Origin of the sequence: Paenibacillus sp. FSL L8-0502, from assembly GCF_038593055.1 — a bacterium.
Taxonomy (GTDB): Bacteria; Bacillota; Bacilli; order Paenibacillales; family Paenibacillaceae; genus Paenibacillus; species Paenibacillus polymyxa_D.
The window spans coordinates 5,699,558-5,757,228 of the sequence record NZ_CP151958.1; the positions used below are offsets into that span (position 1 = coordinate 5,699,558).

Sequence of the window (57,671 nt, forward strand, 5' to 3'; positions counted from 1 at the left end):
GAGGAATATGCGGAAAATCCTAGAAAAGGATGCTTTTGCATTAATACAATGGTTGAACTTGCGCCCCATGATGAGAAGTTTGAAATTCTTACAAGGGAGCATCAAATGTACCTAGCGGTTATATTTCAAGAAACCATTGAAAGAGGTATACAATCAGGTGAGCTTGAGATCGGGCTCAATGCGAAGGCTGTATCACAGGCGCTAGTCGTATCGTTAATTGGACTGACCGTAATGATAAAGTCTCGTCCAGAACGATCATTTATTGATAACACGATAGAGGTGACACTTACACTTCTTAAGTAATTCGGAATGAATTCAGTTTTGAATATATATTCTTTATTATGTATAATAATTCAAAACTAATAAAAAAGGGAGTGCATCTAATGTCATTTTTAATAAGGAACGCTAAGCCTGATGATTTAAACAGTTTAACCGAGTTAATGTATGAATACATCGTTGGTTTTTATCAAAACCCTAGGCCACCTATCGAAAAAATCCATAATTTGATACACACCCTTTTTGAGCAGCAAAGCGGTATACAATTTGTGGCGGAACAAAATGGAGAATTAATCGGCTTTGCTACATTATTCTTTACCTTTAGCACGATGAAAGCAGACAAAGTCACTGTTATGAACGATCTATTTGTATTGGAACCATTTAGAGATACAGAAGTAGAAACACAGCTTTTTTTAGAATGTCAAAAATACTCACGAAATCAAGGCTATGCTCATATGGCCTGGATAACTTCTACCGAGAATAAACGCGCTCAAATTTTCTTTAAAAAGATGGATGCTGTCCAAGGGAGAGATTGGGTTCACTTTTCATCGTAACAATACTTTTGATACGATTTTCCGCGCTAACGGCAGTTCAAAGGGCACCCGATTGGGTGCCCTTTGTTCGTAACACATGTTTTCACGCATGCGGATATGGAAACATGCTGATACCCGTGCCTTCATGGCCTCCCTTTGCTGTCTGGATATAGAGTATACTAGATGAGTATAAGTTCGGTACACGATGACATGATATATGTAATGGTACTTAAATACAGCACAGAAGAGGTTGAAAATGAGTCAGAAGCATTTTACAGATTACGCATTAAGTGAAGAAATTGTAAGAGCGCTGAATAGCCTGGGCTATGAGACGCCAACAGAGATTCAGACGGAAGTCATTCCTGTGGCGCTTGAAAAGAAGGATCTTGTCGCCAAATCGCAAACAGGTAGCGGCAAAACAGCAGCATACGGCATTCCAATCTGTGAGCTAGTAGATTGGAATGAGAATAAGCCCCAAGCTTTAATCCTGACGCCAACTCGTGAACTCGCGTTACAGGTCACCGAAGACATCACGAATATTGGACGCTTTAAGCGGATCAAAGCAACTCCCCTTTATGGAAAACATCCTTTTCATATCCAAAAGGCTGAGTTAAAACAAAGGACGCATGTGGCTGTAGGTACGCCAGGGCGTGTACTGGACCATATTGAACGAGGCACGCTATCGTTAGATCGGATTGCCTATCTCGTGATTGATGAAGCTGATGAGATGCTGAATATGGGCTTTATCGAGCAAGTTCAGTCGATTATTCAAGCGCTGCCTAGTGATCGGGTTACCATGTTATTCTCCGCTACCTTCCCTGAGGACGTAGCCACACTGTCACGTAAATATATGAAAGATCCTGTTAGAATTGAGATTAAAGCGACTGGTATAACGACCGCTACAATTGATCACTCTCTTATTCAGGTGAAGGAGTCAGACAAGCTGGCACTACTGCAAGATCTGCTCATTGTTGAGAATCCTGACAGCTGCATTATTTTCTGTCGTACGCAGGAGAATGTAGATACATTATTCAGGGCATTGGCTGATCTTGAATATCCATGTGATCGCATTCATGGTGGCATGGAGCAAGACGAGCGATTTGAGGTAATGAATGCATTCAGAAGGGGTCAATTTCGTTACTTGATTGCAACAGATGTTGCCGCACGAGGAATTGATATCACGAATATCACCCATGTCATTAACTACGATATTCCCCTTGAGAAGGAAAGCTATGTTCACCGTACAGGACGTACGGGACGTGCTGGCAAAACGGGGAAGGCCATTTCCCTCATCACTCCTAAGGATGGCCGAAGATTAGCTGATATCGAAGCATATATTGGATTCGCGATTCCGCAGGTAAAGGCTCCCTCAGAAGAGGCTGTTGACCTCCGTAGAGAAGATTTTGAGCAAAAACTGCATGTAAAAACCGCACTCAAAAAAGATAAGCGCGAGCAATTAAACCAACAGATTATGAAGCTGAATTTTAACGGTGGTAAGAAGAAAAAACTTAGAGCAGTCGACTTCGTGGGGACTATCGCTAAGCTTGACGGGGTCACCGCAGATGATATCGGGATTATTACGATTTTGGATAATGTGACAGATGTCGAGATTCTGAATGGCAAAGGTCCACTGGTGCTTGAGATTATGAAGAATACAACCGTAAAGGGTAAGCTGTTAAAGGTACGCAAAGGGAATAATAAGTAGAAGTATGCTGCATAAAAGAAGGTGAGGCAACCCCGCCCGTACAGCCGATAGTTTTCGTTAACTAACGGGCGGGATTGCCGAGTTTACCTCTTGATCGTTTAATTCATCTTTCCATTTATCGATATCATAAATCACTTTAAATTTTTCTGTTAACTGAGTATCATCTTCAATTGGCACAAAGCTGTTTAATTCTATATGGAAGTCCGAAACATCTTTTTTATGGTCATACATCTCTTCTAGGATATCGATAATTGAGGAAAGTCTAGATTTAAATGATAACTTATAGTCATCTTCGTCCTTGAGTATACATCGATTTTCTACCCCTCTAAAAAAGGAGTTCTCTTCAAAATATAGCTTGTTACAGGTCATTTGGATCTGCATCAATGGTTCGCATATTTGCCAATCCGCTTGCTGCATAGCGGTTCTGAGTGATATATGTGCTCCACTAATGTAATAATAATCCCGATAAAAACACATTGAACAAGAAGCCTTCATCATTTTAATTTTTGAATCTACAGCAGGGTACCCTAATACAAATCCTTCAGCTAACAATTTCCTGGAAAAGTAATCTAACGATTTTACGAATAATTGGTATCCATGCTCCTTACCTTCCTCACCATCTTTATGACAGCAGTAATGAATAATATCTTCATTCACTTGTTTATTTTCATATTGATATCCCATCCCAGCCTCTAAATGACCAATATGAATTTCGACTCCTGCAAATAAGTCATTTAAACTTGTTATTCTGGAATGATTGCCTTTCAAATTTATGTTCAAGTCAGCAGTACATTCTCTATAAAGTATGCAGGTGTCTTTGATATTCAGGTTTATATCTTGTCTTTTCATAAAATCAGCGATTCTCTTGAGATGCAAGTAATCAATTCCTATAAAAATTATTTTCTCATATTCAATAGCCCCAGCAGCAGATTGATTAAAATGAACAGCAATACAAACATCCTCATCGTATGCTATTAATGTCTCAATACTCTCAGCCACCCTATTCCGTAGCGCAACTTGTCGAGGAAATGGCATGGTTAATCCAATGTATTTTGATTCTAGGTTAGGCAGCAGCTTCATTTGATCATGAAGGTAAAGCATCACATTATCAAAATTATATTTCTTAGCACTTACATTCATTAGAAACCGTATCCTCTCCTATTTATTTACGAGATGGCCCCAAAGCGTCCTCATAAGGCTTTTTATGAAGAATTCCGTAGACCTCCTTCTTATCAATATCTTAATTTCATTTTAACACCCCCCACTTCCACAATATACCTTTAACTCTATAAAACTAACTACGTGAGTGATTATTGTTCTGCTTTATCGTACTCTCTTAGAGAGTAGATTTAATACTAAAAAAATTTAGAAAAGGTGTCCCTTTCGGTCATCTTCATTTGTTATACAGGTATAGTTTTCTTTTTGATCAGAGGAGGTGCCTAAATTTTTGAATGAGGAAATCGAATACAAAATCAAACGAGTTCAAGCTGGCGAAATCCAGGATTACGCCTACATTGTGAAGGAGTATCAGCGTCAGATATTTGTGTATTGCTGGCGGCTATTAGGAAGTGAGCATGAGGCAGAAGAAGCCGTACAGGATATTTTGGTCAAAGCTTTTGAAAAAATTAACATGTACAAACTGACAATGGGCTTCTCCTCCTGGCTGTATAAAATGGCCTATCATCACTGCCTGAACTTGATTCGCAGGAAGAATCTACAGCGCAAATTTAAGATTACCCTGTTCACCTCAACTAATATGACTTCAGACAGTGCTGCGCAGGTTTTGGAACGTCAGCTTTTCAGTGAACCGCTGAGCCGGGCATTAGACCAACTGAATGCAGAAGAACGAAACCTATTGGTGCTGCGCATTTTTGAAGAAAAAACGTTTGGAGAAATTGGGGAAATTATGAACAAGAGCGAGGAAGCTATCAAGAAAAAATACGGCAGAACAAAAACAAAGCTCAAAAAAATGATGGAACCCATAAAGGAGGACCCGAAATGCGTGAATTACAAGGCAGAAATCAGGAACAAAATCTGAAATACACCGATCCAAAAGACAAAGACTTAAAAAACATGGACAAGCTGACAGAACCAGAAAGTGTCCTAAAAATCCAAGCTTTTGACGTTTCTGACAAAGTGATGGAACAGGTCTACCAAAAGGTGACGCCCAAAAAGGGGTTCATTGTAAAAATGCGTCTTCAACCGCGCATTACCGCTCCCATTATGATCTTACTTTTTGTGTTAGGGGCTTCTGTGACCGGATACGCCGCTTCGCAATATCTTGAATTCCGCAACAGTAAGGGCGACGTTGTATTAAATACCGCCAAAACACCTGCCGAAACGGACGCCTCGAAAACGTATACCTCCACCTACGCACAGTGGAACGAAAAAGTGAAAGATCGCTTGCAGCCCGGAGAGTATGCTGCCTATTACGTCAAGGACGATTCTATGAATCAGAACAACCTATCTAATCCGGCCCTGTTTGCGTACAAGCCAGCTGAACTTTCAAGTTTCAACAGCTTACAAGATGAAATCAAGCGAACTGAGGCTCCATTATTCAGCAACCCCACTCATCTACCAGATGGCTATCAGTTTGAATTCGGATACGTCTATCCAGGCGCTGCATATCCTAGGATGATGGATAAAAAGGAATATCGAGCTTTAACCGATAAACTGATGCAACAGGCCAAAGCTGCACCGGAGGGTGAACATCTGTTTATTCAAAAGCTGAGCTGGGACAAGTCAGACACCTCCTTTGCCCGGTATGCGAGAGGAAACGACTATGTAAACATTACCGTCACCAAATACACTCCTGAAGTCACAAAGACAACCATCATGCAAAATGAACAGGATTCGGCTGAGCAACTGACAATTAAAGGAACCAAGGCCTATTACATCAGGGCAAGCAAAACAAGCAATCCCTTGGAGGCCGGAAAAAACCGACTGGGCTGGCTTGATGAAAAAAGACGGTTACACTTCAACATATCTGATAACCAGGACAGTCCACTGACCAAGGAAGACCTGGTAAAAATAGCCGAGGATTTGCTTAACGGTTCACCGCAATAGCTATAAAAGAAAAGCTTTGAAGAGAGACCATCCTTTTTTAGGGGTGGTCTCTTTTTGGAGAATAGTCCTTATACCTTTTCCTCACAAACTATTACGGCATGTTCCACAATCTTTTCACCTCAACTAATTCCTGATCATTGAATTCCATTCTGTATACGTCTGGCTTGGATGTGTGTAGTAAAAAATCCAAATCGTACTGCTTGTCATAATACCCCATCATTAAAGTCATTACAGCTCCATGAGTGCCTAATGCGACTTTCCGTCCTCGGTAGATTTTTAGCAATTCCTTTAAGACTGTTATACTTCGATTCTGACAAACTGCATTAGACTCTCCTCCCGTTAAAGCAAAGTTGGGATCAGAAAATGACTTATCTAACAAAGGGAATAATTCATCATCAGGCATTCGGTTGTCTTCATTCAAAAAAATTCTTTCTTTAAGATCCTCGAGTATTAAAACTTCTTGTCCTGAGCATTGAGCTAATTCTTGAATGGTTAGGATTGCCCGTTGATATGGACTTGAAACGAAAACCTCGATCCCCTCTCCTCTCAATAACTCAGTTATTTGAAAAGCATCTGACTTACCTTTATCAGTCAAACCTCTTGTTCTTTCATTTCCTTCCGTCTTTGGTGATTCGCCATGTCTCACCATGTAAATGAAAGTTTTCATATTAACCTCCACGGATCACCCGATAAACTTCTCAATCAACTGAGACACTAAGAGAATTACGCAAATGTTTAACATCACTCATCGGTGGCCGTCCAAACATGCGTCCATATTCTCGGCTGAACTGCGAAGGACTCTCATAGCCAACGCGAAAGCCTACAGTGGCGGCCTCCAATCCCTCCGAGAGCAGTAAGCGGCGTGCAGCCTGCAGTCGAATGGCCTTCTGATACTGCAGAGGACTTATAGCCGTTACCTTTTTAAAGTGCTTGTGTAAGGAAGAAGGGCTCATGTTTACTTCCTTCGCCAATTCCTCGATCACAAGAGGCTTAGAGTAATCGCGGGTAATCAGATGGATCGCTTTGGAGATGCTATGTGCATAGCTGCCAACTACGGCAAATTGCCTGATTAAAGCTCCCTGCTCACCTTGTAATACACGATAAAGGATCTCGTGCGTGATAAGCGGCGCAAGAAACTGAATATCCGCAGGCGTATCCGAAAGTCTGACAAGCCGAAGCAGCGCATCAAGCAGCAGAGGGTCAAATTGGCTCACCAGTATGCCGCGTCCAGTCTTAACGTTACATGGAGGAGGACTCTTCTTGATAATGTCCAGGATGGCGTCTGGACTAATGGATAATTGAAGACTGAGATAAGGAAGCTCCGACGAGGCTTGAGTTATTTTACCAGTTACGGGAAGTTGAACTGATGTGACCATGTAGGTTGTTGGATCGTACACATAGTTTTCTCCAGCCAGCATTGCTGTCTTTGAGCCTTGCGCAACCACGTACAGGGAGGGCATATGGACCGTATGATTCAGCTCGGACACATGGCTTGCACGTCTGAAATAAAGTCCTGGCACAGACGAAACAAACGTACCGTCCGAAGACGCGCGTTGATCAATCAGACGAATCAGTTCTTGTAGATTCGTAGAAATATCAGAGGGGGGAGGAGACGAAACCATTCATGCTTCACCTTCCTTTCCGTTGAACGCTAATATTGATGTGCTAATTATATGCACGCCGAATAGGATTAGGCAAGAATTGGACTTGATCGGTCTACCTGTCTCAATTGAATTCTACTTAAAATTTACTTGCAAGGCCAACAAAGGGCCTAAGGCAAATAGATCAAAGAAAGAAGGATGGGGCTATGAGTTTGGAAGGAAGAATAGAGAACAAAGTCGTCGTGATTACAGGTGCAAGCAGCGGAATTGGAGAAGCAACAGCACTGTTGCTTGCCGAGCGTGGAGCAAAAGTCGTGCTTGGCGCGCGCGGGGTGGACCGCCTTGAAGCACTGGCGACACGTATTACGAATAGGGGTGGCGAAGCTGTCTATGCACGCACTGACGTGAGACGGCGCGAGGATCTATGCAACCTCGTTACTTTGGCTTGCGAACGATACGGGAAGCTGGATGTTCTCGTCAGCAACGCTGGCGTTATGCCTATATCCCCTCTCGATGATCTGCGCGTGGAAGATTGGAAGCACATGATTGACGTCAACATTAAAGGCGTTTTGTATGGCATTGCTGCAGCGTTGCCTGTCTTTCGCAAACAGGGTTTCGGACATTTCGTGAACACTGCTTCTACTGCAGGACACAAGACCGTTCCGAACCAGTCGGTCTACTCTGGTACGAAGTTCGCCGTACGCGCCATCTCAGAGGGGTTGCGCCAGGAGGCTGGCGATAAGCTGCGCGTGACCATCATTTCGCCAGGTATTGTGCAGACAAATTTCACCGAAAGTTTAACAGACCCGGCTATAAGAGATCAACTCGCCGTCATCCGGGATAAACTAGCCATGACACCAGACGCGGTAGCCCGCGCAATTGGATTCGCAATTGAACAACCTGCTGACATTGATGTGAACGAAATCGTGATCCGCCCAACCGCACAAATATAACATAAATAGATAGAGGCACCTCCTCTTGTGAGTGAGCCCCTATCTATTCATACATAAAGCTTTACCATGGAAGCTGTTCATCCATGTGACATCGAAAATGCAGAAGGATTGCAAAACTTTGTATTGTTAAACAAGCATTTTTAGCGGTGGGGACTTCTCCCCACCGCTTGGTGTTGTTGCTTATTGGACTCTAAAATATATCGTAAGATTACTGTGCTTTTTATTAAAAATATTTGGATGATCGAGTTACTAGCCATGTAAAAATTAACGATGAAGCGGTTCCCTTTCGCCCAGACCGAGCACCTCCGTTGTGAAGTCATAAATTTCTTGGTAAAGCTCTGGGTTTTCCGCTAGTGACACCCCATAAGAAGGAATCATTTCTTTTATTTTTGGTTCCCACTCTTCCATATGTTGTGGGAAGCATTTTTCCAATACTTCCAGCATAACGTGAACAGCAGTAGAAGCACCCGGAGAAGCGCCGAGCAGTGCAGCTATCGAACCATCAGCGGCACTAACCACTTCTGTACCAAATTGAAGTGTTCCTTTACCACCCTCCGTATCTTTGATCACCTGCACACGTTGACCTGCTACCACGATCCCCCAGTCCTCGATTTTGGCGTTCGGAATAAACTCACGTAATTCTTCCAGACGCTTTTCATTCGATAACATCACTTGCTGGATCAGGTATTTGGTCAATGCCATCTCCTTTGCGCCTGCCGCCAACATCGTGATGAGGTTATTGGGTTTTACAGAACCGATCAAATCCAAATTTGAACCCGTTTTCAAGAACTTCGGTGAGAAGCCGGCAAATGGTCCAAATAGCAGTGCTTTTTGGTTACCGATATATCTTGTATCCAGGTGCGGAACAGACATGGGAGGAGCACCAACCTTAGCTTTACCGTATACTTTCGCATGATGCTGGGCGACAACCTTAGGATTGTTACATACCATAAATAGTCCACTTACCGGGAATCCCCCGATATATTTGGACTCAGGAATACCGGTTCTTTGTAGCAAAGGTAGACTTCCACCCCCACCACCGATAAAGACAAATTTGGCAGTATGGTATTCGATTTTACCGTTATCCAGATTATGGACTTTGACTTTCCACGAGCCGTCGCTCGCACGTTTAATATCCTTTACACTATGCTTGTAATTGATCTCAACGTTTTTACTTTTTAAATGCTCAAACAACATGCGTGTTAAAGCACCAAAGTTGACATCTGTTCCAGAGTCGATTTTGGTTGCCGCGATTGGTTCATTCAATGTACGGCCTTCCATAATTAGCGGAATCCATTCCTTCAGCTTTTCAGGGTCGTCGGAAAATTCCATGCCTTGAAATAGAGAAATAGTTGAAAGCGCTTTAAACCTTTTTTTCAAAAAAGATACATTTTTCTCTCCTGTTACCAAACTCATATGAGGTATTGGCTTGATAAAGTCCTGAGGATTACGAATCAAATGGCTGTTTACAAGAAAAGACCAAAACTGTCTTGAAAGCTGAAACTGCTCATTAATGTCTACAGCTTTACGAATATCTATAGATCCATCAGCTTTTTCGGATGTATAGTTCAGTTCGCACAGTGCAGCATGGCCTGTACCTGCATTATTCCATTCGTTAGAGCTTTCTTCTCCTGCGTTTGCGAGTTTCTCAAACACTTTAATTTCCCATTCTGGTGCTAACTCTTTTAGCAATGATCCCAGAGTCGCGCTCATGACTCCGGCACCAATTAAGATAACGTCTGTATTTTTCTGAATGCTATTCATAAAAACCTTCCTTATCTCTTATATTTGCAAAAAAGAGCAGGCCCTCCTGCTTAGGTGATACAAGAAGCAAGGCTCCACTCAGGAACATATCTTTTCTGTCTCTATTATAACTAAAATATAATCTTTTAAAAATTATATTGTCTATTATCTGATAATTATAAATCATTTCTGCTAAAAAGTGAGAATTTTCTTTGCAAAATAATAAGAATGGATCTCAACACGCTGTATTATTGGGGCTTCACTTACTAGCAGTAATAACAGACACTGACAATTCTTCGGTAAACACACCCGTGGAGTCCATATCTAGTAGAACAGATGTTAAATCATTTTCAAATCGTACTAAATTATCACCAAAAAGGCGTCTTGAAGCAAATGATGTAGAGTACAGATTTCCAATGATCGAATCAACAGTCCATGTATATGAATAACTCGGTAAAATATGTCTTTGGACATTTTTGAATCCAGATTTTCTTACAATATCCTCATACCTCTCCTTTGGGGGAGTGTAAGTGCTATTACCAGCTCTTCTTGCGTCTCCTAGCCAACGTCTCACTACTTCGTTGACCTTGAGTTGCCAAAGTAAGGGTTCCTGCTTCCCAGTATTATCAATAATAGCTACGCCACCATTAGTATCAGAACTGTTATACAGAATGTCAAGAATGGACTCTCTATCCATCCAATGAAATGCTTTCGCAATTATAACGAGGCGAAAGACACCCCAGTCACATACGCGCTCTTCCGCCCTTCCTTGTACCCATTTAACATTGTCCAACCTTTTATCACTGGACAAACGGTTTGCTTCATCTAGCATTTCTGATTCAGTATCTACACCTACTATTTCTTCAAACCAATCACTAAATCTTAGAGCTAGCTGACCCGTTCCACATCCTAAGTCAAGCAAGCGACCTTCCCCATTCAGAGAAAACTTGTTAACTAAAAACCGAATAAGCGACGAAGGATAAGGAGGTCGATACCTAGAGTAGTACCAAGCGGTACCTTTAAATAGATCTGGACCATAATCACTCATAGCTTATAACCTTCTCTCTACTGAACTTTTAAAACATGAGAGTCACAGGGCTGCCTGTAACGGCAAGTTTTTGGGCCAATCTTTACGGGACAGGCCCTTTCTAATTGCACTAACGTTTCCTCGAATGAGCTTCATGGTTTATAAATACTTCATCATGATATTCGAAACAGTCTGTTGTTGATTCACCCAATCATAATCGGAGTTATCCATAACAAACGATTGAAAAGGAAGTTGCTCAATAATTTGTAATTCTAGCTCTCGTCGATATTCAAGGAACTGAATATATCCCTCGTACCCATGAAGCCCCTTCTTCTTTCCATAATCTTGCTCTGTATGGTACCAAATCGTGAAATCTAACCATTCTTGAGATCTCATCGTTTTTACTCGCTCAATCGTCTCACGCACATCAGGTTGCTTCAAATAGAACAAAATTGGATTTAACTCCTGAATTTGCTCCGCAATCTGTAATACATGCCGAACAAATCGATCATTTCCAGCATCATGCCGGGCGAGTAATGCACACCCTGGGTTCTGTAAAAAACAGCATTCGAGTATGATTAGCTTTTCCTTTTCTCGCTGATCTTTAACAAAAGACTTCCAACGTTGGATCATCAATTCGCAGTACTTTTCCACGGGTACTCCATCGTAGATTTCATAACGCTGGATTTCCTCATACAAACTAGAAGGAATTTTATTTTGGGCTGATTGCTGCGCAAGCGCATATGCGATTAAAGAGTCGTTGCCATTCAAAGATACGAACGGATCAATGTAATGAAACACCTCGGAATAGATTGATCGGAGCCGATCAAGTTCTTCGTTCGGCATACATGCAACCGATTCATAATCAGCGGGATGCCGTAAATTTCCTTCTAAAAATAGTTCCGATTCTATTTGATGTGTATTTAACATGTCATGTATGTATCTAGATAATGTGGATTTGCCAGAGCCAGGTATGCCTTCGACGATAACCAATTTCGTTTTCGTAGCTGGTACATTCGCCATAGTATCACATCCTTATGAATTAAATGATTACCTTAAGGAGAATCCAATTATCTCGTTATATCGCCAGATAGCTTAGGAACCTTTCCTTTATCTCGACATCCTTAGAAAACCAATAAAAAGCATTGGATCCTAAGGACTGACCCAATGCTTTTATAGATGGCTATCTTCTAGTTATTTAATAATTACGTATTCCAGGTTAACCAGTTTTGCATAAGTCACAATTTGGTCTGTGGTTAGATTCAAGGAAACCACAGTATGGTGACCGCCACCGTTCTCAATCCATGCCTTAACTCCATCCTGGAAGTTAGGCTTCACGTTCCACAGTACACGGGCTACCGGAAGATTTGGAGCAGGAACTGTCGGTTCAAATGCCGTAACCTCATTGATCAGCAGTTTATAATGAGTGCCAAAGTCAGCCATAGAAACAACCACACCGTCTCCTGCCTTGCCGTCAAATACCAGACGGGCTGGATCTTCACGATCGCCGATACCTAACGGAGAAACGATGACTTTAGGCTTGTTGCTCGCCAACGTTGGGTCAACTTCAAGCATATGGGATTGAAGGATCGATTCCTGACCAGCCGCTAATTCATAGGTGTAGTCTTCCATAAAGCCAGTGGATTGGTTATGGCTCATGACTTTAAGCAGGCGATCGAGCGCTGCAGTCTTCCAGTCTCCTTCACCAGCAAATCCGTATCCTTGTGCCATCAAACGTTGAACGGCAAGACCAGGGAGCTGTTTCATACCATAGAGGTCTTCGAAGTTCGTAGTGAAGGCAGTATAGCCGCCATGATCCAGGAATCGTTTAATAGCAATTTCATAGCTTGCTTGCACTCTTACACTGGCTTCCCAAGCTTCCTTGCTATAAGTACCATAATCGAATTCATAAAGTTCAGAGTATTCCGCAAACAAAGCATCAATCTCTTCTTCTTTCACAGCATTGACGTACTGAACGAGGTCGCCAATTCCGAAGTAGTCAACAGTCCATCCAAATTGAATTTGGGCTTCGACCTTATCACCTTCCGTAACGCCAACATTACGCATATTGTCGCCAAAGCGGGCGACTTTGATATTGAAGCTTTCGTTATAAGCAACCGCTACATCCATCCACTCTGCGATTTGTTTTTGCACTTCTGCACGTTCCCAGTAACCTACAACCACTTTATTCTGTTTCTTCAAGCGGGCGTTGATAAACCCATATTCACGGTCACCATGAGCTGCCTGATTGAGGTTCATGAAGTCCATGTCAATTGTAGCCCAAGGAATGCTTTCATTGTACTGTGTGGCCAAATGAAGTAGCGGCTTTTGCAGCAATTTAGTACCGCGAATCCACATTTTTGCAGGTGAGAAAGTATGCATCCAAGTGATGACACCAGCAACCTCATCACGATAGTTGACTTCTTTCATAAGGCTGGTGATTTTGTCTGCACTAACCGCCAGATCTTGCAATACAAGCGGATAAGGCAGAACGCCGCTCTTATTTAGGGCATCGGTCATTTCTTGTGCGTGTGCTTTGACTTCTGCTAATGCTTCTTCTCCATACAGATGTTGTGAACCTACGACAAACCAGAACTGTTTTGTACCTACTGTTGACATAACATTCATCCTCTTTTCTTCGTTTGTTAGTTTAGTTGGTCTTACTTTTGCCCGTAGTAGGCGTCTTTCCCATGTTTGCGCAAATAGTGTTTATCTAGAATCCGCTGCGGCAATTCTTCGGCAAAATGATTCAATTCCCGTGCGAATAAATTCATTTTCGAAACTTCTTCCAATACGACGCTATTCATGACTGCAGATTTCGCATCCTTACCCCAAGTGAAGGGAGCATGACCCTTAAGCAGGACACCTGGCACTGCTAAAATATCCAGCCCGCGCTGCTCAAAAGTTTCGATGATGACACGGCCGGTTTCGGCTTCGTAGCCACGATCAATCTCCTCTTGTGTCAAGAAACGAGCACAGGGAACAGAACCATAGAAGGTGTCTGCATGAGTAGTCCCCATTACAGGTACATCCAGGCCTGCCTGAGCCCAAATCGTCGCCCAAGTCGAATGCGTATGCACAATACCGCCGATCTCTGCGTAGTGCTTGTAAAGTACGGCATGAGTCGGTGTATCCGATGAAGGTCTCATCTCTCCTTCAACAACATTGCCGTCAAAATCAACAACCACCATATCGCTAGGTTTCATCGTGTCATAACTAACACCACTCGGTTTGATAACGAATAAGCCACGCTCACGATCAACAGCGCTTACGTTACCCCAGGTGTATTTCACGAGTCCATGTTTAGGCAAATCCAGATTGGCTTGAAATACTTCTTCTTTCAGCTGCTCTAACACGTCAATTCCTCCAGTTTTCCACTAGATTATCTACAGCAGCCTGCTCAATCGCCAGGCCTTGTGTATAGCGTTCTAAGAATGTTTCGAATCCCTTAACATCGGAACCGTCAGGATGAATTTCTTGTCCCTCAACATCTCTAAATACTTTTTGGTCGAGGAAGTCTTCCAGACTTTCTTGTTGATCCTTGTTCATCATGTAAGAAGCCAGAATAGCCATACCCCACGCTCCGCCTTCTCCAGCTGTTGACATCACGGATACCGGGACATTCATAGCAGCCGCAACAATTTTTTGTCCGACGATAGGGGTTTTAAATAAACCACCGTGAGCCAGAATGCTGTCAATTGCGACGTATTCTTTCTTCGTCAAAATATCCATTCCGATTTTCAAAGCAGCAAATGCAGTGAACAGATGAGTCCGCATGAAATTGGCCAAATTGAAACGGCTCTCAGGAGAGCGGACAAACAACGGTCTGCCTTTCTCTATTCCGGTGATATTCTCCCCTGACAAATAGCCATAGCTGAGTAAACCACCGCCATCTGGATCCGCTTCCAAAGCCTTATTCAGCAACACACTGAACAATTGATTCGGATCCGCCTTGTGCCCCATGGCCTCATAGAATTCACGGAACAAGCCCAGCCAAGCATTGAGATCACTTGAACAGTTGTTGGCATGAACCATGCCGACCGGATTACCATTCGGTGTGGTCACCAGATCAATTTCCGGATATACCGCTGAAAGGTCCTTCTCTAATACAATCATGGCAAAAACCGAAGTTCCCACAGACACGTTGCCAGTACGTTTTCTCACACTATTCGTAGCGACCATTCCTGTTCCCGCATCACCTTCTGGAGGACAAAGCGGAATACCAGGTTGTAAGTCTCCGGATTTATCTAAGATTTTCGCTCCCGCTGCGGTTAGTACACCTGCCTGCTCGCCTGAGATATGAACTTTAGGAATAATGTCTTGTAACTTCCAATCGTAGCCTTTGGCTGCAATGAGTTCATCAAACTGCTTAACCATCGACTCGTTATAATCATGTGTAGTCTCATCAATTGGGAAAATCCCCGAAGCGTCTCCGATACCAATTGCCTTATCGCCAGTCAGCAGCCAGTGGATATATCCAGCCAACGTCGTCATAAAATCAATATGAGGGACATGTTGCTCTTCGTTTAATATCGCTTGATACAAGTGAGCAATACTCCATCGCTCAGGAATGTTGAATTGAAATTTATCAGTTAAAGCTTTTGCTGCAGCCCCGGTTGTCGCATTCCGCCAAGTCCGGAACGGAACAAGCAACTCACCCTTGCTGTCAAAAGCCATATAGCCGTGCATCATTGCAGAGAATCCTATAGAACCAACCGTACGAAGGGTGACTCCATATTTTTGCTCAACCTCTTGCTTCATTTCACGATAAGCCTCTTGCAGGCCCATAATAATACTCTCTAAGTTGTACGTCCAATATCCATCTACCAGGAGGTTTTCCCACTCATAGCTTCCAGATGCGATGGTTTCAAAACGATGATCAATCAGCACTGCCTTGATACGTGTGGATCCAAATTCGATACCAAGTGAGGTTTCTCCCTTAGTAATCGCTTGTTTAATGTCTTGATCCATGCTCACGTTACTCCTCTCTCTGAACAACTGTTATAATCGCAATAATTGAAAGAAGGCGCTTTCTTTTGTTTACAGCCTTAGTATATTTTTTGTGCGTACATTTGTCAACACAAAACCATAGTTATACTTACAAATACTTTGACAAACCGAGTGTTTTTCTAGTTTTAACTTTAGTATTTATACAGATAGGACAATAGATTATAATAAACTCATAATTATGCTAAAATATGTACATACAAATATTATAGATGCATTAATTAGTATTAGAACAACTTGGAAAGAAGGAATAAAGTGAAACCAAAGTATCAGGTCATCCTTGAGGATATAAAAAGCAATATTCTTTCAGGGGCATACAGCGTAGGAGAACAAATTCCAACGGAATTCGCTTTGCAGGATAAGTATAAAGTTAGTCGCCAGACGGTTCGGAAGGCTATTTTGGAACTATCCAACGAAGGTTTCTTAAGAAGTGAAAAAGGATCTGGCACCTATGTCAGTAACCAATTTCGCTCAAAGACTGGTGGGAACTCCAGTAATAAAACCATCGGAGTCATCACGACCTACATCTCTGATTACATCTTCCCCTCGATAATTCGCGGGATTGAAGCCAGATTAAATGAAGATAATTATTCATTACTATTAGCGAGTACCAATAATGATGTCGCCCAGGAAAAGAAAGCCTTGGAGATGATGCTGTCCTTTGGTGTGGATGGTTTGATCATTGAGCCTACGAAGAGCAATCTATATAATCCCAATATCGCTTATTATCTGACGTTCAAGGAACAGGATGTTCCCTTCATCATGATTAATGCCTATTATGAAGAGTTGGAAGTTCCTTACTTCTGCCTCGATGACGTACAATCCAGCTATCTGGCGACCAAAGAATTGATCGCTAACGGACACACACAGATTGGCATCATTGCCAAAATGGACGATTTACAAGGAAAGTATCGAATGAAGGGCTATATCAAAGCGCTTGGAGAAGCCAAATTACGGTTTCACCCAGAGCAAGTGCTCTCATTCTATACAGAGACAAAGCAGGACCTATCCACCAACTTGAAGAAATTCCTGACCGAACAAAGAGACGATTTAACCGCAATTGTCTGCTATAACGACGAGGTCGGACTAGAAGTTGTACATGTATGCAGACAACTTGGGATATCTGTGCCCGAAGACTTATCCATTATTGGTCAAGATAATTCCTATATTTCCAAGAATGCAAACATCAAACTAACGACATTAACGCACCCCCAGGAACAAATGGGACGTGATGCCGCCGATTGGGTTATTAAGAAACTTCAAGGGAAAAAGGATCTACGTAACCACACCTATTATCAGCCTGTGTTAATTGAAGGAGAGACGGTTAAGAAGAACTGAGGTAAAAAAGGATATGTAACTGTGGTGAATTTCCGTTTTTTCTGAATGACCCATCGCCCTTTAAACCTAGTGCCTAATTGTCATATGACACTTTGGAGTGACTTGGTATGGTGGGTGGCGAAATGTAACTTGTTGGTATGACAAGTCCTTTGCCATACTTGGTTTTGCCGGACGCTATAAGGCAAAAATACATTTCAAGGAGAAATCATTCATGAAAAAAATGATTCACACCAGTCTCGCGGTTCTACTATTATCTGCTACGGTAACTACCGCGTGTATGGCACCCAACGGCGCATCAGTTGCCGCACCCGTTAACGTACCAGTTGCATCTGAGAAGGCTAGCTTGGAGGGACCGCGAGATGCTAAGGAACTAGAAGCTTTTGCAGATGGCGTTTTTGCGGACAAGATGAAGAAGTATAATACAGTTGGTTCTAATTTTGTGGTCGTTGCAGGTGGGAAAGTGATGCTAAGCAAAGGTTACGGGTATGCCGACAAGGGCAAAAAAATTCCTGTTGATAAAAATACCGTTTTCCAAATCGGCTCTGTTACAAAGTCATTCACTGCATTGGCAGCTATGCAGTTGGTCGATAAGGGGAAAATGGATTTAAAACGCGATATCCAAGAGTATTTAGGAGGAATAAAGGTTCCGAATAAAACAGGAAAAAAACTGACGATGTTTGATCTACTTACATATTCAAGTGGATTTGATGAACCAGATATTTCCATGGAAATGCATCCAGAATACGCGGACAAATATTTTCCGATGAAGAAGTTCATTGCATCAAATATGCCAACTGTTGTCAGGACTCCAGGAGAAGCGTACACTTATGACAATTTTGGTTTCATGCTAGCGGGATATGCTGTAGCAAACGTAACGGGTATGTCATATTCCAAATATATGGAAAAGAATATTTTCAAACCGTTAGGCATGAATTCGACGAATGTGCGGTTTACCCCCCCATTGTTAAGCAGAATGGCTGCTCACTATGGACCAACAGGCGAACTGATACCCTTGGACGGGTTTAAACCAACGGAAAAACCTGAAGGCGGTATCGTCTCAACAGCAGATGACATGGCGAAGTACCTTATTATGCACCTGAACAAAGGCAAGTACAAAGGTAAAGAAGTAGTGAGTCCAAAGAGCATAGAGCAAATGCACACATACCAATTATTCCCTGATAAGGAGTTCCCGGTCACAACAATTGGATTCGAAGGCTACTTCAAAGAGAAGATGAATAATCAGCATGTGATTCTAAAAGGAGGAAATGTTACAGGGCATTCTTCCTTGATTGTTATTCTGCCTGAGAAGAATACAGCAATGTACATGTCCTACAATAACGACTCCATGATGAGTCTTGACGTGTATGAAGAATTTATGAATCATTATTATCCGAGAAAATCAGAACTTCCAAAGTCAACCTACGCGACAATAAGTGAGCAGCAGGCCCAAGACTACGTGGGATTATACCAAAACACGCGTATCGCTGCCTTAAGGACGAAGGTTTCGTATTCGGACGGGAAATTAATAATGGAGACAGGAACATCAGGCAAACATACACTAAAAATGATCCACCCTTTATTATTTGAAGATGAATCAGGTAATAAATTGACGTTTAATAAAAATCAAGCAGGCCATATTGCATATTTGTATTACATGCAACTCCCAGACCTCGTTGCTTATGCGCAAAAAATAAACATTGATTCACCATTTTCTGATGTACCTGCGGATAGTAAATATATTCCATATATAAACAACCTTAATGCTTTGAAAGTCATGAGCGGAAAATCAGCCCACCTCTTCGATCCGAAAGGAACGATGACTCAGAGAGAATTCTCAGAAGTGCTGCTGCGCGCCCACGGGTGGTATAAACAACCTTTCATGATTGAACCGAATACAAAACAGATGATGGCCGGACTACGTAATTATCAGCCTAATTCTCCTATCACTAGACAAATGGCGGCGGTAATGATCCAGAACCTGAAACAGGTTGAGCCTGGAATTAAGGTTAAATTGGGTGGCGAAACGGATGCTTGGGCAGTTAAAGCCATCACAGCTCTTGTTTCCCAAGGTATCATGGACCCGAATACCAAGATCAATTTAGACGGCTCCATAGACTTCCGCTCCAAACAGCTTTTGAAGCGTCAAGAAGCCAGTGCCTTGTTGGATCAAGCATTTAATTACTATACGTTGCCAATCAGTCACTAATTCAAAAGGATTAAGTAAATTTTCTACCGTAAAGGACAGTGCTTACTTCGGGATTAACGAAAAAAAGCGCGAGTGCAGGGGGGATTTCCCCATGACTCGCGCTTTTTGGCTCATCTCGCCCATTCGAGGATGTTATGGGCAAGCAAAAGCCAACCGATAAGGGCACGGTACTAGCAGGCACCTAAGGAGGCGTACCGAAAGTTATTCCAAAAGCCCTGCCTCCCGGGCCTTTTGCACTGCTTCCTCTCGGTTGCGAACCCCCAGCTTCAGATAGACCGATGACGCATAGTTTCTAACCGTACCATCGGATAAATACAATTTGGAAGCAATGGTTTTATATCGCAGTCCTTTCGACACGAACTGTAAAATTTCAAGCTCCCGTGAAGTTAAATCATAGGTCGCGGCCACTTTGGTTGTCGACGGAACGTCTCCGCTCTTCGCGGCTTCCAGCTGTGCAAACAATTTGTGCGACATCTCCTGATCGATCAGCGTGCCTCCGCGATAGACCGTGCGTATTGTTTCGGCGAGCTCTACCGGCTTCATCGACTTCAATAGGTATCCGTCCGCTCCGCTTCGCAGCGCTTCCAGAGCCTGTCCAGTATCTTCGAACGTGGTGAGAATCAAGATGCGGATGTGGGGCCACGTTTGTTTTATGGTACGGGATGCGGAGATTCCGTCCAGGTTCGGCATGTCCAAATCCATGAGCACCAGCTGAGGCTGAACCTGCCTGCACAGTTCGATGGCTTGCTCGCCATCTTCTGCCACCCCGACGACTTGCAAATCTTGCTGCTCCTCGAGAAGAGTCCGTAGACTTTCACGGATAAAAGGCTGGTCATCGACGACCAACAGACGGATGACATCATCCTTAAGCTCCGTTTGTCGTGGCAGGGTGCAGGTAACGAGGGTGCCTTCGCCCGGTTGGGTATAGACGCCAACATGACCTTGCAAATTCATCGCTCGCTCTTTCATGGCGTTCAAGCCGAAACCATCCCGTCCATGTTCCATCCCACGGCCGTTATCTTGAATTTCCAGTCTCGTCTGCTGAGGCTCGAATTGCACCGAAACCGTAATCTCCGTCGAGTGTCCATGACGCACGGCATTCGTCAATGATTCTTGCAAGCAGCGATACAGCGCTATCTTCGCTTGCTTCGTTACAGGGTAATCCTCCCCGAAGGCCTGGAAACGAACCGACACCTTAGCATGCTCCTGAAACTCCTCTGCCAGCTTCCGCAAAGACTGAAGCAGTGGGAGTTCTTCATGCGACGATTCGATTTGATGCACATAGCCTCTCACTTCATCCATATTTTTCCGGGCCAGGTTCAATAGGGAATCGAGTCGTTTCGTTCCTGTATCCGTTTCTAGCTCGGGGCGCAAGGTTTCCAACCCCATAATGAGGGAAGTGTACGCATGGCCGACGGTATCATGGAGCTCTTTGGAGAGCCGATTCCGCTCTTCGGCCAGCGTGATGCGCTCGATTTGGGACAAGTACTGCTCCAGCACCGCATTTTGCTCGCGTATAATTTCACTTTGACGATGATTGACCATCAATAAATGGAAGGAAAATCCGAATGCATAAGCCGTCCCGAATTGAATGGTCATAATCCAAAAATCAATCTGCTCTGCAAGCAGCTTAACTATAGCGGGTAGGAGCAGTATGGATAAAGGACCTGACCAAAGATATGTTCTTTGTTTGCTATTAGAGGCAATCAAAAATGCATATACCAGGAATGTGAGGTAGGCTTCTGGAAAGAACAAAACTAAATACAGGCAGAGCCCGCCCGGGATCACAATCTCGGTAAGCAGGTAGTATCTATAATTGAGCTGCAAGCACAGCCAGGGAACGGAAAAAGCAATAAGCTGCCAAAACACAAGAACCCAAAGCGGCAGCGTGAAATGAGCTTGCCGCTCTATGATAGTGAGCAGGAGAGAAGTACTGCAAATCAGGCGGATCATAAGCATGAACCAGTCGTACCAGAACCACTGCTTTACCATATCGAACAAAACCATCAACCCCTAAGAACTATCAGTATGACATTACGTAACTATTATAGAGCAGATCATCATCCAACAATACTTTTAAATCCAGACCGGGACATTCCGGCTACCGGTTCACACTCTTGATCATAAGACGGGTGTAGCCTCCTAGCATGCGCGTGAAGCTGTTCGCAAGCCTGTAGCTCACCATAGTGAATATGACTCCTGAGGCCGAAACCAGTACGGATTTTATCACAGTATCTATAGGTACACCCATAAAATAATAATTAAATAGCGGAAAGAGGAGCGGGGTCGCAATCATTGCGAGTGGAGTTATATAAAGCAAGGCTGCACTAATGAGGCTTAAAATCCCCACCGGAAGCTTCAGCATCAGCCAGCCGATAGCGATCCAGTTGCGCCGATTTAGCAGCTCCTTCCTTGCTTGAAGCCAGATAGAGGCATCGGTGTTTATTGGTTTAACGTAAAGCTCTGTGGTAATATCCGTATAGATCTTGGTCTGTGTGCGTTCAAATTGCAGGAAGGTGTTTGTAGTTCGCAAAATGCGAGTAATCAGAGGAACGCCCGCGACGGTAAACGAAAGACTCAAGCCTAATGTAAGAGCGACCAGATAAAAGCAAAAGTAAAACAATCCGGTAGCGAAAGTAAGCAGTAGGAAATAGCCATTTTGAATAAAGCTGACGACGGTTCTTGTCATCAAAGAGCTCACATCCTTTACAAGTAGTCATCGTATCCTACGGCTCTTGATGTCAAATCCGCCAGTGCCATAATGTCATATGACACAAAGCAAAAGCGGTCTGCGAACCTAATGGGGAAAAACAACAGTAGTTACTGTGTGTACGGCAATTTTGGATCGCACGGCTAAACAAAAACTGCCCACCAAAAACTTAGAAGCTTGAAATTTACACTATCCATATATTGAGCTTGCCATTATTAATTGAATAACATTTAGAGATACGTAGAAACCTTATCTCTTGACATTTTATGGAGAATACTATATATATTCAAAGCCAATACGAAAGACAGGAAGGGAGGATCTGCATGCACAGAGTGATCAAAATCAAATTTACGCTCTTTTACGGTGAAGTTCCTGAAACAAAATGTTATGGGTACTTGGAGTTGAATCAGGATGGCAATATGATCGCGCTCTACAATAGGTACGGTGAGGAAATAGACATGTATGGCGGACATGAAGTTGTTAGGGTAATTTGATGACCAAGACCGTGATAATTTTTATTCTTTGTTAGAAAGTGATGGTGTAGGATAATCTGCACGATAGGCTGACGATTCCAGTGCCAAGGCACTACGAAAAGTCAGCCTTTTTGATTTTATTTGCCTTATAGAGTTGACCGGCACGTTATCATAATCCCCTAACCTCATCTTGTCAAGAAATAATGCGCGAATGAGCGACACCGTGGTGGAGCCCCCCTTATGCTTTCGAAATATGAATGAATTTCCGAGTATGATGGGCAATTTCACTTTTTCCAATTAATCCCACTTCACGTAAAATGATCTTCAAGGCGTTGCGGGTTAAGCGATATACAAACAATGGACGGAACGTAATGAACAATCGGGAGGTAGAAGATGGACAATCAGGATCAAGATGCAAGAGGAATGAAGAGAGGGGCAATATTAACCGCTCTACTCATCGGTACATTTGTCGCGTTTCTTAACGAAAATTTACTTACCCATGCGTTTCCTGCGTTGATGAGAGAATTTAGCGTTGCTGCTTCGACCATACAATGGTTATCGACGGGATATATGCTCGTGATCGGTGTACTGGTGCCGGTGACCGCATTACTACAGCAATGGTTCACGACTCGCCAGATGTTTATGTCTGCGATGGCGTTATTTTTAGCCGGTACCTGCTTGTGTGCAGTATCCCCGGGATTCGGAATCTTGCTGATGGGCAGGGTTGTTCAGGCTTGCGGGACAGGATTATTCATCCCGTTGATGATGAATACGATTCTCGCTCTCTATCCTCCAGAACGTCGGGGTGCCGCCATGGGTCTCATGGGGCTGGTCATCATGGTCGCCCCTGTCATCGGGCCGGCTTTGTCTGGCTTAATTATCGATACCTTTCAATGGCGATGGCTGTTCTACATGGTGATTCCTGTCGCACTGTTTTCGATGATTTATGCATTCGTGTACTTAAAGAATGTGACAGAACTGACCAAGCCAAGGGTCGATCTTGTATCCATTGTGATGTCAACCGTCGGTTTCGGCTGCGTCACCTATGGCTTCAGCCAAACAAGTGTCTCTCTTGAGCCAGAAGGTTACGGATCGATTGCAATAGGTAGCCTTTTCTTGCTCTTGCTTGTATGGCGCCAGCTTAAGATCAAAGAGCCGTTGATCAATCTTTCCGTATTCCGGCATTCCACTTTTTCTCTGGTTGCGGTATTGATTGTAATTCTGATGATGGTTCTATTCGCCACAACAACATTGCTGCCGTTCTATATGCAGGATGTGATGAAGTTGACAGCATTCGCGACAGGCTTACTTCTAATGCCAGGTAGCATTTTGAACGGAATGCTGATGCCGGTATCGGGGAAATTACTCGATAAATTCGGGCCGAGACTCGTCATTGTGCCCGGACTATTCCTGATCGCCATATCGTTGTGGCTGTTTACCGGCATCGACAGTGATACAACACAAGGTTCCGTTCTGTTCAATCATATCCTGTTATTCTTAGGCATGTCATTCGTCGTCATGCCGGCTCAGACGACAGGATTGAATCAACTTCCACGTCACCTGGTTCCTCATGGTACAGCCATATATAATACGCTCCAACAGATTGCAGGGGGAATTGGCATCGCATTGTTCGTCGGCATCATGTCGTCTGGAGCCAATCATTATCTTCACCATTCGCTCAATCCCACTGCGATGCATGAGAAGACACAAAGCATGGTTTCCGGTCTACAAACGGTTTTTTGGATTGAATTTATTCTGGCAATACTTATTCTGGCGCTGGGTTGGTTTATAAAAAAGCCACCTGAACATAATTAATTCATTACTAGGCACAGATTGAATCATAAGTTTAAAACCGTACAAGAAGCATGGGCTGTCTCATAAGGGGCGGCCTTTTATTTCGTTGTACCTTAGAACCGCTAACTATAAGGAGAGCTGATTTCTGCCTAAAGTTTATTTTCGAGAATCAAGGATAAACATAGATGCATCTTGTCCCATGAATATTTTACTTGCATTATAAAAAGTTTTGGATTGAATATCTCTATACCCTATTTTAGTCATAATGTCAGCCAGCTCTTCTTGATTAAACCCGTTATGAACTATATCTGAAACTACTTTTTCATTTTTATTAAAATCTACGATTAGTAAATGTCCTCCTTCATTTAGAACATCAAATAATCTGGATAAAACAAATTCAACATCATGAATATGGAGCAGAACCTGAGCCATAAAAATATAGTCCGCATGTAAATCCGTTAGACCTTCCTTTTCAAAGTCAAAACATAATGTATCTGCATTCTGAATGTGAAGATCAGTAATTTTTTGCTTTATTTGATTAATCATGTTTTGTGAAGTATCCAGAAAAAGCATAGAATTAAAATCATTTAACAAGCTCATTCCGACAAGACCTGTTCCACACCCAAAATCAATAGCATTCTTACTATTAGCGTCAACTACATACTCACGAATGGCATCAGATGATGCCTTTGCAATTTGAATTCTTTCAGAAGTGTCATATACATTAGCTATCATTTCAAACTTATCCGTATTTCCCATGATTACCTCCCCAATCCGCCTTAATAAAAAACACAACAATATAGAATGATATTCTATCGAAGCATTTGCATTTAGTCCACATTCTAATTCATGCTTATGGAAAACAAAACTGTTTTGCTTCAAAATTTCCGCCCTTATTTGTGATACGGTTCACCGCCCTACCTGTAACGGCAAGTTTAAAGACCACCCCGCTAAAAGGATGGCCTTTAGGACTGCTATTCTATTCTAATTGCCTCGATATAAAGCTCGATTCTCACTTCATTTCCGACGATAACCCCGCCTTTTTCCAGAGGCGAGTTGAATGTCAAGCCAAATTCATTGCGGTCAATACTGGCTGTTGAATGAAATCCTACACGTTCCCGGCCACGAGGGTCTTTGTTTAGTCCTTCAAAAAAGGTATGAAAAGTGATGGGTTTGGTTACTCCATGCAGAGTTAGATTGCCCGTAAGTTCATATTGCCTTTCGCCAGCAAGGACGCAGCTGGTGCTTTGAAACGTAATGGTTGGATACTTGGCTGCATGAAGGAAGTCGTCACTCTTCAGGTGTTCATCTCGTTGCGATTGGCGAGTTGTAATACTATTTGCATCTATGGAAGCCTGAATACCCATGGTTTTTAAATTGTTGGGGTCAAAACTCAAGATCGCTTGGAAATGCTCGAATACTCCTTTAATTCTACTAATCATTAAATGCGTCACCGAAAACTCGACGGAGCTGTGGTCCGGATCAACTTCCCAATTGATATTTTTCATGAATAAGTTCCACCTCTATAATAAGATTTTGAGAAAGGCCGCCCCCTCTCAAAGCACTGCGATATTCGCATACTCCTAATATACAAAAACGCTACTGACAACGGGATGTCAGTAGCGTTTTAGCATTTTTTCGGCTTCCTCGTAAATCCGATTTCGTTTACATTTTATGGATAATGCATGTACGCCTTCATTACGATTCGTCTTTGTCGAAATAATCATCTGGCAAATGCAGTTCTCGCAAACAACCGATAAATTTTTCTCTGAAATTCGGATTGCTTTTGTATTTCGGCCATACCTCCTTATAGTAAGACAGCAGCTTCTCATGTGGAATAATGCCCCAGTATAAAATCAAGTTATTCAGAACCTGCGGGCCGCCCCCCATCAACATCTGTTCAATGATCTGCCAGCTTCCCAGCTTGTTTTCGCAACTGCGCGCGGCATAGATGGCAGTGGTATGCATTTTCGGGTCGGCGTGACACAAGAAAGGTGCAAAGTTCTGGAGCGTAATCGCACCGTACTCTTCCAAGATATACCCTGCATAACGCAACGTTTCCGGGTCGTGAATCCGGTCAAGCCTTTGCAAGATCACTGGAATAAACTCCGTTAAATCCTCAGTTTTACTGGTAGCGTGCAGAATCTGTAAAGCTTGCAGAAAATCCCCGTGTTCATCCGATTGCAACAGCCCCAGAAGATATTTTCTACCCGTGTCAAAAGAAGTTTGGCAGATGAGCCAAATGGCTGTGGTCCGATTTTTGGGGCTTTGCTCCGCAATTTTTTTCAAAAAAGCAAGGGTTAGCTGAGAGACTTTCTTAAACTTGAACATTCCATCAAGCGCTTTGGCTTGGATTTCTTCGTTTGGAGCGCTCTGATAAATCTGGATCAGCGCATTCTCATCACCCGGCATTCGACTGCCAAACCACCCGATATCATAATCCAGAATAATTTCATCCAGCCAGCGCTCGTACCAGTCCAGAAAGCTGTCTTCATAGACAAAGAAAAAAGGATGATCAGGATGAAAATCGGAGGTGTACACAATTCTCCCCCTATATTTCCCCTCAAGTACGAGATACATGTCGTATTCGCAGCCTTGGGTGCCTATGCACAACATGCCGCCCAACACCTTATTACAGGTGTCGTCGTATTCCTCATCGGGAATGTCCTCGTCCTTGGTCAGGGGCTCAATTAGACGGTTCCATTCCTCTTTGGTCATCCCGGGGTACAGAACGGATTTTGCAAGGAGCGCTTGGCACTCGGTGTAGGAAGTTGCCTTTCCAATTGAATATATTCCATAATAAGGTCCGGCGCCTCCATTGCCGATGTTCGTTAAAAACAGCGCATAAGGCTCAGGAAGTGTGACCTGATTGTGGGCTTGCCAGTCCGCCAGTTCTTTTGCTGTAAGCTTCTCTTTAACCCTGTATTGATGTGAGGATGATCCAAACACTGAGAAATCCGCGTCTTTGCGCATAGCTTGGCTCAGTTTGTTTTTTATTCGATCCATTTGCGTTTCTTTCTTGCCAAACCACATATTTGAACCCTCCTGTTGACCATAGCCAGGTTTCCTTTGTTTGCTTATCCAGCAATTTTATTATTTTTTCTATGGGACGTACCTCTTTAAAGTGTTATGTATCTAGAGACTCATCAAACGCAGCTCATTTTAAACAACATATCGTGAGGGAGAAAATAATGAAAAGCCAATTAAGAAATATTACGGTCGACGGTTATGCCTTCGTTTATTGGTACTCAGGCGGGTCTCGCTTCATCCTAAACCTATCTCCGAAAGAGAATAAAAACATCAAAATCACGCTCATCTTTCAGGCGAATCCTCCTGAAGAAGAGCCTCATACTTTTTGGTCCTTTTATGACATTTCAGCCCAAAATAATGAAATAGAAACTGTCATCCATCTAGGTAAACCCAAACATATTGCTGAAATCATCTCTTTCTTGATGGCAAAACGACAAGAACTTTGGGTCCAGGGGAAGCCTCACGTTCTGGATCATGCCTGGGATTTACTAAAGGAAATGGGCTATTCCGAGTTAAAACCGATTTGGATTAGACAGTGGTAGTGATAATGGTTTGTGGACTAGCCCCCTTTGACCACTCAAAGGGAGCTTACAGTTCACAGATATACGATTATTCGTTATCCGGCGTGGCCGGACTGGCCGGGGGCATCAAGCCTTTAACGGCGCCGAGAAACGGGCGAATGGACTTGATCATGCCGTAGCCCATCTTCACGACCGGGACAAATTTCTGGATCATGCCGAACAGCCGCAAACCGCCGCCGAGCATACCGCCAAGCCCTCCTGCGCCTGCAGTGGAGCCGCCAAGGCCGCCTAACAGCGAGCCCATCATCGGCAGGAATGCCGACACCTTGGCGTCCGGCTTGCGGGAGCGCGAACGGCCAGACGGTTTACGTGCGCCGCTTTTCCGGTTGCCGAGACGGACGCCCGGGGCATGCGAACTGGCTCTGCGTTTGAGAGATTGGGAATTATTTTGCCTCCCGGAAGAAGCGCGTGGAGGAGCCCCAGCACTGGCAAGTATCAACCCGCCGCGATTAACGTCGGTGATGTAGCCGACGTAGGTCTCTCCGCTGTGCAGGGTGACACAGACCGGACGGCCTTGAAATTTCTTAGCCCGTGCACGCATCTCCTTCGATTGTGCCATGGAAGTTCACCTCGCTCACTGATTATAATTCAGTTTACGCCAGGGGCGGGCTGCCTGCTTGTGCGAATAGGACATACGCACGCCAAAAATCGCTTGGCGGGCTCACCGCCGTTCAAGTCCTCCCGAGGATCCCCACGCTATATCAAGAGAATTGCCAAAAACCCGCTACTGGATGTTGTATCTCAGTCGTCCCCATTTTGGCAAAAATATATAGTGATCCAAAACCAAAAGGATAATTGTAATCCTCTTGAAGCAACGTTTCGGGGTAGCCATCTTCATCTACCTGAAATAAAAAAGAGAATGACTCCTCCCTCAGCTTCGCAAAATAATAGTCTTCATTTTGAATAAGTCTCGGGTTTCCGCCTACTTTGATCAAATAAGGCTGATCCATCGACTTTTCGTCATGGCTTAGTTCCCCGTTTGAAATTACATGCTTTATAAGACCCGGGTTAGTAAACATATCTTTGACGCTTTCAGTCGAAATGGGATGCTCAATCACCTTGATCGGGCAATTAGGATAAATGTTATTTTCCAAATACTCCTCATAGTCTTCAGGGATGAAGATCGAAATCATGCTCTCAGGTTTAAAGGGATGGACGAGGCTCAAGTAAAAAACATATTTTGGGTTACCTTCTTGGATGAGGTCTTCTTGATCATCAAAAAATTCGGGTGCATTCCCGCCGATCCAGCCTGCACTATGTTCGTTCGATAGAGGCGATCCCGCATAATAAAGAATACAATCTGTTCTCTCAACTAAAATATTCATTTGATTTTCCGTAGGCATTTTACAACATCTCCCTCAAGAAACACGAATGCCCTCACTCCGCCGCTTCCGCCAACCATGCTTGCATTGCCGGAGACTCCGCCTGATTCAAACGCAGGGCGATTTCGGTGTTGATCTCATCCGGCGGCATGACCTCGACAAGGACGCATACAGCCTCTCGCGGTTGATTCAAGGCAAACACGCCTTCATTATCGAGCATTTTCATCGCCAGCTCCATGGCCTTCAGCCTCGAATCAAATTCACGATTCCATTCATCAGCTTCAAGCTCCGCAATGGAAGGACGCTCCATAAATAATTGTTTAACATCATCGAAGTCCTCCTCCTCGTAACAACAATAGGGTGAATCGGCATAAGACCATTTGATGAGTTCCGCAATCGTTGATCCCGGCGTGTCGCTTTCGTCTCCTTGCCTGGCCGCTTCCCTCTCCAAGGCCTCCCATGACCAGGCGGAGATGCTTGGCGCATGTCCCTCTCCAGTAGTAAATAGCGTGCAGTAATAGTAACGTTCGCCGTTTTCAAAAAGAGTACGAAAGGACGTCCTAGCCACCTCGGCAATCTCCGCCGCCAGCGCTTCTATTCCTTGCGTCGGTTTCACGACAATTTCTCCTTAGCCCTATAAAATATATCTTATTTCCATTATAAAGATTGTTCACCCTAAATCTACCTACTATTCACCTGAATCCTGGAAATATGTGCGATTAGGGTTCTAATTCAAGGTGCATCTTGGCTTCCGCCTCATCCCATGGCACCGAGTAACCCGCCCCCTTGGCGCAAAAGATAGAGGAGGATGTATACAATGGGTCTGCCTCTTTGCGGTAGCCCATCCGCTCTATGACTTCCTCCGTATTATGACAGCGGTCGTAGCCGCTGAACACGCAGCGGATACTGCCTCGTCCATGCGTAAAGGATGCAAATTCGGCACTGTAGTTCATGAAAGTCGACACGGGCACCCTGCCCGTGACCACCGCTTGCATTCCGGTTGTCTGCGGCGGATTAAAAGTACCTGAAGCACGCTGAATATCGGACAGCACCCTGCCCATTTCATCGATAGCGACCTTGATTTTAAAATCGTAAAAGGGCTCCAGCAGCACGTTGTCCGCCTTCTCCAGACCCTGCCGTAGTGCTCGAAAGGCAGCCTCACGAAAATCGCCGCCATGGGTATGTTCTTTATGCGCGCGTCCCCTCAGCAGCGTAATGTTCACGTCGGTGACCGGCATGCCGGTCAGCAGTCCGTGATGCTCCCGTTCATAGAGGTGATTCCGAATCAAATTCTGATAGCTGACATTCAGATCATCGGCATGACATCTGCTATCGAGCATGATGCCGTTGCCCCTTGCTCCCGGTTCAATCAGCAGATGCACTTCCGCATAATGCCTGAGCGGTTCGAAGTGGCCGTACCCTTTCACAGCCGATTGAATCGTTTCCTTATACAAGATTTCCGGTTGTCCAAAAGAGATAGCAAAGCCAAACCGCTCTCTAACAAGCTGCTCCAGCACTTCCAGTTGAATCAATCCCATGACGCGGATAGAAATCTCCTGCAATTTCTCATCCCAAACGACGTTCAGAGACGGTTCCTCCGCCTCCAGCGTGCGAAAAGCACCGAGCACCTTCTGTACATGTATTGAATTGTCGAATAATACCTTGGACTGTAACGTCGGCTCCGAATCGTAAGTTAACTTGTCTGATATCGACCCAAGGCCTTGCCCAGCTTCGGCGGCGGACAAGCCGGCAACCGCAAACAAATCGCCGGCTTCCACTTGTTCCACCGGCTGCGATTTAAGGCCGTTAAACAAGAAGAGCCGCGTAACTTTTTCGTCATATTGAACCCCGCCGCTCTCGTAACTAAGCTGTTCCCTCACCTTCAGCCGACCACCCAGCGCCTTAATGAACGTGAGTCTCGCTCCGCCTGCATCGTGCCGAATTTTATAAGTCCGCCCCTGGAACGAAGCATTCTCGTCATAAGTGGTTGTTGTCAGCAGATGCAGCTGATCCAGAAACTCAACGACGCCTGTATCCTGAAGTGCAGAGCCGTAAGCACAGGGGAAGAGGAGACTCGCCGCTATCATCCTCTGCAGGGCCTCCAGCCAGAAGCCGGTATCCTCTCTCCCCTCCAGGAACGCTTCCAGCAAGGCTTCGTCCCGCTCCGCCATGCACTCCCGCAGCGGCTCGCCGACTATGCCGTCAGCGAAGCTCTGTGTAATGCAGCATACATCCCCCGTCAACTGCTGACGGATATCCTCCTCGGTTCTGCCTGCATCCGCGCCGATCCGATCCGTCTTGTTAATAAAGAAGAACGTCGGAATCCGATGCTTGCGCAGCAGCTGCCAGACCGTCTCCGTATGGCCCTGGACACCTTCAACTGCGCTTACAATCAGGATGGCATAATCAATGACCTGAATCGTCCGCTCCATCTCCGGGGAGAAATCGACGTGTCCAGGCGTGTCTATTATGTAATAGCTATCTCCCTTATATTCTATTACCGCCTGATCTGCGAACACCGTAATGCCCCTTGCCCGCTCGATGTCGTGGCTGTCCAGAAACGCATCCTGATGATCCACCCGCCCCCGCGACCGGATACTGTTCGTATGGTACAGCAGCTGTTCCGCAAAAGTTGTCTTACCTGCATCCACATGGGCGAACAGGCCAATCGTTAGTCGCTTCATAGAATCCCACTTTCAACGCTTCTTGTTGATACTGCTCATTTTATTAAAGCATAGAAATCGGAAGAGTGGGTAGGAGTTGGTTTTGAGAGGGTCTTTTTTCATAGACAGAGGATAAATTTAACGAGTTACATTTATGTTGAGTGATTTCTCCAGATTAAAATATAATTAATATACTAATGCTTGAACGGAACCTTGAAACTGATTTACCGCTTGCATGAAAGAAACTTCCCTCAAACATACCTTTAAAGTGAGCTTGGCAAGTTCAGAGATTGATTCGGTGATTTCAGAGTACCATCTCGAATGCAGTCTTTACGGCCATCGGAGTTAGTAAAGCGGATTATTAGTTGGTTAAAATTCAAAGTTATTAACTCAAAATTGCGGGAACGTGGCTCCCCAAAAAGTAATCGAAATTTAAACCTCGATAGCGATGACTACAATTAGGAGAAAGCTACTCCCGAACACTAGCATGCTCCTTATAAAAGCTTTCTTTCTTGTACTTCATCAAATCTTTAAACATCAAGCCGCTTTCCATGTGATGCCCGTGAATCAGCAAAATGTCCGAGGCGTTGATCCAGCTGTGCTCGTCCAAAAAGGGGAAGTCGCTTTTGCTTTTCTTTTTATCGAAATCATAATTAAGATAGTACTGCGCATCCTGTGGATTCTGTATGACCGGGTACTAAGGGTGCCGTCAATCTTCAGCCAACCGACGATGTCCGGGTTTCTCTCGAAATTCAAATCATTGAAATTCATTTCCCCTCCCTTCCAAAAGTAATATATATTACTTTAATCGGTACTCTGATGTCAATTTAACTGTAGACCAGCCATGGTTTTGCCCGCGACTAAACTTTACACGAAGGTTAATTGCCTCCAAGTCATTATGCCAAGCTAGTTTATTTTGAATTGCTGTAGGTGTTTTTATGTAGACGGTTATATTACCATCAATTTTTGAATGTTCCTTACAAATACTCACATTGTCATCATAGAATGTAACTGCCAACATAGCTTTGCCAAGGAGATTTTCGATGCCCCTTTTTAATTGTTCCTGTGTTGCCTCTTTTAGTTTTAACCCAAGTTCTGCAGCTAAAACTTCTAAACTCTCTTTATGATTTAACTCACCTATTTGGAATTTTGATTTTACTTCGTTTACTACAGGTTCCAGAGTGCCTATGTTAAAATATGTTGGACCAATTATTGTTCCGATTCCTGGGTTCTTAGTAGTAATGTTACTATTTCTTTTAGCTAGGGCTTTTAGAGAAATGCTTTCAACAATATACTCTTTATTGACTATCAGAATTAGCTGCAGATCACCAGTATCAAGCCTGTCATTAATGTAACTTTCAGGAACTAGCTCAACGCTTTTTATTTGGAAATTATTATATTTTTGTGACAATTTTTCTCTTATAACTGGAACGAGGGAAGAAGTTGAATTATATAACTTTTCTAACACTTGTGGTTTCACAAGTGAATAATACTTCCTCATCAACTGAACACATTCATCTGGTTCTACCTGTGAAACATTAGGGAATTCTTTCAAGAAATAGAAGTAGGTAATAGCTTCGTGGCATTTTCCAATTGCATTACTACTGTTTGAGTTATGTGTATATTGATGGTTGTTTAATAAATACTGCATTTCCTTTACTGTAACAAAATTAATTTCTTCTTTTTCGGATTCATCCGGAAATTTGTCATAGCTTGCAGCGAGCTTTATTGAAGAAGTTGGGCTACTTTCAAATTTAAACCTTAAAGTTAGTGCTACTTCTCCATACTTAATCCCAACTGCATTCTTTCCAGATTTATATATTTGAATATCGCTAAATCGAGGTGTACCTGGATCAAACTGTTCTACATTAACATCATTTTGGGTTTTACCATAGCTTGTTATAATATTAACGTCTTCTGTCATAAAAAAAACATTATACGCATGAAAAAAGCCCTCATTTCTTTCGTTGTAGAAATCCTTCAGCAAGGAGAAACATAATTCTCTTAAATTGTATAAAAATAAATCCCTATATGGGTTAATTTCATCTGTAAATTTTGGGAAGTACCCAGATACCAGTTTTTTTAATTCCTTTATATCTTTTACATAATGCTCCCCTAATTTTAACTCCACGAGTTCATTTAGAAAGTTTTGGTATTTCATCTCAAATAGTTGATTAAACTTCAATTGCAGTCTTTCAGATAAAAAATATTTTGAAAAGAAGCTTTTTGCCCCAGGGTTTTTTTGTTGAATTCTACCGCCTTTTCTAACAAGAAAAAGATTAACTGATATTGTTTGGTTGCTATTAACATACAAAGTCAAATCCTTTTCCTGATCAGGATTATTTGTGTCAAATTTATACTTAACAGACTCTATATAAGGATAAAGATTTGTAATATATAGTACAGTTTGAGTAACTGTTTTTGGATAGTAATCAATGGATTCGTTCTTTATGTATTTAAGCAGGGCTTGATAAACATCTTTAACATGTTCATCCCCAATAAGTCTAGGATTCTTTTTCATAAATCTTACCTCCCAAATATTATAACTTAATTACATTATACTGTTAATTAATTCCTATATAAAAGAAAATACTGGCCTTATCACGTTGTAGATGTTAGAATAAAAGTAGATTATCATCTTTAGGGAGGTATGGGTAGTGAAAGTTGAAGAAAGAGGACGAGCTAAATACCGACCTTTAAAAGATTACGACTCAAATGAGGTAAGGCAACTCCTTCTAGAAAAAATTAAAGAAGAACAAGAAACAATTCAAAATATAAAAGATGATTTTGAACTACCTAACTTGGATTATCGAGAAGATAAAATAAATGTAATTAGCTTATTCTCAGGTTGTGGCGGTTTAGACTTAGGACTAGAGTTGGCGGGACTTGCTGCAGCTATTGGGGAAAAGGAGGCCCTCAGAGCTTTTAAAGATAAGGATTGGTATAACTCAGTTAGAGAGGAAAGTATCTTCCATACAATATATACAAATGACCTTTTTAAAGAAGCAAATGAATCATACAAGTTAAATTTCCCTCCAGTATTTCAACAACAACTAGATATACGAAAAGTTAAAGAATTTCCAAAGGCGGATTTTGTCCTTGGAGGATTCCCTTGTCCTGGGTTCAGTGAAGCTGGTCCACGATTAATAGATGATGAGCGAAATTTCCTTTATATACATTTTATCCGTTGCCTTTTTCATGCAAAACCATTTGCATTTATTGCGGAAAATGTAAAAGGTATGCTGACGTTAGGTAAAGGTGAAGTTATTAATCAAATTGTGCAGGATTTTGCATCTGCTGGTTATAATGTAAAATTCAAATTGGTTAATGCTAGAGATTACGGTGTACCACAGTTGAGAGAAAGGGTTTTTATTGTTGGAATCCGAGACGATTTGGATTTTGAATATGACTATCCAGAGCCGACCCACGGTAAAGGAAAACTACCCTTTGTAACATTAAAGGACGCAATTGAGGACCTCGAAATAAATCCTGGAGATTGGTTTGAAGGAGGATTTTCGCCAATTTACTTATCACGAAACAGAAAGAAAAAGTGGATTGAACAAAGTTTCACAATTCAAGCTTCTGGTAGACAAGCACCTTTACATCCTGGCGGTCCTGAAATGATAAAGTTAGAAAAGGATAAGTGGAATCTTCCTGGAGATGAATCTCTACATCGCCGTTTATCTGTAAAAGAAATTGCTCGTATTCAAACTTTTCCAGACTGGTTTATATTTTCCGATGGAAGAAACACAAATGTACAAAAAAATAATAGACTAGACAAACAATATAAACAGATTGGGAATGCTGTACCAGTTATGTTAGCAAAGGCGATGGCAATTCCTTTAGCATATTGGGCAAAAAAAAACTTAAAAGTGATTAAAAAAAATAGTTCTAGTTCATTAGTTTTAATATAGTCTTTTATAACACCTTACCACTTTCTTCGTAAGGCGTTTCTATTTCAATATTCTTTTAAATTCGTTTATTAAAACAAATTGCCCTTTGATGTAATAATCCATTATTTCGTAAATTACTAAGGCAACATCCATTATAGAGGTGTTGCCTTGTTTTATTTTCAACTAGATACAAGAATACTTCTTATATTTAAATTAGAGCAACAAACAATAAAACTCATTTACTTATGGTACGGTTCCCCCCGATTAATCTTCACCGCCCGATAAATCTGCTCTACCAGCACCAATCGCATCAGCTGGTGAGGCAGGGTCATTCTTCCGAAGCTCAGCTTCTGCTGGGCGCGACGGATGATTTCGTCAGAGAGTCCATGGCTTCCGCCAATGACGAAGACAACATGGCTTGTACCGTAGGTGCCGAGCTTGTCCAATTCCTCTGCGAGTTCCTCGGAGCTCCACAGTTTGCCGTCGATGGCAAGCACAATGACATGTGCTTCATTTTTCACATGAGCAAGGATGCGCTCTCCCTCTCGCTCCTTGACCTGTCGAACCTCCGCTTCGCTCAGTGTGTCAGGAGCCTTTTCATCGGCTACTTCGATCATTTGAAACTTGATGTATGGCCCCAGCCGTTTAGCGTATTCCTGAATGCCCATGACCAAATACTTCTCTTTTAACTTCCCCACACCTATAAGTTGAATAAACAAATTCCATACCCCTATCTATGTCGAATGATAATGTAAAATCGTAATTACGATCCCTAACTTAAAAACATACCTGTAACATAGTTATTTTAGCACCTGAAACGTCTCTTACCTATCTATTTCCTCTCCACTACGAGCCTATTCCCTGTTCAGATTATAGCGGATCATTCATTTATGCTCTTCACAATGAAATGCCTATCCGTTTCATATTCATCAAGACACTGCACTAGCATCTGCCGATATTCGCTGATTTGTTCAGCTTTCGCAGACTCGCGCAGGGACTCAAACAATGCTGTACATTTCTTGAAATTACGATCGTTACCCGACTGATCGGCTAGTTGCATCGCCTGCACAGTAAGCTTCACCGCATCCTGTAACCTATCATACTTCCGATAGTACAAAGCCAAATGAAAGCAGTAGCTATAATAGTAAGATACATTCTCTGCATCTTCATAATTCCCGAATTCATCAATCTGCTCTGCAAACGTATGTAAAATATCCCCTACATCCAAATGATACATAAGCGCTGCCTGTAAAATGGTATTCAGTCCCGGTAATATTTCCTCTAGATTATCCTGCAAAAAGGCTACGTATTCCTCGATCAGCTCTATATTTCCAGACAAAATATCTACTGCATATAAATTAGTTTTGGCTAAAAACCTGAACTCCTCGACAACCTGAATGTCTTCTTCCTTTAAATCCTCCATCCACCCCAGCTCAGCATACTTATAGATACACTCCCTTGCCTGCTCATATGTACCCTGGTTCTGGTGAGCCATTCCACACATCAGGTGACTGAGCCCGAAATAATATACCAACGGACGTTCTAAATGGACATGCGGGATGGGTAATTTCATTGCTTTATGATACTGCCGTTCTTCATAGATACGCTGTACACATTGGTACAAAATATCCGCCGTCTCCATCACCTTTTTCCAGTTTTCAAAAGCCACAGCCATCTCTAACATTTCAACAATGATGTCCGGTTTGAGTGATTTCAGGATAGAAGTTCGCAAAGAGGGTTCCTCCTTTAAAATGACTAGGATAAAAAGCACTCGCTCTTAATATATTCCTTTGTGAAACTCCAAATAAGTAGTACAATAAATTAACTATAGTACTTAATCGCAGTTTTTTCAATAAATTTTACCGCCTTTATGTCTCTGCTAATTACATCGATACTCTCCTAACCTTTAGGAGAGGTGGCTAATATGACAAAATTACGGAATTCGGTTGGAGAAAGAATTAGAACGATTCGGAAGGCTAAGGGATTAACACAGCAACAACTTGCGGAACTTTCAGGATTAGATGATGCATATATTGGATCGGTAGAGCGTGGCGAAAGAAACTTTTCTATTGATACCTTGGAGAAAGTGTTAACTGCCTTAAACGTGTCTATCAGTGAATTGATGTTTTCCAAAGAACATATGACTAAAGACGAAACGATTCGGCAAGAGGCAGTAGATGAATTTGTCGCGTTGACCAGCAGATTGAATGAGGAGCAAATCGGCATTCTCAGACGAGTTAGTAAAGAAGTTTCACGCGCGTTCGACTAAGCCATTCCCACCCTAAAAAGCCTTGAATAAAACAAAAAAAGAGCACCTCACAGGTGCCCTCTAAACCTTTTATAAAAATACTTAAGCATACAACATAAAAAAGCTCACTTCATGCCCCAATTGCTTCAAATAATTATAGATCTGCGAACGGTGATGGAACACATGCGTCACGGTCTCGATCTGCCATTGGACCTGTAGATGTCCATGCTCCATATAAAAGGCCTTCGTCGAGCGATTCAGATAATCTTCTTCGCTAAGCGATAGAATGTAAGCCTTATAAGCCTCAAAATTCTGCCTGAAAGTCGTAGCTAAGCGCTCGGGATCTTCCACCCCGGACAGGCTGCCTTCAATGCTTCCCACTTCACCCTCAGACTTCTCCTGCATAATCGCAAGATCCGAAGCAGGAATAAGCACAAAGTGATGTACTAACTCCAGTAGTGAGCGGAAATTTTCTTGCGGACGAAAGTTCCAATCCTCTGGGCGTATTTTACGGATCAAGGCTTCCCCCGTCCGTACTCCCGTCTCCAGCTCATTCAGCAAATGATCTCGAACTTGCAGCGTTCCACTCATATTCACATCTCTCCTTTGCCATTCTTGTTCATATTTTGAGTATAGCCGAAGCCTCTGGGCGTGTATTGTAAAAATCGGACAACCTCCGTAAATCCTTAGCTGCGGTAAGCGGGGAGTCTCCATAAAACCTGCGAAAATCGCGGATCAGATGCGCCTGATCGAAAAAGCTATGCTTCAATGCCATCTCCGTCCAATCCAGCCCCCCGCCGCTTTGGATACTGTGCAGAACGCTCTGGAAGCGGACGACTTCGCTGAACTTTTTGGGGCTGATTCCGATCCATTGCCCAAACTTACGGTTAAGCTGCCTTTCACTGATCGCCTCACGCTCCGCAAGCTCCTTAACCCCCACACTCCCACCGCTCATGAAGATGCGATGCAGCAGGTTTTTCATCAGGTCACAATCGTTCGTGCATTGGCGCAGCAGAAGCTGGTTAAGATACTTATCCATTATGCGCACCCGTTCATTAAAGTCCTGCGCCTCAAAAATACGTTCACTCATAACCCCTATGCTTTCGGGCCAGAGATCTTCCAAGCGATAATTACCGCCTGTAAACAAGTGAGTCGGCATCCCGTGAAAATAATGTGCCCCGCCCGGAAAAAATCGCACCGCAAAAATACGTGTCTCGGACCCTGCTTGTCTGGCAGACACAAATGGTTGCGTAAATGTCCCGCAGTACGAGAGTTCCTGACGCTTATTCACCGAATCGTATTCTAATAGAATATCCGTACAGCCGTCAGGTAATACCCGCTCCATGGTTTCTTCCTGCGGCAGGCTTAACAAAGCGGTGTCTTCGTACGAAGCTGCTAGATTCCCCTCTACCACCCTATTAGCCGGACCGGACTCCCAATAACAGGCCACGTAAGCTTTCAGCGCGGCAGACGGCTTTTGTTCGATATAATACGTGGACAAATCACTTCCATTGACTTGAAGCGGACGAAATAACGAATGCAGTAAAGGGTCCATCCATCGTTCACTCCTGTCTCAGTACGTGGTAGGGATAAATATAGCTCTATGTATGAGTGTTTTTGCAATAAGTCCTGGTATACAAAAAGGACGTTTCTGCCCGAAACGCCCGTGCTTGTTTTTTAGACGACCAAAAACTCGGCTTTCTTCTCACATTCCTTGCACTTCACTGGAGGGTCCCAATCCGAAAATTTCGTTTCCTTGAGATCGACGACATCCGGTGCATCCTCGTATTCATCGACGAACATATCAATTGCCAGTTCCACATGCTCTTTACATACCACGTACATTCCAGTTGCATCCCTTTCCGTTTGAAGCTCTTCCTGTTGTAAGTGTGTCAAAACTGCCTTCTTTTGTTCTACCACACTTGACGCGGAAAGGAAAGGGCTTGCCCACTATCCCTGACGTTTGGTCTTAAAAATGAGAAAATTACTGAGGTTCAGGTCTTCACGGAAATGGGGATATTTCTCCAGCATGTCAGCAGACGGCTTCGGTTCGATCATCCCATCCAACAACAAACCCGCCTCAACAATGGTCTGTACATAGCTGCTCAGCGTACGGTGAAAATACAAAAGCTTTTCCTCCTGATCATAAGGAATCGCTTGCTCCAATGGGCCTTCATTGAAATATTGACCCACTTTCCAATACAGCTTTTTCCCTGTCTCATCCTTCACCCATCCACTCTGCGGCGTCAGAAAGCACGGATGCAGAATAGAAAAAATAAAGCTGCCTCCCGGAACTAATAACCGCCGCATTTCGGCAATCGCCCGCTCATAATGAGCCAAGTCCTGAATGACCATATTGGACACGATCAGATCAAAGCTCTGGTCCCCGAACATCTCCAGCTTTTCCAGATTGCCATGGTGATATGTAATTCCCAACGTTGACGGCGTTCGCTCTTTGGCTAGCCTCAGCATCTCTGTCGAGTAATCGACAGCCTCTACCAAAGCACCCGCCCTGGCCATTTTCCGGCTTAGATAGCCTTCGCCACAGCCGGCGTCCAGCACTTTTTTGCCCTCAAGGGGTTCCATACAAGCTTGCAATGCCGGATTCAGCAGGACTTCGCGAGACCGATCCCCTTCCTCCGTGTACTTGGCCGTAAAGTTTTCTGCATGCATATCCCAGCGTCGAATGGCCTCTTCCGTGTCCCACTTATTCATATTCATCTCCTTCTTTCTTTTGTATTTACAAATCCGATGCTATACTACAATCCACGTAGGGCCATAGATTCTACACTCATTTCTGTATTTTTTCAATAATAACGCTTACAAATTTAAAATATCTAATTAACACATGATTTTTATATAAATTATACAGGTATTCCATATTCAAATAGTGTGGTAGTGTTTATTAGAAAGCGCTTTCAAAAATAACTTTGTAAAGGGGCCTGTTATGTTAAAACGAAGACCCGTTTCATTACTGTCGTTGACGCTTGCCATCACCCTATTATTATCTACGTTCGCATCCGTTGCCGCTGCTGCCGAATCTGACGGACAAGCACCGCAAGCTGCGGCTGCGAGCAGCCTGCAATCGTATGTGGAAGCCATGCAGCCTGGATGGAATTTGGGAAATTCTCTGGATGCTGTCGGGGCAGATGAGACAGCCTGGGGTAATCCGCGCATTACTCAGGCGTTGATTCAGCAAATTGCTGCCCAAGGGTACAAAAGCATACGCATCCCCGTCACCTGGGATAAGCACATTGGAGCCGCACCAACCTATACCGTTGAGTCCGCCTACATGAACCGTGTGGAAGAGGTTGTTCGCTGGGCACTGGACGCCAATCTGTACGTCATGATCAATGTCCATCATGATTCATGGACGTGGGTAAGCAGTATGGAACCCAAACATGATGAGGTGCTGGCTCGCTATAACGCATTATGGACACAAATTGCCCCGCGCTTTAAAGATCAGCCTAACAAGCTAATGTTTGAAAGCATTAACGAACCTCGTTTCTCCGAAGGAGGGACTACGGATGAAGCGAAAATGAACCAGATGCTCCAGGAACTGAATATATCCTTCCACAAAATTGTCCGTGCTTCTGGCGGTAAAAATGCCACTCGTCCCCTTGTTCTGCCTGGTTTGGACACCGCACCTGCTCAGACCAAAATCAATGAGCTGTACAACACGATAACCAAGCTGAACGATCCCAACCTGATTGCCACCGTCCACTATTATGGTTATTGGCCTTTCAGTGTAAATATTGCAGGCCATACTACTTTTGATAAAGATACTAAAAACGATATCATCCAAACCTTTGATAACGTCTATAACACCTTTGTAGCCAAGGGGATTCCGGTCATTGTCGGTGAATATGGCCTGCTCGGCTTCGATAAACATACAGGCGTGATTGAACAGGGCGAAAAGCTAAAATTCTTCGAGTTTTTGACCTATTATATGAAGGAGAAGAAAATAACAGGCATACTCTGGGATAACGGCCAGCATTTTAATCGCACAACGTACAAATGGTCTGACCCTGAACTCTTTAATGTCATTAAGTCCAGCCTAAAAGGACGCTCCTCCAATGCAGACTGTGACCTCATTCACTTGAAGAAAGGCACCTCTGCTCAGGACACCAAGGTCACCTTAAACCTGAACGGCAATCAGCTGAACACACTCAGTGCTAACAGCAAGCAACTAACACAGGGCACCGACTATACGCTGAGCGGAGACATATTAACCTTCAAAGCCAGCTTGCTCACCAGCCTGACCACTTCCGGTAAATATGGGGAGAATGCCGCCATTACCGCTAAGTTTAACAAGGGGGCAGACTGGAATTTTAGAGTCGTCGTGTATGATACCCCAAAATTAAGTGCTGTCGAAGGGACTACTCAAGCCTTTACCATTCCAACAGACTTCCGTGGTAGCCAGCTTGCCACGATGGAAGCCGTGTATACGAATGGTGGTAATGCCGGTCCACAGGATTGGACACCTTATAAAGAATTTGGCAATACCTTTTCCCCTGCCTATGATGCCAATGGGATCAAGCTATTGCCTGAATTTTTTAATAGTGTAAAAGATGGTGAAGTCACGCTGAAGTTCCATTTTTGGAGCGGCGATGTGGTGACATACAAGATCACTAAGAGCGGAACCCGTGTAACGGGAACGACATCTTAATCTAAGGCGCAGCAGAAAATCGAAAAAGGCGTTCCCGGAACTAAGCCGGTGAACGCCTTTTTATAGTTAAGCCTATAATCATACCTTAGCCTTCCGGCTTATCTGTTAATTTTAACGTCATCGTTTCTTCCTTGCCTGCCCGGTAAAAAGTAACTTTCAGCTCATCGCCAATTTTCTTGTTATCGTACAAGTAGCGACGCAAATCAAGCGTAGAGTTAATCGGTTCGCTATCAAACGCTGTAATGACATCGTTCAGCTTCAAGCCAGCCTCCTTGGCAGGACCGTGGGCTTCCAGAACGACTGCTCCATTCTTCACGCTGTCCGGCAGCTTGAGCTCCTTGCGCTGAGTTTCATCCAGCGGTGCATATTCATTATTGAGATCGACCGTGTATACCCCCAGATAAGGGCGGGTGATCTTGCCGTCCTCAACCAGTTCATTCACCGTTTTCATTACCTCATTGGCGGGAATAGCGAAACCAAGTCCCTCAACACCAGTATCAGCGATTTTCATCGTATTGATGCCAATCACACGTCCGTCCAGATCGACCAGCGCGCCGCCGCTGTTTCCCTCATTAATCGCCGCATCGGTCTGGATGACATGCTGCTCCCAGTCATATACCCCATCCTGATTAATGGAAATCGGAATGATGCGATTCGTATAGCTTACTATACCGGAGGTAAGCGTATCTCCCAAGCCAAGCGGGTTGCCAATAGCAATGACCGTTTCACCCAGACGAAGTTTGCTGGAGTCGCCGATATCCGCTACTGTGCTAATGCCTTTATCGTCAACTGCCAGTACCGCGATATCACTAATGCGATCCTTCCCGATCAACTTTGCCTCTTTTCTGACACCGTCTACCGTTACAATATCCAGATCATCTGATCCTTCGACCACATGGTTATTCGTCATAATGAAGGCTTTGCCCGAACTCACTCGGAAAATGACACCCGATCCAAGCGCGGATTGTTCCGTACTTTTACCCTCTTCATCTTTCAGATTCACGATGCTAACGACGGCTGGGCGCACCTTGGCTGCCGCCTGCACAATCCGGTCATACGGGTCACCCGCTGCTTGCCGCAAGGGATAGTGACTGGCTCCGCTTACCGCTGTAGTGGAGGGCAGACCTGTAATAAAACTGAACAGAAGCACGGCAATCACTGCACTGACTGCACCGCTAATGACAGCAGCTTGCACCGGACTTACTCCACGCTTCCTGTGTGGCCAACGTCCCCGTCCTCCACGGCGTGCCTTAAATGCCATTTTTTTAGCCGCACGTGTGGATACCTTCGTTGAATAAAAATCGTCCTCAAACAAGCCCATGCTAATCCTCTCCCCTTCGTTGTCATGCACCGACACTCACTAAAAAATTAGGGCTATTCGGGCTTGCGCCAACCTATGCTACAGAGAACCTGCTCCGTTGAACATCTCAAATGGATTGAATATCCCTTATCATCGGAATCCAGCAACCAATCGTTCCGGCCTACTTATTAATCACCACAAATGGTGCCTTCCTAAGCAACCGAATCTCATAAATTAGCATACACGCCGAATCTGACTCCGAATAGAGGAAAAAAGAGGAATGATTTCCAAACCAATGGACTACAATAGTAACAAGTCTTCTATTCTATTACAAAATGATCGTCTCATAGAGACGTTCTGGCCTGTTCCCGTCCGCTTAAAGCTGCCTATACTTTCGATGAGAGCCTTCCTTCAGAAAGCTTTCCGTTGTTAGCTTTATTGTATCACAGCACTTAGCAAAACCACAGGCAGAACCAAGCTCATTGCACGCCATTTCTAAAATATTTTTTAGGAGGAATATATGATGAATTCACATCGTTCGGCTATGGATGAAGTTCGCATGGCTGCCAAGCTGGCGGATTTGAAAGACGAGCATTACCGCAATACACTGGCGCTAAGTACATTGATTGAACTACTGGTGGACAAAGGCGTAGTGACCCGTGAAGAGGTAGAACGCAAAGCCGCCGAGCTGGACAGCTTTATGGCTCACTTACCTTATCCCAAGGTGTAGGACGATCATAGTACGTATCACACAATCGAAACTCACTATCCTTGTAAAAACAGCCGCGGTCTTCCATCGCCCCACGCACAGTCAGCTTCGCAAGTTCCATCATATTGTGGTCGCGGCTCAAATGTGCCAAATACGTTCGCTTCGTCCGTCCTGTCAGCAGCTCGCTAAGAATCGCGCCCGCCATCTCATTAGATAAATGACCGATATCGCTGAGAATACGGCGCTTGATGTTCCACGGATAACGACCCATACGCAGCATTTCCACATCATGATTAGACTCCAGCACCAATACATCCGCATCTGATATCGCCTGTTTCACTTTGTCGCTGACATAGCCAAGATCGGTCGCTACACTCAGCTTCTCCGCCCCATCATAAAAGCTATATCCTACAGGCTCGGCCGCATCATGGGATATACCAAAAGACTCCACGCGTAATGATTCAAATTCCCGCGTTGCGCCTGTCTCCAATATTCTACGGTTATCATCTGCAATTTGCCCAACAGCATTGCTGATGGCAAACCATGTCTTCTCGTTAGCATATATAGGTAAATTATATTTACGCGCCATGGCGCCTAGTCCTTTAACATGATCGGAATGCTCATGCGTGACCAAAATACCATCCAACTCTTCTCCACTCAGCTCGCGTTCTTTCAGCAATTCGTCAATACGCTTCGCGCTGAGACCTGCGTCGATGAGCAATGTCGTGTCTTCGTTCCGCACTACGGTAGCGTTGCCGGTCGAACCGCTCGACAGCACGGTAAATGAAATCCCCATATCTGTTCAAGACCCTTCTGTATGTTCTGTCTTTGGACTAATGACATCTCCGTTCATCTGCACATAATACACACCTTTCCCGTTATCCAGCATAAACCGCCACACGGGGGCAGCCACCTGGCTATCGGAGTTAAAGGTCTGTCCGTAATAACCGAGCCGGATATCCTTCACAATCGTATCACGCGGCAAATAGCCGTCGATCAGCCTTGCCAGTGCTTTGGACGCAGGCAGCATTTTCTTTGCCTCATCCGAAGGCTGGAGCTCGACCTTAATTTTGCGATACCCTGTAATCTTTTGATTGCTATAAAACAGAGCCAGCTTCACATTAAATAGCGGCCATTTGCCCTGAACCAGCGGATGAAGTACAAAAGCATCTGCTTGTCCGGATGCCAATTCCTCCTGAACATCCAGCGGATCGTACTGAAAGTTATCGATATCCTTGATTTGTGGCTCCAATGCCTCCACTAGCGCATCATGGGTGAATACCAGTTTGCTATCCACTGGCTTCACCAGCTGCACACGATCATCCTTTTCTCCACTATGAACGTATGTGTAAGAAAGTTTAGGCAGCTGCGGGGTATCGCCGGGAATCGGAGCCAGCACCTGAATGCTTTTCTCTTCCATTAAACGCTGCGTATTTTCATCCAATGAAGTAAAATCCAGACTCGGCCCTGCCGTTTCCTGCGCATCATGCCACAATTGGTAACCCAATACCACATTGAGCAGCAAAAATGTACAGATCAATACGTTTTTGGCGCGGCTCCAATCCATTCCCGTTCCCCCTTCCTGTCACCTCTTTGTCTCCCGGTCTGGCTTCGTTTGTGTTGTGTTGGATGCTGTCGTTACAGGAACAGCAAGAATTTCTGCAACAGAACCGTCACCGAACGTAACGCGCCATTCAGGAGCAAGCTTCAATCCATCATTGGTCAGCTCCGGTTGATATACGGGAGTCAGATCTCGAATCGTCTTCCCTTTGCCTACAGTCTCCAGTTGCTTCTTCAAAGGCTCGCCGCCCGGCAGCATAACCTTCTTCGAGGATTGCTCTCCTCCCTTGAGATACAGCAACGAACGTTCATAGACAGAAGCCGTTTCCTGCTGGATTTGCAGCGAAATCGTACCAAAGCGGAACGATGGTGTGTCGAGCACTGGATAAGCACCATAATACTGCTGAAACATCACAGATGTACGATTTTCATCACTGCTTCTCAATTTCAGCTGATACGAAGCATCCCAACCGCCATGCTGATTCACGAAATCAACTGCGGCCAGCACATCCCTAATCGGGCTGCTTCCACCCGCTCCTGGCGCACTCGGATCGGTATAGCTCATCCAACGTTGCTCCTGCTTGATTTGCAGACTACGTTTGCTATCCGTATAAATTTGGGAGCCGTCCTTCTCCTGAATATTACGCGTAATCCCCGGATCGAAAAACAAATTCCGCTGCATTTGCTCTGTCGTAAACAATCCAGCATACACTACAGGCTGCGTAGTTTCCAGATCATCCACGGGAATGTAGTACTGATTATTCACCAGCTCGTACAACGGGGCATTTTTACCGAAATTCACATGCTGGCGGATGTCCTCTACCGTCATATCGAACTGGTTCGCCTCATACACCACATCGCCTCTGGCACTGAAAAAGAGCGCGTGTGGCTTGGCATTCTTTTCGTCTATATAGATCCAAATGCGGTTAATCGTTTCTCCCTGAAACACCGAATCCGGCGTCAGACGCATAACCCGCTCCAGTAATGAAACCGGGACTCCGCCTGAAAAGGATAATTCAATGCCTTCATTTTGGCTGCGAATCTGTGCCCAGTCCGCCGATTGAATACTTCGACGTTGAAAGTTGTTAAAGCTTCGGCTTTCCAGCCGTGTATAAATTAAATCGTAAAAAGTAACACCCGGATAAAAAACGGTATGCTTCTTATCACCTTGGTGAATTAGCATTTTATCAGGAAACACGAGGTTCTCAATCTTTTCCTCCTGCCCCATGCTTTCGGTTTTGACATAATTCGTTTCTGAAGTGAGTACAGAATCACTGCCTGGAAGGCGGTAAATCAAAAAGTAAGTCTGTACCAGGCTGGAAGCAACCAGCAAAATAAGCGTCCAGGACTTCAAACGTTCCTTCACTGTGCTTCCCTCCCTTCACTCGACATGGGTAGTGTAAAGGTCGTGCAGGTTCCCTGACCGTATTCCGACTCCAGAAAAATCTGGCCCCCATGCGCCTTTACAATTTCCCGGGCAATCGACAGTCCCAGTCCCGTGCCGCCCATATTGCGCGATCTCGCCTTGTCTACACGATAAAACCGTTCAAAAATCCGGTCCAGGTCTTTTTTGGGAATACCAATTCCGGTATCTTGTACCGAAATAGACAGCATTCCTTCACTGTTGCGGCGAGCTTCGATCCGAATACTTCCGCCATCTGGCGTATATTTCAGCGCATTGGACATCAGGTTGTCCAACACCTGCCCAATTTGGTCCCGGTCGATCACGACTTTACCGATTCCCTGCTCTACGAACATCCCTGAGCGAATGTGTTTTTGCTTCATTTGAAAAGAAAACCGATCTGCGACTTCGTCCAGCATCTCCATCACATCCGCCGGCTGCATCCGCAAAGGTGCCTCATTGGAATCAAGCCGTGACAGATGCAGCAAATCCGTAACCAACCGGATCATACGCTCTGTCTCGTTGCGGATCACGCCCACAAAACGCTCTGCAAGCTGCGGTTCAGCCATCGCGCCGTCATCCAGCGCTTCAGCGTAGCTGCGGATGGTCGTCAACGGAGTGCGCAGCTCATGGGACACATTCGCTACGAATTCCCGCCGTGTCGTCTCCATCTCCTCCTGCTCCGTCACGTCCTGGAGCACGGCAATCGTCCCCGTAATGCCGATTTCCCGCCGATGAATCGGCGTGAATGTCACACGAATGACGATGGGTTCATCCTGACCAGCTGGCTCCAGCTGCAAGAGCGTGGAGGCCGAAGAACCGCTATACAGGGCCTCGGTTTCCTCCGGGTCGATCCCCAGCAGTACCGCGATATGCCTGCCGGTCATTTCGTTCTCGTTCACGCCCAGCATGGCGCTGGCCCGACGGTTGACCAGAATGACCCGGCCATTGTCATCAGTAGCGACCACACCGTCGCTCATATTGGTCAAGATGGAGGAGAGCTTCTCCTTCTCCTCTTCATTTTGGGACAGCGCCTCACGCAGACGGCCTGTCATATAGTTAAAGGCCACGCTGAGCCTACCGATCTCATCTTCACCAAACACCGGCATCTGCTGGTCAAATTTTCCCTCGGCAACCTCTGTTGCATGGCGTGTCATCACCTTGATCGGGTGCGTAATCGTATGGGCCAATACCACGCCCAGCACAGCCGTTAACGCAAGCGCAATGAGCATACCTGAGAGAAACACATTGTTGATGCGTTTCATCGTATCGTAGAGCTCGGTCATCGAAGCGGCGATGTATACCGCGCCGACAATCTTGCCTTGGCTGATAACGGGCTTGGCAACGACCTTCTTGCGGACATTATCTTCGTCCACCATGTATTCCTCGTTATCTCGGATTCCTTGGAGTGCGCGGCTGACTACTGTCTGCGTATTTTTGCGTCCGACATAATCGGCGTGTGAACCTTGGGAAGTAATTAATACTTTCCCGCTGGCATCCAGCACCTGAATTTCCGCGCCGCTGAAATCGAATAAATTATTCACGCGTGCACGTAGACTTTCCACGCTGTCCTCTTCCATTTTGCCGTCGCTGCCACTCAGATCCTGCTCCGCCAGCACGGACAGCATCTCCGCCCGTGCTTGCAAATCCTGCGTAAAATTACTCGTGAGGGAGTTCTTCATCGAGCTGACAAAATAAACCCCTATCAGCTGCATAGCCACCAAGATAAGTAGCACATAAATAATAATCAGCTTTGCATGAATGGTACGAAAGAAAGACAGCCATTTCATGCCCGCAGGCCACCTTTGCCCCCGCTCACGATATATCCAAGGCCACGGCGTGTCAGGATGGTCTCCGGCTTGCTCGGATTCTCCTCAATCTTCTCGCGCAACCTCCGAATGGTCACATCTACTGTCCGCACATCCCCGTAGTATTCGAAGCCCCATACTGCCTGGAGCAAATGCTCCCGCGTCATGACTTTTCCAGCATTCTTCGCCATATAGTGCAATAGCTCATATTCGCGGTGCGTCAGGTCAAGCGGTGTTCCGTTTTTGTAAGCTGTATACATATCCGTATCAAAAAAGAGGTCGCCCACACGCAGCCCTTGCTTATCTTCCTGCGGTCGGCTTTCCGACGCGCCTGCCCCGCCGCGTTGCTGTCTGCGCATCTGCGCCTTCACCCGTGCCAGCAATTCCCGCGTGCTGAACGGCTTTGTTACATAATCGTCCGCGCCCAGCTCCAGCCCCAGCACTTTGTCGATTTCGCCGTCCTTAGCGGTCAGCATAATAATCGGCGTCTGGAGCTGATGCCCGCGCACCTCGCGGCATACGTCCATGCCGTCCATGCCCGGCAACATCAGGTCCAGCAGGATCAGATCAGGCTGCTGCTTGACCGCAATATCCACCGCGCTGATTCCATCGAAGGCGCAAATCACCTGATAGCCCTCTTTTTCCAAATTAAATTTCAAAATATCAGCGATGGGCTGTTCATCATCCACTACCAGAATCGTTCCTTGCATACAGCGTTCACCTCTTTTCACGGATCATCATCTATAATAACTTTCGTTTGTCAGTACCTATAAGATGCTTATTCTATTCTATCATACCCGTGCGTCATTCCATTACTTCTTCAGACCCTTTTCTTTACGCAGAAAAAAACCATGCCTGCACCTACTGTTAAGCATGCAGAAAAACATGGCCTTTCTCATTGATCCTCATAAATCATGTAACTCTCGTTATAAACATCCAACCTATCTTAAATACGTCATTGGGTTGCGTGGCGTATTATCTTTACGAATTTCAAAATGCAGATGCGTCCCGGTCGAGCGCCCTGTGTTCCCCATGACCCCGATCGACTCGCCTTGCTGAACCACCTGTCCTACATGAACGCCAATGCTGCTCAAATGCCCGTACACGGTTTGGTAGCCGTTGCCATGATCGATCATAATGACATTGCCGTATCCATTCTGCTGACCTGCAAATGATACCACGCCTTCATCTGATGCGTGAATGTCAGCACTACCGACCAAGTCGACACCCTCATGCATACGTCCCCAACGTGCGCCAAAGCTACTCGACATCGATGCGTCGGACACCGGCCAAGCAAACTGTCCTGAGCCTTCTCCTACAACCTTCGTTCCTCTAAGAACCACCTCAGTAATAGACGGCTGCAGCACCTTTTGACCGAGCCATTCCTCTTGCACGACCTCACCGTTCTCCTTGGTCAAACGATAGTCCATCTCTTTAAGACCTGCTTGTCCCGGTCTGACCACTTTGGTAACTCCTGCCTTCAGTTCATCGCTCTGACGAATCTCAACCTCAGGCTCGATGGCAATCTGTTCGACGACCTTCTCTACTGTTCGCACCGTAACCGGAGCCTTTGGAGCAGTAAGCTTCAATTCGTCCCCAATTTGCAAATACAGCTCACGCAAGCCGGGATTGTTCTGCTTAATCTCCCAAGCGGTCATATTAAATTTAGTTGCAATCGACGACAGAGAATCGCCTTCTTGCACTGTATACGTGATAGGAGCCTCACGCCCCTCAGTCAACACTTTGACTGCCTCAGTCTCCGTCAGCACCTTGTTCGGGTCTGCTTTCACAGGCTCGTACGCGATTTTCTCACGGATACTGGCAGACTCCAGCCATGCTTTAGGGGTTTTAGTACTAGCACTCGCATGGCTGCTGCCCACGGATGTTTTGCGAACCAGCCCCTTGATGCCTGTAGATGTACCCTCACCCACAGGTGTGTACTTCTTCTGTACTTGCTTTAAAGCCGCCTGTGCAGTCGCTTTGTCCTTTACAATACCAACCGTCTGTCCGTTGACCTTCACTTCTACCCCTTTGGCATACGCTGTCAGCATACCATCCAGCTTCTTCAGCGTGGCTGCGCTGTCGATATCCGCTTTATACGCCTTCTCGATGCCTGTCGTTACTGCGCTCGTATTAAGCACCATATCCACGCCGGGATACTTGTCCTTATACTGTTTGTTCTTCGTTGCGTACAGCTGCTTAAGCTGTTGCTCATTCAAGATATTTCCGACCTCGACGCCTTTTACATACACTTTATAATAAGGAACTGTGTTAGCTCCGACATACTGATTACTCGCAAAAATAAGACTCCCTGCAATCACCACACCGCCTGCCGTCCAGCTCAACCATTTTCTCCGACCGCTCAACCACTTTGCTATTTTCCCCGCTTCCACAGCAGGCTTGTCTGCAACGTTTGAGCCTTCATTCCTGCTGTCTGGTGAATCCTGCTCCCTCAAAACCTTCATGACTCTCTCCTTTTCAGCATATCTTATCTCTATATAAATGCGTTCTTTATTGGTCTTTCACACTATGAATTTAGCCTGTATTCACAAGCATCTATGATATTAGTCGCTATCTATCATTGCATAGTTGCGTAAAAGGTTTCAAAAATTTAACCTTTTCACAACACTGTTTACTTTAACATAGCCTTTACAAAGAATTCAACTACACCCCAATTACTTCCTGACACGCAAAAAAATCCGCGCATGGCGCGGATTCTACAGTCCTATTTTGAGCATAAGCATTGCCCATGAATTCATCTAGACAAACTAACCCATTTCGCTCTATATCTTGTTCATTGGAAGTCGCTTATTGGATTTTTGTAAAATACTTATTTAAGCAAAGCCATCAGCTTGTTATATTCCTCTTTGGTCAAATACTTCGCAAGCACCTGCTGAATATCCTGAAGCTCCTGCTCAGTGAGACCGCCTTCCATCGCGGCTGATATTTTCTGCATCTCCTCCGGCGGCAGCTTATTCATCAGAATTGCAAAAATTTCCTGTTTCTGTGCAGCCGGTAAGTTGTTCTTCTTCTCTGTCAAATGGTCGGGCGTAATCACTAAATCATGGCCTTCAATACTCGTTTCGGGTGTAGTTGTACCTTCTGCCTGCTTCCGTGACTCGTTGCCTGATGTTCCGGCCGACACAGCCCCCTTCTGAGATACCTTGCCATTGGCTGCGCCACCTGCCTCACTTCCGCTTTCTTCTAAGCCCTGTCCCATGACAGGCAACGCATCATCAGGCGGTGTTACACTTCCCGAGCCACTTCCTGTCGTCTTGTTCTTCCCCGTGTCTGTGCTTGGGTCAGTGCCCGCGCTGCCTTTTAGCCAACCCAATCCCCATATGGGCTGTTGATCAAGCTGAATGTTAAACTGCCGTAGCAGCGATTGAACATAAGCATTAACGACTACACCTGTCACTGCCAGCGTTAGTGCGCTAACCAACACGACCGTCATTCCTTTTTTGAGCAGCCATCCAAGCCACCTCATATCCCGTTACCTCCTTATACGCATCCTGCCATTTGTGTATCATCATGAAGTGCATATAGATCAGTATTGACGAGATATGACGATTTTTAACCCATGAAATATGTAAAACTAGCACCATTCAATAGGAGATGCCACATTCTAATTGAATTAGCGTGTACGACGCACCCAGAAACGAAAAATGTCACTGCGGACATAATCGAGGGAATACAGCACCTGCCTGTTCATTTCATCATAGTGAAGCTGCTTCAATAGTAATACCGTAGCCTGCGGATGCTTCAGCAGACGTGTCATATGTGCGTCGTCATAGTTTGGAACGGTAAGCTCGGAATAGGCTCCAACAATTCGTACCCCCGCCTTGAACTCAAGACTCTGAAAAAGCGAGCCTGAAAAAGAGTCATCTTCCAAAATGGGAGCGGCTAATTTCTCTGGCATCCAGTTTATAGAGTGGGCTACAGCCTCTCCGTTGGCAGTACGTGTACGCTCTAGAGCAATCATGGGCTCATGCTCGGAAAATCTCATCTGTTCGGCAATATCAGGAGGACAAACCGAAATTCTCTGAATGGATTCCAGCTGCTCGTCTTCCCGTAGCCCTGCCGAACGAATCATGTCCCCGATGCTGTACAGGCGGTCCAGCGAGCTTGGAATACTCGGTAGCGGGCAAGTCGCAAACGTGCCACTCCCGTGTTTTACTAGTAACTTACCTTCCGATTCCAGTTGGCGAATAGCTCCCCGTAGCGTCGTACGCGAGACACGAAACGATTGGGAAAGTGCAGTTTCCGACGGCAGCCGATCCCCCGGACCCATTTGATTAACCTTCATATATTCTTCTATACGCCGCTTTATGTTCTCTTGTTTTGTTGACACCGTCCGAAGCCCAGCCTTTCTATTGTGTTAAGCCATATAAATCGGATTCGTAAAAGCAATCATCATCACGCAGTCTTCCATGCAGCCGTAAAGCTCCGCTCGTATCCAGCCCTTTCCTAGCGGGTCTTGCAATGACAGCGTATATTCTCCTGTTTGGGCAGGGATCTGAATCTCCGAGCATATGCCTTGACTACTTGTCAGCAGAAGACGAAGATTCTGAGGCTTGAGATTATAATGGGCTGCTCTTGCTTCTACATTCAATTGAACCGTCACAGATAGTGGATCCTCTACAGTCAGCTCTATACATTCGCCGATGTGATAACGATGTTCTCTGCCCTTAATCTGCGCCCACATCGTCAGTAGCGGTCCCATCGTAACTGACACTGAACCGTGGCGAATCGCCTCAACTGCCCGGCCTTCTAAACCTTCTCGCTCTTCTGCTTCATCATGAACTCCCAGATATGTAACAGCCGGAAGTGAATCATCCGGTTTAGATACATGCCAGTCCCGACCGCTTACGGCAGTGATGCGATACCCCTGATTCAACAAATCGGTCCACATGGCAAACGCCCGCTGGCTATCCCGCTTAATAGATGGCATCAGCGTTGACCAGACCTCTATATAATCCACCTCGTGCCAATCCTGAATCGTGTACTCCCAAAAGCACCCCGTACAGATCGGACTTCCGATCCTGAACGGATGGGCAATCCCTGCAATGCCTCCCTGCTCATGCACCTGCCGAATCCCCTCATGAATGTCATCTGGCCCCAGCACACGCCAGTCGATAAAGCGGTCAACCCCAAGCGTCAGCATATGCCCGTAAAAGGTCGTCCACTCCATCCCTGAAATGATCGGGAGACCGAACTGCCGCTGAACCCCTTCCTGATCCGCAAGTGCCGATTGCGTGTTGTGATCCGTCATAGCGATGCATTCAAGTCCCAGATCCACTGCGCTTTGAACAAGCTCCTCCAGCGTGTGCTTGCCGTCGCTGTGAAGCGTATGGGTGTGAAGCTCAGCTGGAATCCATTTAAGCATATGCTGCTTCCTCCCCCAATACATGAATTTGGTAGGCAAGCGTCTCGGTCACAACGGCATGCAGACTGACCGTAATCCGCCACATGCCCGCCGGATGATCTCCTGCAAGGAACCCCGGCGAAGCCGCAGACGAACCGAGCCAATGCTCCTGCTGCATCTCGGGACGGTGCGCATTTCCCCGGTGACGGACAGGATCATCGACAGACAGCGTTAATAAATTTTGCAGCGGTATATACTTCTTCCATAGATCGGATGAATGCCCCGGCTCGTCGTATCCGTATTTGCACATGCTTTCCTCAATGATTCCTCGTGCTTGCTCTTGATCCTCCAATAACTTGGGCGTGTAAGAGAAGTGAATACGAATCGTTTCAGTCGGCTGCGGAATATGGAAGGAGTACGTAATATGGCTCTGGGTGCAGGTTCTATCGACCGTTCCCTCCACATACAGCAGCCTGCTCATGAATGCCCATCCTGGCTGGACGGTTCATCCACAACTTGCTTCACCATATCATTCACAGGATGTCCTTCATCACCCGACACGTCTTTGTCGGCTGTCCATAAAACACCTACGGGTTGAAGCCGCGTCAGCTCAATCACCCGGTCTGTATGAATACCTGGAAACTGCGGGAGATTATCCTCGTTTAACGTAAAGGCACACAGTCCAGCCACTTCCATGCTGTCCGCACCGCCTTCCAGCAATACGGCTCTAATTTCAGCTATATCCTCAAGCACAGCCTCTCCAGATAGCTTGACCGTGGTAGAAAAATGTGACTCTGCCCCCTCATAAGCGGCTCTAAACTCCCCGAGTCTCAGATCATGGTGGCATGATGAATACCACTGCTCCGAGCCGTGAAGACGAAGCTGGATATCGACGCATGCATCTTCCTCGCGCCGATTGAAGCCCGGCCTGAATCCTGGAGACGATTCTCTGCCTGAATCCCGTAAGGGACGTTTGGAAGTCTGGATAAACACATAGCTACGCTGGTGTGCAAGTGCAATGGAAGACGCTTGTGACGGCATTTCCAGCTCCTGCTGACGTTCCATCTCCCACCCAGTGACCTGATAGACAAAAGGAAAACGGCTCATGACCGCCTCACGCGGCTCTTCCTCTGGTTTCCACTGGAAAGCAGGCGGCAGCATAAAACGATAGTCCGATGAAATGTCATCCTTAAAGTTTCCATTGGTTGTTGCGGATTGGAGAACAGGATGGCCACCCAGATCATAACTGCCATTAAACGCAGTCGTAATATGATGTGCCCTCTGGAAAACAGCTTCCAGGACATTGCCCCCTGCATCTAGCTCGACGCGGTACATCCATTCGATATCGGTGGTTCTTCCCCATTTGCTCATAAGCAGCGGCGCGGGCGTTCCCTCATCTTCATGGCTGAACATCATCTGGTATTCGATGACCGTCTTCCCCTCGTTCACTTCTATGGAATAGAACAAAACAAGTGGTGTATCCGTAAAGCGATTCTCATAGGGATGTGACAGATTGCGGCCATATAAAAGCGGGGTATGGCGATAAATCAGTGATCTTGGAGAGGAATCAGCCACGCAGCGCAGTTCAACCCCGTCAATCCATGCTCGAGATACAAGCGGAGCCGATTCCAGTTCGCGGAATTCAGCATAGACCTCGTAATCGCCTTCTTTTAGGTATCCCAACAAACGGGTATACACTCCCTGACTGCTGCCATAGTACAAAATGACATCCTGATTATAGGCTTCATTCAGGTAGAGGCGTACGAAGGCAGATTCTCGATCTGTCGCAGCCCAGTCACTGTCTGATCTGGCGAACAGATCAAGCTCCGCGTATCCGTCTTCTGGCATGGAGAACCTAAACCGGAACCCGTTTCCCGGGCTGAGCTCAACCTCCGCTTTGTGTAAGGCAATCCGATAACCGCAATCCAGCAAATCCTTTTCCCACACTCGCCCACTAAACCCGGTAATTTGTACCTCTGCTTGGCTATTCATCCCTGTAACCTCCTTAGTGTATGACGGCAGTCTAGCTGGCATCCGCATCCTTCACCATTGTCCGAATATAAAAGTAGCCCATAAAAGAACACAGTAAAAACATAAATACTGCCATTGCGCTGGCCGTATGCGTCTCCTGATAGCTGGAAAACACCTGCTGCATCGCAACACCCAACACTTGTGGTGAGTTGGCACCGATCAGGAAGGGAGCCGTAAAGCTGCCCATGATTCCCATGAAAATGAAGGTCACCGCAACCCACATCGTTTTATAGGAAAGGGGTAAAATAAAGCGACCAAACAGCTGCATCGTGCTGGCCCCAGCATCTCTGGCACTTTCGACGACAGCGTTTGGAATGCTGGCAAGTGCCGAGCTGAGCAGCATGGTTGCGAACGGAATGTTGAACCACAAATTAGCCAGCACTAGCCCTTTGTAGTCATAAATAATCCTCGGAATCGTTTCAATGCCGAGCGGCAGCAAAAGACGTGCAGCCCAACCGTGATTACCATACATGGTAATGATCGCATACGTTGCAATTACACCGGGAACAAACATCGGAATAAAATACAACCGGCCTATCCACTTCACGACAACCCCTTTGCCGAATCTTAGATAAATCGCCAAAGCATAGCTGATGACCAGAGTAAGGGCCGTCGAGACTAACGTGACATTAATCGTATACATGATATTTCTACGCAT

Annotated in this window: 53 protein-coding genes and 1 pseudogene (2 of these 54 running past the window's edge); 15 read left to right on the plus strand and 39 right to left on the minus strand. The window is 45.0% G+C overall.

Translation table 11 applies throughout. The features are described from left to right. The 3 genes from NSQ57_RS25000 to NSQ57_RS25010 all read left to right on the plus strand — a co-directional run. A protein-coding gene (locus tag NSQ57_RS25000; protein WP_029518882.1) for a TetR/AcrR family transcriptional regulator crosses the window boundary here: on the plus strand, positions 1–303 show its 3' portion. Its footprint begins 279 nt before the window's first position; the window shows 303 of its 582 coding nt (coding positions 280–582); its start codon lies off the left edge, out of view; the stop codon is at positions 301–303. A gap of 80 nt (positions 304–383) precedes the next feature. After that, entirely contained in the window at positions 384–830 is a 447-nt protein-coding gene (locus NSQ57_RS25005) for a GNAT family N-acetyltransferase (RefSeq protein WP_029518883.1), read from the plus strand. A 235-nt stretch (positions 831–1,065) separates the two neighbouring features. After that, positions 1,066–2,514, plus strand: a complete 1,449-nt coding sequence (locus NSQ57_RS25010) for a DEAD/DEAH box helicase (RefSeq protein ID WP_340933743.1) — start codon at positions 1,066–1,068, stop codon at positions 2,512–2,514. Positions 2,515–2,571: 57 nt separating this feature from the next. Here NSQ57_RS25010 and NSQ57_RS25015 read toward each other — a convergent pair whose 3' ends face one another. Further along, positions 2,572–3,654 (minus strand): elongation factor G, encoded by a 1,083-nt coding sequence (locus NSQ57_RS25015; protein ID WP_340933744.1) that lies wholly within the window; start codon positions 3,652–3,654, stop codon positions 2,572–2,574. A 307-nt stretch (positions 3,655–3,961) separates the two neighbouring features. Between NSQ57_RS25015 and NSQ57_RS25020 the strand changes: the two genes are divergently transcribed. Then, positions 3,962–4,552 (plus strand): sigma-70 family RNA polymerase sigma factor, encoded by a 591-nt coding sequence (locus NSQ57_RS25020; RefSeq protein ID WP_340933745.1) that lies wholly within the window; start codon positions 3,962–3,964, stop codon positions 4,550–4,552. Then, positions 4,513–5,580, plus strand: coding sequence for a DUF4367 domain-containing protein (locus NSQ57_RS25025; protein ID WP_165145527.1), 1,068 nt, complete (start codon positions 4,513–4,515; stop codon positions 5,578–5,580). Before NSQ57_RS25020 ends, NSQ57_RS25025 begins: the two co-directional genes overlap by 40 nt. Positions 5,581–5,671: 91 nt before the next feature. On the opposite strand, the gene NSQ57_RS25030 is transcribed toward NSQ57_RS25025, so the two are convergent. Continuing rightward, positions 5,672–6,247 (minus strand): histidine phosphatase family protein, encoded by a 576-nt coding sequence (locus NSQ57_RS25030; RefSeq protein ID WP_165145525.1) that lies wholly within the window; start codon positions 6,245–6,247, stop codon positions 5,672–5,674. Positions 6,248–6,278: 31 nt separating this feature from the next. Next, positions 6,279–7,202: an AraC family transcriptional regulator gene (locus tag NSQ57_RS25035; RefSeq protein ID WP_029518889.1), complete on the minus strand. Its 924-nt coding sequence runs from the start codon at positions 7,200–7,202 to the stop codon at positions 6,279–6,281. Positions 7,203–7,387: 185 nt separating this feature from the next. Between NSQ57_RS25035 and NSQ57_RS25040 the strand changes: the two genes are divergently transcribed. Beyond that, complete coding sequence (locus tag NSQ57_RS25040; protein WP_342425467.1) at positions 7,388–8,134, plus strand: SDR family oxidoreductase; 747 nt, start codon at positions 7,388–7,390, stop codon at positions 8,132–8,134. A gap of 264 nt (positions 8,135–8,398) precedes the next feature. Here NSQ57_RS25040 and NSQ57_RS25045 read toward each other — a convergent pair whose 3' ends face one another. The 6 genes from NSQ57_RS25045 to NSQ57_RS25070 all read right to left on the minus strand — a co-directional run bounded on the left by NSQ57_RS25045 (position 8,399) and on the right by NSQ57_RS25070 (position 15,875). Continuing rightward, the gene (locus NSQ57_RS25045) at positions 8,399–9,898 is read right to left on the minus strand and encodes a malate:quinone oxidoreductase (RefSeq protein WP_342425468.1); all 1,500 of its coding nucleotides are present in this window, start codon (positions 9,896–9,898) and stop codon (positions 8,399–8,401) included. 238 nt (positions 9,899–10,136) lie between these two features. Beyond that, positions 10,137–10,925: a class I SAM-dependent methyltransferase gene (locus tag NSQ57_RS25050; RefSeq protein ID WP_029518892.1), complete on the minus strand. Its 789-nt coding sequence runs from the start codon at positions 10,923–10,925 to the stop codon at positions 10,137–10,139. Positions 10,926–11,063: 138 nt separating this feature from the next. Next, positions 11,064–11,927 carry a hypothetical protein gene (locus NSQ57_RS25055; RefSeq protein ID WP_340957474.1) on the minus strand — a complete coding sequence of 288 codons (864 nt, stop codon included), beginning with the start codon at positions 11,925–11,927 and terminating at the stop codon, positions 11,064–11,066. Positions 11,928–12,098: 171 nt separating this feature from the next. Further along, entirely contained in the window at positions 12,099–13,523 is a 1,425-nt protein-coding gene (gene araA / locus NSQ57_RS25060) for an L-arabinose isomerase (RefSeq protein ID WP_029518894.1), read from the minus strand. A gap of 41 nt (positions 13,524–13,564) precedes the next feature. Further along, positions 13,565–14,260: an L-ribulose-5-phosphate 4-epimerase gene (locus tag NSQ57_RS25065; RefSeq protein ID WP_013373853.1), complete on the minus strand. Its 696-nt coding sequence runs from the start codon at positions 14,258–14,260 to the stop codon at positions 13,565–13,567. A 1-nt stretch (position 14,261) separates the two neighbouring features. Further along, positions 14,262–15,875 carry an FGGY-family carbohydrate kinase gene (locus NSQ57_RS25070; protein WP_165145520.1) on the minus strand — a complete coding sequence of 538 codons (1,614 nt, stop codon included), beginning with the start codon at positions 15,873–15,875 and terminating at the stop codon, positions 14,262–14,264. A gap of 291 nt (positions 15,876–16,166) precedes the next feature. Here NSQ57_RS25070 and NSQ57_RS25075 point away from each other — a divergent pair, with 291 nt between their 5' ends. Both NSQ57_RS25075 and NSQ57_RS25080 read left to right on the plus strand, forming a co-directional pair. Beyond that, positions 16,167–17,249: a GntR family transcriptional regulator gene (locus NSQ57_RS25075; protein WP_341071423.1), complete on the plus strand. Its 1,083-nt coding sequence runs from the start codon at positions 16,167–16,169 to the stop codon at positions 17,247–17,249. A gap of 211 nt (positions 17,250–17,460) precedes the next feature. After that, on the plus strand, positions 17,461–19,455 hold the full coding sequence (locus NSQ57_RS25080; protein ID WP_342425469.1) for a serine hydrolase: 1,995 nt from the start codon (positions 17,461–17,463) through the stop codon (positions 19,453–19,455). A gap of 201 nt (positions 19,456–19,656) precedes the next feature. On the opposite strand, the gene NSQ57_RS25085 is transcribed toward NSQ57_RS25080, so the two are convergent. Together NSQ57_RS25085 and NSQ57_RS25090 are read right to left on the minus strand one after the other, a co-directional pair. Next, on the minus strand, positions 19,657–21,456 hold the full coding sequence (locus NSQ57_RS25085) for a hybrid sensor histidine kinase/response regulator transcription factor (RefSeq protein ID WP_342425470.1): 1,800 nt from the start codon (positions 21,454–21,456) through the stop codon (positions 19,657–19,659). A gap of 100 nt (positions 21,457–21,556) precedes the next feature. After that, positions 21,557–22,144 (minus strand): sensor domain-containing protein, encoded by a 588-nt coding sequence (locus tag NSQ57_RS25090; RefSeq protein WP_342426142.1) that lies wholly within the window; start codon positions 22,142–22,144, stop codon positions 21,557–21,559. A gap of 344 nt (positions 22,145–22,488) precedes the next feature. Between NSQ57_RS25090 and NSQ57_RS25095 the strand changes: the two genes are divergently transcribed. Both NSQ57_RS25095 and NSQ57_RS25100 read left to right on the plus strand, forming a co-directional pair. Next, positions 22,489–22,659, plus strand: a complete 171-nt coding sequence (locus NSQ57_RS25095; protein WP_342425471.1) for a hypothetical protein — start codon at positions 22,489–22,491, stop codon at positions 22,657–22,659. Between the two features lie 372 nt (positions 22,660–23,031). Then, on the plus strand, positions 23,032–24,453 hold the full coding sequence (locus NSQ57_RS25100; RefSeq protein WP_342425472.1) for an MDR family MFS transporter: 1,422 nt from the start codon (positions 23,032–23,034) through the stop codon (positions 24,451–24,453). A gap of 135 nt (positions 24,454–24,588) precedes the next feature. Here the strand turns inward: NSQ57_RS25100 and NSQ57_RS25105 are convergent, their stop codons facing one another. From NSQ57_RS25105 to NSQ57_RS25115, 3 genes are all read right to left on the minus strand, one after another. Next, positions 24,589–25,191: a class I SAM-dependent methyltransferase gene (locus NSQ57_RS25105; RefSeq protein ID WP_209950106.1), complete on the minus strand. Its 603-nt coding sequence runs from the start codon at positions 25,189–25,191 to the stop codon at positions 24,589–24,591. 215 nt (positions 25,192–25,406) lie between these two features. Next, on the minus strand, positions 25,407–25,940 hold the full coding sequence (locus NSQ57_RS25110; RefSeq protein ID WP_209950107.1) for a YceI family protein: 534 nt from the start codon (positions 25,938–25,940) through the stop codon (positions 25,407–25,409). A gap of 190 nt (positions 25,941–26,130) precedes the next feature. Beyond that, positions 26,131–27,465, minus strand: a complete 1,335-nt coding sequence (locus NSQ57_RS25115; protein WP_342425473.1) for an SMI1/KNR4 family protein — start codon at positions 27,463–27,465, stop codon at positions 26,131–26,133. A gap of 158 nt (positions 27,466–27,623) precedes the next feature. Between NSQ57_RS25115 and NSQ57_RS25120 the strand changes: the two genes are divergently transcribed. After that, entirely contained in the window at positions 27,624–28,004 is a 381-nt protein-coding gene (locus NSQ57_RS25120; protein WP_165145499.1) for a hypothetical protein, read from the plus strand. Positions 28,005–28,071: 67 nt separating this feature from the next. Here the strand turns inward: NSQ57_RS25120 and NSQ57_RS25125 are convergent, their stop codons facing one another. The 6 genes and pseudogenes from NSQ57_RS25125 to NSQ57_RS25150 form a co-directional block, all read right to left on the minus strand. Next, positions 28,072–28,602, minus strand: coding sequence for a hypothetical protein (locus NSQ57_RS25125; protein ID WP_342425474.1), 531 nt, complete (start codon positions 28,600–28,602; stop codon positions 28,072–28,074). 142 nt (positions 28,603–28,744) lie between these two features. Then, positions 28,745–29,386 (minus strand): hypothetical protein, encoded by a 642-nt coding sequence (locus NSQ57_RS25130; protein WP_209950110.1) that lies wholly within the window; start codon positions 29,384–29,386, stop codon positions 28,745–28,747. A gap of 34 nt (positions 29,387–29,420) precedes the next feature. Next, positions 29,421–29,981 carry a DUF4303 domain-containing protein gene (locus NSQ57_RS25135; protein ID WP_209950111.1) on the minus strand — a complete coding sequence of 187 codons (561 nt, stop codon included), beginning with the start codon at positions 29,979–29,981 and terminating at the stop codon, positions 29,421–29,423. A gap of 103 nt (positions 29,982–30,084) precedes the next feature. After that, positions 30,085–32,049: a TetM/TetW/TetO/TetS family tetracycline resistance ribosomal protection protein gene (locus tag NSQ57_RS25140; protein ID WP_209950112.1), complete on the minus strand. Its 1,965-nt coding sequence runs from the start codon at positions 32,047–32,049 to the stop codon at positions 30,085–30,087. A 454-nt stretch (positions 32,050–32,503) separates the two neighbouring features. Next, positions 32,504–32,793: pseudogene (locus NSQ57_RS25145) on the minus strand (class B sortase); the annotation flags it as partial. Between the two features lie 34 nt (positions 32,794–32,827). After that, positions 32,828–34,549, minus strand: a complete 1,722-nt coding sequence (locus tag NSQ57_RS25150) for a hypothetical protein (RefSeq protein ID WP_209950113.1) — start codon at positions 34,547–34,549, stop codon at positions 32,828–32,830. A gap of 136 nt (positions 34,550–34,685) precedes the next feature. Here NSQ57_RS25150 and NSQ57_RS25155 point away from each other — a divergent pair, with 136 nt between their 5' ends. After that, entirely contained in the window at positions 34,686–35,942 is a 1,257-nt protein-coding gene (locus NSQ57_RS25155; protein WP_209950114.1) for a DNA cytosine methyltransferase, read from the plus strand. 218 nt (positions 35,943–36,160) lie between these two features. Here the strand turns inward: NSQ57_RS25155 and rlmH are convergent, their stop codons facing one another. Beyond that, positions 36,161–36,640 (minus strand): 23S rRNA (pseudouridine(1915)-N(3))-methyltransferase RlmH, encoded by a 480-nt coding sequence (gene rlmH, locus NSQ57_RS25160; RefSeq protein ID WP_209950115.1) that lies wholly within the window; start codon positions 36,638–36,640, stop codon positions 36,161–36,163. A gap of 161 nt (positions 36,641–36,801) precedes the next feature. Further along, positions 36,802–37,653 carry a DNA-binding protein gene (locus NSQ57_RS25165; protein ID WP_209950116.1) on the minus strand — a complete coding sequence of 284 codons (852 nt, stop codon included), beginning with the start codon at positions 37,651–37,653 and terminating at the stop codon, positions 36,802–36,804. Positions 37,654–37,845: 192 nt separating this feature from the next. Between NSQ57_RS25165 and NSQ57_RS25170 the strand changes: the two genes are divergently transcribed. Continuing rightward, positions 37,846–38,190, plus strand: coding sequence for a helix-turn-helix transcriptional regulator (locus tag NSQ57_RS25170; protein ID WP_209950117.1), 345 nt, complete (start codon positions 37,846–37,848; stop codon positions 38,188–38,190). A gap of 81 nt (positions 38,191–38,271) precedes the next feature. Here NSQ57_RS25170 and NSQ57_RS25175 read toward each other — a convergent pair whose 3' ends face one another. The 4 genes from NSQ57_RS25175 to NSQ57_RS25190 form a co-directional block, all read right to left on the minus strand. Continuing rightward, positions 38,272–38,760, minus strand: coding sequence for a DinB family protein (locus NSQ57_RS25175; protein WP_209950118.1), 489 nt, complete (start codon positions 38,758–38,760; stop codon positions 38,272–38,274). A gap of 28 nt (positions 38,761–38,788) precedes the next feature. Further along, a complete protein-coding gene (locus NSQ57_RS25180) occupies positions 38,789–39,724 on the minus strand; it encodes a helix-turn-helix domain-containing protein (RefSeq protein ID WP_342425475.1) in 936 nt (311 codons plus the stop codon). Positions 39,725–39,846: 122 nt separating this feature from the next. After that, on the minus strand, positions 39,847–40,014 hold the full coding sequence (locus NSQ57_RS25185; RefSeq protein WP_013373879.1) for a CxxH/CxxC protein: 168 nt from the start codon (positions 40,012–40,014) through the stop codon (positions 39,847–39,849). 105 nt (positions 40,015–40,119) lie between these two features. After that, positions 40,120–40,884, minus strand: a complete 765-nt coding sequence (locus tag NSQ57_RS25190) for a class I SAM-dependent methyltransferase (protein WP_342425476.1) — start codon at positions 40,882–40,884, stop codon at positions 40,120–40,122. A 232-nt stretch (positions 40,885–41,116) separates the two neighbouring features. On the opposite strand from NSQ57_RS25190, the gene NSQ57_RS25195 reads away from it, so the two are divergent. Then, positions 41,117–42,838 (plus strand): cellulase family glycosylhydrolase, encoded by a 1,722-nt coding sequence (locus NSQ57_RS25195; protein WP_341071434.1) that lies wholly within the window; start codon positions 41,117–41,119, stop codon positions 42,836–42,838. An 85-nt stretch (positions 42,839–42,923) separates the two neighbouring features. On the opposite strand, the gene NSQ57_RS25200 is transcribed toward NSQ57_RS25195, so the two are convergent. Next, the gene (locus NSQ57_RS25200) at positions 42,924–44,159 is read right to left on the minus strand and encodes a trypsin-like peptidase domain-containing protein (RefSeq protein WP_029518925.1); all 1,236 of its coding nucleotides are present in this window, start codon (positions 44,157–44,159) and stop codon (positions 42,924–42,926) included. 502 nt (positions 44,160–44,661) lie between these two features. Between NSQ57_RS25200 and NSQ57_RS25205 the strand changes: the two genes are divergently transcribed. After that, the gene (locus NSQ57_RS25205; protein ID WP_025723164.1) at positions 44,662–44,868 is read left to right on the plus strand and encodes a hypothetical protein; all 207 of its coding nucleotides are present in this window, start codon (positions 44,662–44,664) and stop codon (positions 44,866–44,868) included. Here NSQ57_RS25205 and NSQ57_RS25210 read toward each other — a convergent pair. From NSQ57_RS25210 to NSQ57_RS25265, 12 genes are all read right to left on the minus strand, one after another. After that, positions 44,837–45,643 carry an MBL fold metallo-hydrolase gene (locus tag NSQ57_RS25210; RefSeq protein ID WP_029518927.1) on the minus strand — a complete coding sequence of 269 codons (807 nt, stop codon included), beginning with the start codon at positions 45,641–45,643 and terminating at the stop codon, positions 44,837–44,839. The genes NSQ57_RS25205 and NSQ57_RS25210 overlap by 32 nt on opposite strands. 6 nt (positions 45,644–45,649) lie before the next feature. After that, positions 45,650–46,414, minus strand: a complete 765-nt coding sequence (gene yycI / locus NSQ57_RS25215; protein WP_029518929.1) for a two-component system regulatory protein YycI — start codon at positions 46,412–46,414, stop codon at positions 45,650–45,652. A gap of 18 nt (positions 46,415–46,432) precedes the next feature. Next, positions 46,433–47,773, minus strand: a complete 1,341-nt coding sequence (gene yycH, locus NSQ57_RS25220; RefSeq protein ID WP_342425477.1) for a two-component system activity regulator YycH — start codon at positions 47,771–47,773, stop codon at positions 46,433–46,435. After that, complete coding sequence (gene walK, locus NSQ57_RS25225; RefSeq protein ID WP_342425478.1) at positions 47,770–49,599, minus strand: cell wall metabolism sensor histidine kinase WalK; 1,830 nt, start codon at positions 49,597–49,599, stop codon at positions 47,770–47,772. The genes yycH and walK overlap by 4 nt, the downstream gene beginning before the upstream one ends. Next, on the minus strand, positions 49,596–50,327 hold the full coding sequence (gene yycF, locus NSQ57_RS25230) for a response regulator YycF (protein WP_025723159.1): 732 nt from the start codon (positions 50,325–50,327) through the stop codon (positions 49,596–49,598). Before yycF ends, walK begins: the two co-directional genes overlap by 4 nt. 231 nt (positions 50,328–50,558) lie before the next feature. Continuing rightward, a complete protein-coding gene (locus tag NSQ57_RS25235; RefSeq protein ID WP_340933790.1) occupies positions 50,559–52,082 on the minus strand; it encodes a M23 family metallopeptidase in 1,524 nt (507 codons plus the stop codon). Positions 52,083–52,447: 365 nt separating this feature from the next. After that, positions 52,448–53,104 (minus strand): hypothetical protein, encoded by a 657-nt coding sequence (locus NSQ57_RS25240; RefSeq protein ID WP_029518936.1) that lies wholly within the window; start codon positions 53,102–53,104, stop codon positions 52,448–52,450. A gap of 147 nt (positions 53,105–53,251) precedes the next feature. After that, positions 53,252–53,968, minus strand: a complete 717-nt coding sequence (locus NSQ57_RS25245) for a GntR family transcriptional regulator (protein ID WP_029518938.1) — start codon at positions 53,966–53,968, stop codon at positions 53,252–53,254. A gap of 27 nt (positions 53,969–53,995) precedes the next feature. After that, positions 53,996–55,003 (minus strand): CehA/McbA family metallohydrolase, encoded by a 1,008-nt coding sequence (locus tag NSQ57_RS25250; RefSeq protein ID WP_029518939.1) that lies wholly within the window; start codon positions 55,001–55,003, stop codon positions 53,996–53,998. After that, positions 54,996–55,463: a hypothetical protein gene (locus tag NSQ57_RS25255; protein WP_029518940.1), complete on the minus strand. Its 468-nt coding sequence runs from the start codon at positions 55,461–55,463 to the stop codon at positions 54,996–54,998. Before NSQ57_RS25255 ends, NSQ57_RS25250 begins: the two co-directional genes overlap by 8 nt. Further along, positions 55,460–56,974, minus strand: a complete 1,515-nt coding sequence (locus NSQ57_RS25260; RefSeq protein WP_342425479.1) for a hypothetical protein — start codon at positions 56,972–56,974, stop codon at positions 55,460–55,462. The genes NSQ57_RS25255 and NSQ57_RS25260 overlap by 4 nt, the downstream gene beginning before the upstream one ends. 31 nt (positions 56,975–57,005) lie before the next feature. Continuing rightward, positions 57,006–57,671, minus strand: partial view of an ABC transporter permease subunit gene (locus NSQ57_RS25265; protein WP_318627809.1) — the 3' portion only. Its footprint extends 177 nt past the window's final position; the window shows 666 of its 843 coding nt (coding positions 178–843); its start codon lies off the right edge, out of view — the gene reads right to left on this strand; the stop codon is at positions 57,006–57,008.

What these genes read in the sequence shown, in the direction of transcription:
- NSQ57_RS25115 (WP_342425473.1), bottom strand. Translation starts at nt 27,465, where the DNA reads ATGTGGTTTGGCAAGAAAGAAACGCAAATGGATCGAATAAAAAACAAA.
- walK (WP_342425478.1), bottom strand. Translation starts at nt 49,599, where the DNA reads ATGAAATGGCTGTCTTTCTTTCGTACCATTCATGCAAAGCTGATTATT.
- NSQ57_RS25200 (WP_029518925.1), bottom strand. Translation starts at nt 44,159, where the DNA reads ATGGGCTTGTTTGAGGACGATTTTTATTCAACGAAGGTATCCACACGT.
- yycF (WP_025723159.1), bottom strand. Translation starts at nt 50,327, where the DNA reads ATGCAAGGAACGATTCTGGTAGTGGATGATGAACAGCCCATCGCTGAT.
- NSQ57_RS25095 (WP_342425471.1), top strand. Translation starts at nt 22,489, where the DNA reads ATGCACAGAGTGATCAAAATCAAATTTACGCTCTTTTACGGTGAAGTT.
- NSQ57_RS25100 (WP_342425472.1), top strand. Translation starts at nt 23,032, where the DNA reads ATGGACAATCAGGATCAAGATGCAAGAGGAATGAAGAGAGGGGCAATA.
- NSQ57_RS25170 (WP_209950117.1), top strand. Translation starts at nt 37,846, where the DNA reads ATGACAAAATTACGGAATTCGGTTGGAGAAAGAATTAGAACGATTCGG.
- NSQ57_RS25250 (WP_029518939.1), bottom strand. Translation starts at nt 55,003, where the DNA reads ATGCTTAAATGGATTCCAGCTGAGCTTCACACCCATACGCTTCACAGC.
- NSQ57_RS25055 (WP_340957474.1), bottom strand. Translation starts at nt 11,927, where the DNA reads ATGGCGAATGTACCAGCTACGAAAACGAAATTGGTTATCGTCGAAGGC.
- NSQ57_RS25125 (WP_342425474.1), bottom strand. Translation starts at nt 28,602, where the DNA reads ATGGCACAATCGAAGGAGATGCGTGCACGGGCTAAGAAATTTCAAGGC.
- NSQ57_RS25260 (WP_342425479.1), bottom strand. Translation starts at nt 56,974, where the DNA reads ATGAATAGCCAAGCAGAGGTACAAATTACCGGGTTTAGTGGGCGAGTG.
- yycI (WP_029518929.1), bottom strand. Translation starts at nt 46,414, where the DNA reads ATGGATTGGAGCCGCGCCAAAAACGTATTGATCTGTACATTTTTGCTG.
- NSQ57_RS25090 (WP_342426142.1), bottom strand. Translation starts at nt 22,144, where the DNA reads ATGACAAGAACCGTCGTCAGCTTTATTCAAAATGGCTATTTCCTACTG.
- NSQ57_RS25150 (WP_209950113.1), bottom strand. Translation starts at nt 34,549, where the DNA reads ATGAAAAAGAATCCTAGACTTATTGGGGATGAACATGTTAAAGATGTT.
- NSQ57_RS25035 (WP_029518889.1), bottom strand. Translation starts at nt 7,202, where the DNA reads ATGGTTTCGTCTCCTCCCCCCTCTGATATTTCTACGAATCTACAAGAA.
- NSQ57_RS25080 (WP_342425469.1), top strand. Translation starts at nt 17,461, where the DNA reads ATGAAAAAAATGATTCACACCAGTCTCGCGGTTCTACTATTATCTGCT.
- NSQ57_RS25180 (WP_342425475.1), bottom strand. Translation starts at nt 39,724, where the DNA reads ATGGACCCTTTACTGCATTCGTTATTTCGTCCGCTTCAAGTCAATGGA.
- NSQ57_RS25240 (WP_029518936.1), bottom strand. Translation starts at nt 53,104, where the DNA reads ATGAGGTGGCTTGGATGGCTGCTCAAAAAAGGAATGACGGTCGTGTTG.
- NSQ57_RS25175 (WP_209950118.1), bottom strand. Translation starts at nt 38,760, where the DNA reads ATGAGTGGAACGCTGCAAGTTCGAGATCATTTGCTGAATGAGCTGGAG.
- NSQ57_RS25130 (WP_209950110.1), bottom strand. Translation starts at nt 29,386, where the DNA reads ATGCCTACGGAAAATCAAATGAATATTTTAGTTGAGAGAACAGATTGT.
- NSQ57_RS25255 (WP_029518940.1), bottom strand. Translation starts at nt 55,463, where the DNA reads ATGAGCAGGCTGCTGTATGTGGAGGGAACGGTCGATAGAACCTGCACC.
- NSQ57_RS25010 (WP_340933743.1), top strand. Translation starts at nt 1,066, where the DNA reads ATGAGTCAGAAGCATTTTACAGATTACGCATTAAGTGAAGAAATTGTA.
- NSQ57_RS25190 (WP_342425476.1), bottom strand. Translation starts at nt 40,884, where the DNA reads ATGAATAAGTGGGACACGGAAGAGGCCATTCGACGCTGGGATATGCAT.
- NSQ57_RS25195 (WP_341071434.1), top strand. Translation starts at nt 41,117, where the DNA reads ATGTTAAAACGAAGACCCGTTTCATTACTGTCGTTGACGCTTGCCATC.
- NSQ57_RS25070 (WP_165145520.1), bottom strand. Translation starts at nt 15,875, where the DNA reads ATGGATCAAGACATTAAACAAGCGATTACTAAGGGAGAAACCTCACTT.
- araA (WP_029518894.1), bottom strand. Translation starts at nt 13,523, where the DNA reads ATGTCAACAGTAGGTACAAAACAGTTCTGGTTTGTCGTAGGTTCACAA.
- NSQ57_RS25120 (WP_165145499.1), top strand. Translation starts at nt 27,624, where the DNA reads ATGAAAAGCCAATTAAGAAATATTACGGTCGACGGTTATGCCTTCGTT.
- NSQ57_RS25110 (WP_209950107.1), bottom strand. Translation starts at nt 25,940, where the DNA reads ATGAAAAATATCAATTGGGAAGTTGATCCGGACCACAGCTCCGTCGAG.
- NSQ57_RS25140 (WP_209950112.1), bottom strand. Translation starts at nt 32,049, where the DNA reads ATGAAGCGACTAACGATTGGCCTGTTCGCCCATGTGGATGCAGGTAAG.
- NSQ57_RS25050 (WP_029518892.1), bottom strand. Translation starts at nt 10,925, where the DNA reads ATGAGTGATTATGGTCCAGATCTATTTAAAGGTACCGCTTGGTACTAC.
- NSQ57_RS25030 (WP_165145525.1), bottom strand. Translation starts at nt 6,247, where the DNA reads ATGAAAACTTTCATTTACATGGTGAGACATGGCGAATCACCAAAGACG.
- NSQ57_RS25235 (WP_340933790.1), bottom strand. Translation starts at nt 52,082, where the DNA reads ATGAAGGTTTTGAGGGAGCAGGATTCACCAGACAGCAGGAATGAAGGC.
- NSQ57_RS25210 (WP_029518927.1), bottom strand. Translation starts at nt 45,643, where the DNA reads ATGGGGATTTCATTTACCGTGCTGTCGAGCGGTTCGACCGGCAACGCT.
- NSQ57_RS25015 (WP_340933744.1), bottom strand. Translation starts at nt 3,654, where the DNA reads ATGAATGTAAGTGCTAAGAAATATAATTTTGATAATGTGATGCTTTAC.
- NSQ57_RS25040 (WP_342425467.1), top strand. Translation starts at nt 7,388, where the DNA reads ATGAGTTTGGAAGGAAGAATAGAGAACAAAGTCGTCGTGATTACAGGT.
- NSQ57_RS25045 (WP_342425468.1), bottom strand. Translation starts at nt 9,898, where the DNA reads ATGAATAGCATTCAGAAAAATACAGACGTTATCTTAATTGGTGCCGGA.
- NSQ57_RS25105 (WP_209950106.1), bottom strand. Translation starts at nt 25,191, where the DNA reads ATGGGAAATACGGATAAGTTTGAAATGATAGCTAATGTATATGACACT.
- NSQ57_RS25005 (WP_029518883.1), top strand. Translation starts at nt 384, where the DNA reads ATGTCATTTTTAATAAGGAACGCTAAGCCTGATGATTTAAACAGTTTA.
- NSQ57_RS25205 (WP_025723164.1), top strand. Translation starts at nt 44,662, where the DNA reads ATGAATTCACATCGTTCGGCTATGGATGAAGTTCGCATGGCTGCCAAG.
- NSQ57_RS25185 (WP_013373879.1), bottom strand. Translation starts at nt 40,014, where the DNA reads ATGTACGTGGTATGTAAAGAGCATGTGGAACTGGCAATTGATATGTTC.
- NSQ57_RS25025 (WP_165145527.1), top strand. Translation starts at nt 4,513, where the DNA reads ATGCGTGAATTACAAGGCAGAAATCAGGAACAAAATCTGAAATACACC.